This window comes from Paraburkholderia ginsengiterrae, assembly GCF_001645125.1.
Lineage (GTDB): Bacteria > Pseudomonadota > Gammaproteobacteria > Burkholderiales > Burkholderiaceae > Paraburkholderia > Paraburkholderia ginsengiterrae.
Genome location: NZ_LXKA01000176.1, coordinates 1 through 57,671, shown reverse-complemented (window position 1 = coordinate 57,671; position 57,671 = coordinate 1). Strand labels below are relative to the sequence as shown.

The window sequence follows — 57,671 nt, the reverse complement described above, 5'->3', positions numbered from 1 at the left end:
TGCGGATCAACGGATAGAGCGCGAACGGCAATTGCAGGCTCAGCACAACCTGGCTTGCAACCAGCAGTTGGCCGACCGCGCCGTTGCCCATGACCTGCACGCCGATCAGCGCGGGAATCAGAGCCAGCGCTCGCGTGATGAAGCGCCGCTGCCAGCACGGAATTTTCAGCTTCAGGAAACCTTCCATGATGACCTGCCCGGCGACCGTGCCGGTAAAGGTCGAACTTTGCCCCGAGGCAAGCAGCGTGACGGCGAACAGCACCGCGGCGAAGCCGGTGCCGACGATCGGCGCGAGCAGCTTGTAGGCGTCTTCGATTTCGGTGACCTGATTGTGGCCGGTCGCATGAAACGCGGCGGCGGCCAGAATCAGAATCGCCATATTGATCAGCAGCGCGATCACCAGCGAGACGATCGTATCGATACGCGACATGCTGATCGCCGACTTGATACTGGTGTGATCGCGCTTGACCGCGCGCGTTTGCACGATCGACGAATGCAGATACAGGTTATGCGGCATGACCGTTGCGCCGAGAATGCCGATCGCCAGATACATGGGTTCGCGCGAGCTCAAGGCCTGCCACGACGGAATCATGCCTTGCGCAACGGACGGCCAATGCGGCTGCACCAGCGCCAGCTCGATGATGTACCCCACCCCGATGGTCGCGATCAGGCCGAGCATGATCGCTTCGAGATCACGGAAGTTCTTGCCCTTCAGGCCGAGCACGATCAGCGTATCGAAAGCCGTCAGCAGAACGCCGGTGGTCAGCGAGCATTTGAACAGCAGATGGAACGCCAGCGCGCCGCCGAGCACTTCCGCCAGATCGCAGGCTACGATCGACAGCTCGGCGAGCAGCCACTGAAAGCGCGCGACACGCGGCGAATAGCGCGTACTCGACAACTGCGCGAGGTCCTGCCCGGTGGCAATGCCCAGACGCATGCTCAGGCATTGCAGCGCAATGGCCGCAAGACTCGACAGCACGACGACGAATAGCAGGCTGTAGCCGTAACGCGATCCGGCTTCGATATCCGTGGCCCAGTTGCCCGGGTCCATATAGCCGATCGAAACCAGCAGGCCGGGGCCGGCGAATTGCAGGATCTTCTTCCAGAACGGCGCGCCTTGGGAGACAGCGACCGAGCCTTGTACCTCGGATGGGCAAAACGGCGCCGTTGCGGTGGTCGGTAGTTTGAACTGCAATCCGGGAGCCTCTTGAAGGGGAGAAAACGCGGCGCCTCGTCCAGGCTGCCGCGACCCGCCTCAAGTGTACAAAGAAACCTCCGGCAATGCCCCGGTGAGCGCGTAACGGCCGACGTCGCGCACGCGATAGTCGAGTGGATCGTGCAGCGTGTGCACACGGGCGTTGCGCCAGAAACGATCGAGCGCGAGCGGCGCGTGCGTGGCGCGGGCGCCACAGGCATCGAACAGCTTTTCGCTGATGTCGAGCGCGGCGCGGTGGGCGACGATCTTGGCTTCCGAGGTGGCGAGCGCAACCTGCGCGCGCGTTTCCGCCGCGAGCGACGGACCTTGTTGCCAGGCGTCTTCGAGCAGCCAGGCGGCACGCGTGGCCAGCGCCTCCGCGCTCACCGCTTGCAGCCGCATCTCGCCGAAACGCTGGATCAGGTAGGGATCGTCCGTCGCTTTGTCGACGCCGGAATAGATCCACGCCTTGCCGTGCCGGGTCACATACGCGCGCGCTTCGTCGAGCGCGCCTTGCGCGATGCCCACGAACAGATTGGTCAGCACCAGCTGCGAAACCAGCGTGCGCAAGCTCGCATACGGCGTGTCGGCCCGCTTCAGCACTTCGTGCGGCTCGACCCTGACTTGCACGAACGAGACGCTGCCGCTATCGGTCTGACGCTGGCCGATCGGGTTCCAGTCGTCGTGGACGGTAATGCCCTCGCTCCTCTGCTGCAGCACGCCGAACACGGGGTTGCCGGTGGCCGGGTTGTGCGCTGAAAACGTCATCATCTGCGAGCCGCGGGTACCTGAGCAAAAACCCTTCTGGCCATCGAGAAGATAGCCGCCGTCGCTGGTTGCGCGTGCAACGAGTCGCGTATCGAGCGGATTGACCGCGTTGCCCCACCACCACCGTCCTTCGACCGTGCCGCCCAGATAGCGGGCACGTTGTTCGGGATTGCCCCACACATTAATGCTCACTACCTGCAGGCAGGTAAAACCCAGCAGATGCGCGAGCGCACTGTCCACCTGAGCGATCTGTCGAATCGTGTCGTAGATGTCGGGCCAGCGCGCGCCGACGCCACCGAACTCGCGGGGCACGGCGAGGGTGAGCAGACCGGCGTCGGCAATCCATTGTTTTTCCCCGGCCGCATGGCCGCCGTCGCGGTCGCGTTGCGCGGCACTGGCACGCAACGCGTCGAGCAAACCTGCAAGCTCGCCCACGCCAGGCGCAGCGGATGCCGGGGCCGTTTGCAACGCCTCTGCATGACGAAGATTGTTCATACGCGTTGTGCGAGCCGCCGCACGAAGCGGTCGCCGGCGAGCTGCACGGCCGTGACGATCGCGATCAGCAAGGCGATCACCGTGACCATCACGGTCGTATCGAAACGCTGATAGCCGTAGCGGATCGCCAGGTCGCCGAGACCACCCGCGCCAACGGCACCCGCCATCGCCGAGGAGCCGATCATGGCAACCACGGTAATCGTGAATCCGCCGAGTATGCCTGGCAGCGCCTCGGGCAGCAGTACGTGCCAGATGATATGGCGACGTTGCGCGCCCATCGCTTGCGCGGCTTCGATCAGACCGCGATCCACTTCCCGCAGACTTACTTCCGCCACGCGCGCAAAGAACGGAATTGCGGCAATGCTGAGTGGCACGATCGCGGCCCAAACGCCGATCGTCGTACCGATCAGCAAACGCGTGAGCGGCAGCAGCGCCACCAGCAGAATGATGAACGGCGTGGAGCGAAACACGTTGACGAGCGCACCGAGCACGCTGTTCACGGCGCGCTTCTCGAAGATCCCGCCGCGTGTCGTGGTGACCAGCAACAGCGCTAACGGAATGCCGGCCAACGCCGCGATGAACGCGGACACGCCGACCATGACGATGGTGTCGCGAATCGCGTCGGCGAGTTCGGAAAGCCAGAGTTCAGACATAGCCCAGCACCTCGACATGATTGGCATGGCGGCGCGCGCGTTCGAGCAGCGTCGCGATCTGCTTTTGCGGGGTGTTCTCCGCGCTCGCGCGCAACTGTGCGGATACCACTAGACGCCCCTGCGCATGGCCTTGAATGCGGTCTATGCCGCCGTGCACGAAGCTCACGCCTCCGCCTTCCAGGCTCAGCGCCGACGTGAGACCGCCAAGATCCGGCTCGCGCGCATCGGCACCGGTGAAGCGCACGTCCAGCAAGATCCGCGCATCCGCCTGCTTCAGGTCCTGTAAAGGCTTGAGCCGTTCAGCCAGGTCCGCGGGCAAGTCGTGCACCAACGTACGCAGCAGCGCGCGCGTCGCGTCATGTTGAGGATCGCCGAACACGCGCCACACCGGCCCGGTTTCCACGACCTCGCCACGCTCGATCACCGCAACCGTATCGCAGACCTCACGAATCACCTGCATCTCGTGCGTGATCAGCACGATGGTCAGGTTCAGCCGCTGGTTGATGTCGCGCAGCAAGGCGAGAATGGCCTGGGTCGTTTCGGGATCGAGAGCGGATGTGGCCTCGTCGCACAGCAGGATGTCCGGATCGGTCACCAACGCACGCGCGATGCCGACGCGCTGTTTCTGTCCGCCGGACAGGCTCGCCGGATAAGCGTCACGCTTGGCCGTTAAGCCCACCAACTCGAGCAGCGCATTGACCTTTCTGTCGATCTCCGCTCTCGGCACGCCGGCGATTTTCAGCGGTAACGCAATGTTCTCGCGCACGGTTTTCGCGGAGAGCAGATTGAAGTGCTGAAACACCATGCCGATACGGCGGCGCAACGTCACGAGTCCGCGCTCGTCGAGTTCGCCGACGTTCACGCCATTCACACGCACCGCGCCGGAACTCGGTTTTTCCAGTCCGTTGATGAGCCGCAGCAGCGTCGACTTGCCTGCGCCGCTGCGACCGATAATGCCGAATACCTCGCCACGTGCCACGTTCAACGAAACGTTGGAAAGCGCCGGGGTCGATACGCCACGCGCGTTGGCGAATACCTTGCCCACGTTGTCGAATATCACGGCGACCTTGTGCGCCGTTGCCTCGGAACCTGAATTCACGGCAAGAGACGGGGCGTCCTCAATGAACTGCGGCAGATCGAAAAAGTGAGTCATAGCGTCATTTCTCTCAGGCTTCCACGGCAGACAACGGGTTCGCCGGCGCCCGGCGCCGATGCTGCGCGCCCGCATGCACGTCCGGCAGACGCGCGCGGCCGCCACCGAACAGCTTCTCCCGCAACGTCGGCGCAGGGTCGTAGTCTTCCTTGTAGACGCCGCGGTTCTGCAACTCCGGCACAACCAGATCCACGAAATCTTCGAACGATTCGGGCATCACCGTGCGCGTCAGATTGAAACCGTCGACACCCGCCTCCTCGATCCACGACACCAGTTCGTCCGCAATCTGTTGCGGCGAGCCGACCACCGGTTTGGCGCGGCCGCCGAGTGTCATCTGTTCTAGCACCTTGCGCTTGGTCCACACGCCACTCACGCTTTTCTTTGAAATGGCCTCGACGGCCGATTGCATCGAATCCGTTTTTACATAGGTGATCGACTCGTCCAACTCGTATCGCGAGAAGTCGATGCCCGTGGAGCTGGAGAAATGCGCAATGCCGCCCTCGGCACTCGCGTAGCGCCTGTACTCCGCGAATTTTTCCTGCGCTGCGCGCTCTGTTTCGCCGACTACAACGGTGATGCCCGCGAAGATCTTGATATCGTCCGGCGCGCGGCCGAAGCTGACTGCGCGCGAGCGGATGTCGTCGACAATGGAGCGTGTCAACGTTTTGTTCTGGCCGCCGACAAACACGCATTCGGCGTGACGCGCCGCAAAATCGACGCCGCGGCTCGACGACCCCGCCTGGTACAGCACCGGCGTGCGTTGCGGCGACGGCTCGCTGAGGTGGATTGCGTCGATCGAATAGTACGGACCATCGTGCTTCACGCGGTGCACCTTGTCCGGGTGCGAGAAAATGCGCGCCGCGCGGTCACGCACCACCGCGTCGTCTTCCCAGCTTTGCTCCCACAACTTGTAGACCACGTCCATGTAATCGTCGGCGCGATCGTAGCGGTCGTCATGGCCGATCTGCTGCGCGAGTCCCATGCCGCGCGCCGCGCTGTCCAGATAACCGGTGACGATATTCCAGCCCACCCGCCCCTTGGTCAGATGATCGAGCGTCGACATGCGCCGCGCGAACAGATACGGCGGCTCGTAGGTCAGATTCGACGTCACGCCGAAGCCGATGTGCTTGGTCACATGCGCCATGGCGGGCACGATCAGCGACGGATCATTGATCGGAATCTGCACCGACTCGCGCAGCGGCGTTTGCGGGCCGCCCTCATACACGTCATACACGCCGACAATATCCGCGAGAAAAATCCCGTCGAACTTGCCACGCTCCAGCGTTTGCGCAAGGCTCGTCCAATAATCGAGATCCGTGTAATGCGCCGAGCGATCGCGCGGGTGTGTCCACAAACCGTGATTGATATGGCCGACGGCGTTCATATTGAACGCATTCAGCAGAATCTTTTTCTTCGCCATGATGCGACTCGTTGGATTGTCCAGGCAGCGTGGTCAGTTCGGATTACCAGGCAACGGCGTAAAGATTGCCGAAAGCTTTGTCGAGCGCCGAGCGCACGGCCGGCGAATGCTGATAAAGCGCGATGAACTTGCGGATACGCGGATCGTTCACGCTTTCCGGACGCACGACCCACTGGATCGCGTAGTTCTTGTTTTCGAGCCCGTCGAACAGCAGCGCGCTATTCGGGTCGGTGGTGCCCGCGAGCTTGATGAAGCTCGGGTAGCCTTGCGCGAGATCGACGTCGTCGAGCGAGCGGGCGAGTTGCGATGCTTCGAGCTGCACGATCTTCAGATGCTTCGGATTGTCGATAATATCGAGCGTCGTTGCGCGATAGTCGATACCCGGCGTCAGCTTGATGAGTCCGGCGCGTTGCAGCAGCAGAAGACCACGGCCGCCGTTCACCGGATCGTTCGCGATTGCAACCGTGGCGCCGTCCTTCAGTTCGTCGAAACGTTTGATCTTCTTCGAATACAGACCGATCTTCATGATCGTGCCCGGCGCGATGGCAACGAAGTTATAACCGCCCTGCTTCTTCGCGTTCTCGAGAAACGGAATGTGCTGGAAGTAGTTGACGTCGATGTCCTTGTTCGCGAGCGCCGCATTCGGTGTGTTCCAGTCGGTGAACTCGATGATCTTCACATCGAGCCCCTGCTCTTTCGCCTCGCGGGCCGCGACTTTGAGCGCTTCGATTTGCGGGCTGGTAGCCGTGCCGATTTTCAGCGTGGGCGTATCGGCAGCATTAGCCGGAGCGACCTGCAATGCGAGCGCGAGACCGAACGCACTGATGAGCGAAGCAGCCGGCGCCGTGAAAAGACGCTGCACGGTGGAGTAAAAAATGCGCATGGTGAACTCGTAGGGTTGGGACGTGGCAGCGACAGGACACGCAGGCCGATCGGCGCGGACAGCGGAAGCCGGACGGGTCACGGCCGCTCTTCCGATGCGGTGCGAATCATCATAGAGGGCGGAAAACTGCCGGTCTACGAACGGATTTTTGGAAGGAAAGCGGGGAAAACGATTTGGACAAAAAAAACCGGGCCGCGCTTTCGCGCGACCCGGCGTGTACTGCCCGTCAACGATCCGGCAACTTACTGCTTCGCCACCTGCTGTACGGAAGCAGCGCCGGAAGCGGACTCCGGAGCCGCCGCGGCAACCGTCGTCGACGAGACCGGCTCAACCGCACCCACTGCCGTATCCGGCACCTTCACGTCGCCCCAGCCACCGCCCATCGCGCGAATCAGATTAACCGTTGCCACCGCTTGCGTACCGGACAAATGGCTCGCCTGCAATTGCGTCAACAGTACTTGCCGCTCGCCGTCGATCACATCCAGATAGCTGACCGCGCCTTCCGTGTACTGCGTGCGCGACAGATGCTCGGCCCGCTGCGATGCCTCGACCGCATTGTTCTGCTCGCGGATCTGATCGTCCAGCAAACGCAAATCGGACAGATTGTCCTCGACCTCGCGGAACGCCACCAGCACCTGCTGACGATACTGCGCCACGTCCTCGTCATACTTCGAGCGGGCGTCGGCGAGGTTCGCTTTGCGGCGGCCACCGTCGAACAAAGGCACCGCCAATGCCGTGCCGGCAAACGGCCCGAGGATGAACGCGCGGCTCGACCACTTGAACAGATCGCCCAGCGTCGCCGATTCAAAACCGAACGCACCGGTAATATCGAGCTTCGGGAAGAACGCCGACTTCGCCAGCCCCACCCGCGCATTCGCCGCGATCATCGCGCGCTCCGCCGCCGCAATATCCGGCCGGCGTTCGAGCAAGTCCGAAGGCAGACCCGACGGCACACGCACCGTGACCGGCACGAGCGGCGCCTCCGCGAACGAGAAATCCGCCGGTGGCTTGCCGAGCAGAATCGCGAGGCTATGTTCGGACGCGGCGCGCTGCCGCGCCACACCCACGGCATCGGCACGCGCGCTCGCAAGCTCATTGCGGGACCGCGATACATCCAGCTCGCTGATATCGCCTTCCTTGAAACGACGCTCGACCAGCTTCAGCGTGTCCTCGCGCAGCGCCACGGTACGACGGTAAAGATCCTGATCCGTATCGAGTTCGCGCAACTGGAAGTAGTTCTGCGCAACGTCCGCCTGCAGCGACAGTTGCACCGAGCGGAACAGCGCTTCGCTTTGCTGCTCGTCCGCACGCGACGCGTTCACGTTCGAGCTGACCCGCCCGAACAGATCCGCTTCGTATGACGCGGTGGTTTGCGCGCGCCAGATCGTGCCGGTGGTGCCGCCCGCGCTATCCGGCAGGAATTGCGACGCAGCCGAAGCACGCTCGCGCGTCGGGCCAAAGCCCGCGTCCAGTTTCGGGAACCAGTCCGACTTCGCCGCCTGCGTCACCGCGCGCGCCTGCTGTACGCGCGCCGCAGCCGCTTTCAGGTCCTGGTTGGCGGCGGCGGCCTGCTCTTCCAGCGCGTTGAGTTGCGGGTCGCCGAAAATCGTCCACCATTGGCCGCGAAGCGCGTCGTCCGATGGCTGAGCCTGCTTCCATGTGCCGTTCTGTTGCGCCGAAGGTGCGGACGCCGCGGAAGTGGCCGACGCGGCAGCAGGTGCTTCCTTGAACGCGGCCGGCGTGTCCACCTCCGGCCGCTTGTACGTGGGCTCCAGCGAGCAGGCGGCGAGCAGCGCGACCAGCAAACCGCTTGCAGCCGCCCGGCCCCACCCGCTCAAAGATTCAAAACGATTCATTGTTGTTTTCTCCTCAAGCGTCCGCGACCGGCGCTGCATAGTGCGGCGCGTCTTTCTGCGCGACGTGAATCGTCCCGCCGGCCATCGTACGCAGCACCACATAGAACACAGGGGTCAGCATCAGACCGAACAGCGTGACGCCGAGCATGCCGAAGAACACCGCCACACCCATTGCGTGACGCATCTCCGAACCCGCTCCGCTCGACAGCACCAGCGGCACGACACCCATGATGAACGCGATCGACGTCATCAAAATCGGCCGCAGACGCATCCGGCTCGCCTCGATCGCCGCCGCGAGCGGCGTACGCCCGTCATGCTCGAGTTCGCGAGCGAACTCGACGATCAGAATCGCGTTCTTCGCCGACAGCCCCACCAGCACCATCAAGCCGATCTGCGTGAAGATGTTGTTGTCGCCACCGGTGAGCCACACGCCGGTCAGCGCGGACAGCACGCTCATCGGCACGATCAGGATCACCGCGAGCGGCAGCGTCAGACTTTCATACAACGCCGCGAGCACGAGGAACACGAGCAGCACGCTGATCGGGAACACCCACAAGCCCGCATTGCCGGCAAGAATCTGCTGGTACGTCAGGTCGGTCCATTCGAGCTTCACGCCGTGCGGCAAGACTTCGGCCGCTACGCGTTCGGCCGCGGCCTGCGCCTGACCCGACGAGAATCCCGGCGCGGGTCCGCCGTTGATGTCGGCGGCCGTGTAGCCGTTGTAGCGCACCACCATTTCCGGGCCATACGTCGGCGTGACCGTCACGAGCGACGACAGCGGCACCATGTCACCCGCCGCATTGCGGGTCTTCAGTTGCAGGATGTCGTCGGCGCGCTGACGGAACGGCGCGTCCGCCTGCACCCGCACCTGATACACGCGGCCAAAGCGGTTGAAGTCGTTCACATACAGCGAGCCCAGATAGATCTGCATCGTGTTGAACACGTCCGTGACCGGCACGCCGAGCTGCTTGGCCTTCACGCGATCCAGGTCGACGTTAAGCTGCGGCACGTTGATCTGATAGCTGGAGAACGTCGGGCCGAGTTCGGGCGTTTGCGCCGCCTTCTTCACGAACGCCTCCGCTGCCTTGTTCAACTCCGCGTAACCGACCGCGCCGTGGTCCTCCAGTTGCAGCTTGAATCCACCGAGCGTGCCGAGGCCGAGCACGGGTGGCGGCGGAAACACCGCGACGAACGAATCCTTGATCGCGCCGTATTGCTGGTTCAACGCGCCGGCAATTGCTCCGGCGGAGAGTTTCTTGTTGCCACGCTCCTTGAACGGCTTGAGTGTCACGAACACGATGCCCGCGCTCGAGCTATTCGTGAAGCCGTTCACCGACAGACCCGGGAACGCCACCGCGCTCTCCACGCCCGGCTGCTTCAGCGCAATCGCGCTCATGTCGCGGATCACTTTCTCCGTACGATCGAGCGACGCACCGTTGGGCAACTGCGCGAACGCAATCAGGTACTCCTTGTCCTGCGCCGGCACGAAGCCGCCCGGCACCACACGCGAGATCAGCACGGTCGCGCCCAGCAGGATCGCGTACACCGCGAGCATCGCACCCTTGCGGCGCAGCACGCCGGTCACGCCACGGCCATACTCCGTCGAGCCGCGATGAAACACCTTGTTGAAGCGCTTGAAGAAGCCACCCAGCACGCGATTCATCACACGCGTCAGGAAGTCTTCCTTCGCGCCGTGGCTGCGCAACAGCATTGCGGACAACGCCGGCGACAAGGTCAGCGAGTTGAACGCCGAGATCACCGTCGAGATCGCGATGGTCATCGCAAACTGCTTGTAGAACTGGCCCGTCAAACCGGTCATGAACGCGAGCGGCACGAACACGGCAACCAGTGTCAGCGCAATCGCGATAATCGGCCCGCTCACTTCCTGCATGGCTTTATACGTCGCGTCGCGCGCACTGAGCCCGCTTTCGATGTTGCGCTCCACGTTCTCCACCACCACGATCGCATCGTCCACCACGATTCCGATGGCTAGCACCATGCCGAACAGTGACAACGCGTTGATCGAGAAGCCGAACGCGAGCAGCAGCGAGAACGTCCCGACAATCGACACCGGCACGGCGATCAGCGGAATGATCGAAGCCCGCCACGTCTGCAGGAACACGATCACGACGATCACCACCAGCGCGATCGCTTCCAGCAGCGTATGCACGACTGCCTCGATACTCGAGCGCACGAACTGCGTCGGGTCATACACGATCTTGTATTCGACGCCCGCCGGCATGTCTTCCGCCAGTTCCTTCATGGCGGAGCGCACCTGGTCGGAAATCGCCAGCGAGTTCGCGCCCGGCGCCTGGTTGATTGCCAGCGCCACGGCCGGCTTGTTGTCGAGCAGCGAACGCAGGCCGTATTCCGACGCCGCGAGTTCGATACGCGCAATGTCGCGCAGGTAGGTCACACCGCCGTCCGGCGTGGTCTTGACGATGATGTCGCCGAATTCGCCCTCGGTCTTCAAGCGGCCGCGTGCATTCACTGACAATTGCAGTTGCGTGCCCGGCACCGAAGGCGATGCGCCGATCACACCGGCCGCCACCTGAATGTTCTGCTCACGGATTGCGTTGACCACTTCGGTCGCCGTCAAGCCGCGTTGCGCCACTTTTTGCGGATCGAGCCAGACGCGCATGGCGTAGTCGCCCGAACCCCACAACTGCACCTCGCCAACGCCCTGAATCCGCGCGAGACGGTCCTTGACGTTCAGCAGCGCGTAATTGCGCAGATACGTCATGTCGTAGCGATTGTTCGGCGAGATCAGGTGGACCACCATGGTCAGCGTGGGCGAGCTCTTGATCGTCGTGATGCCGAGCCGTTGCACGTCTTCCGGCAGACGCGGCAGCGCCTGGTTGACGCGGTTCTGCACCAGCTGCGTCGCGAGGTCCGGGTTGGTGCCGAGCTTGAACGTCACCGTGAGCGTGAGATTGCCGTCGCTATTTGCTTGCGACTGCATGTACAGCATGTTCTCGACGCCGTTGATCTGCTCTTCGAGCGGCGAAGCGACGGCTTCGGCGATCACCTTCGGATTCGCACCCGGATACTGCGCGTGCACCACCACCGATGGCGGCACCACTTCCGGATACTCCGAGATCGGCAGCCTGAAGAGCGAAATGATGCCCGCCAGCAGGATCAGGACCGACAACACGCCGGCAAAGATCGGTCGATCAATGAAGAATTTGGATATGTTCATGGAAAGCTCTTAACGTTGGAGCATGGGCTGCGTCGTCAAACCGCGGCGCATGAAGCTCACGAGTTATTGTCCGACTTGGCACGCGTCTGCGTCTGCGCTTGTGTCTGCTTCTGCTTCTGCGTCTGCGCCTGCGGCGCGCTGTTCGGATCCTGATCGGCTGTCATCGGCACCATATGCGCACGTATCTGGTCGCCCGGACGCACACGCTGAATGCCGTTCACGACAATGCGGTCAGTCGCCTTCAGACCGCTCGTGACGACCCGCAGATTGCCCTGCATGCTGCCCACCCCGATCTCGCGATACACCGCGTGATTGCCCTGATCGACCACCAGCACGAACTTCTTGTCCTGGTCGGTGCCCACTGCCGCGTCGTCGATCAGCAGTGCCGGATGCGGCTCGCTGCCGCCCACTTTCACGCGGGCATACAAACCAGGAATCAGCGCGCCATCTTCGTTATCGAAGCGCGCACGCACGCGGATCGTGCCCGACGACGTGTCGAGGCGGTTGTCCACCGATTCGATCGTGCCGCTGCGCGAGTAGCCGGTTTCGTCGGCGAGACCGAGTTCCACCGGCACCTTGCTGCCGTCTTTCGCGCGGCTCAGGTATTGCAGGTAGGTTTGTTCGTCAGCGTCGAACGATGCGTAGATCGGCGACACCGACACCAGCGTGGTCAGCGGGGCCGAGCTCGCGCCCGCCGACACCACGTTGCCCACCGTGATTTCCGCGCGCGACACGCGGCCTGCCACCGGCGCGACAATCTTCGTGTAGCCGAGATTGATGCGCGCGGTTTCGAGCGCGGCCTGCGCGGCCTTCAGGTTGGCGCTCGCCTCGCGCGCGGCGTTCTGCTTCTCGTCGTAGTCGCGCTTGGCGATCGCGTTGTCGGTGATCAGACGCTGCGCGCGCTCCCAGTCGCTTTGCGTGTACCCAGTGCGTGCCTGCGCGGCGGCGAGCTGCGCCTCCGCGCGGTCCACTTCCGCCGCATACGGGCGCGGATCGATCACGAACAGCGTGTCGCCCTTCTTCACGAGCGCGCCGTCCTTGAAGTTGACGGACACGATGGTGCCCGGCACCTGTGAACGCACGTCCACTTTTTCGACGGCCTCGAGGCGGCCCGAATAGGTCTGCCAGTCGGTAATCGTTTTTTGCACCACCGTGGCGACATCGACTTCCGGCACGATGGTCGGCGCGGCAGGCGAGCTCGCATCCACGCGAATCGCGCCGAACGTGCCCAGCCCGGCTACGGCGAGAACAACAACTGCAGCAATCGCCACACGGCGACGGGAAAGAGGAAGGATAGTCATGTGAAGCTCCCGGTATCGTTGATTGAAGTTCTGTTTATCGATGGGCGCGCGCATCGAAGCGCCACTGAAAAAATCGCACCGCTTCCTGCAAAGCGGCCGGATGATCGGCCAACGCGGCATGCGAGACGCTCGGATAGCGAACCACCTGGGTCACCACCCCGGCGTCGATCAGACTGCCGGCGTATTTCTCCGCTTCCACATGCAGCACGTCGTTTTGCGCGGTCAGGATCAGCGTGGCCGGCAGACCCGCGAGCCGCGACGATTCGAGCGGCGCGGCATACGGATGCATGCGCTGCGACGCTTGCGGGAGATACGCGCGATAACAGGCCGCGCACTCTTTCGCCGTGATATCCGAACCCAGACGCTTTTCGTCGCCGAGACGCGTCAGGCTCGGATCGAGCATCGGCCCGAATAGCGCCTGGGCGGCAATCCGCACGTCGCCGCGATCGCGTGCGATGAAAGCGAGGCAATTGGCCAGCTGCCCGCCTGCGTCGTGACCCGCCACACCCACTTTCTTGCTGTTGCCGCCGAACGCGCGGGCCCGCGTTTGCACCCACAGCGCCGCGCGGTGCGCGTCTTCCGGGGCGGCCGGAAACGGAAACCGCGGCGCCAGCGAATAACCGACCGATACGACCAACGCCGGTAAGTGTTCCGCGAAAAAACGCGCGGCGTGATCGGCCTGATCGACCGAACCCTTCGTAAATCCACCACCGTGGAAATAAAGCAGCACCGGCAGTGCGGTCTTTCCAGCCAGCCGGTACAGCCGCAATGTGATGTCCTGTGCGTGCCCTTCGATCTGCACGTCAGTGACTTCGAGTGCCGTACTGTCGGCCTCCGCGATGCCGCTATCAGCGGGGACAAACGTGTACGGCGGTTTAAATGCTTCCATGTCGAGCCGCGCAATGCGCATAGAACTTCAATGGTGCGAATTGTGGGTTCGGCAGACTCCTAAATAAATGCCTATAATCCGGCAACACAATTCGGCGCCTCTGAACAATCGAATGCGATTGCTCTGCGGAATCCATTCCCGTTCAGTGCGCCTGCCCCTTCTGGAGGTTTGCAATGGACCGGCTTCAGGCCATGCAAGTGTTCACGCGCGTCGTCGACACCAACAGCTTTACCCGCGCAGCGGAAACGCTCGATCTGCCGCGCGCCTCGGTTACGACCATCATTCAGAACCTCGAAGCGTTTCTCGGCACGCGCCTGATGCATCGAACCACCCGGCGTTTGTCGCTCACGCCGGACGGCGCGGCGTATTACGAACGCTGCGTGCGCATCCTCGCGGACGTCGAAGACACCGAGGCCAGTTTTCAGAGCGGCACGAAAAAGCCGCACGGCAAGCTGCGTATCGACATGCCAGGTTCGATCGGCCGCTTGCTGGTGATTCCTGCGCTGTGCGAATTCCACACGCGCTACCCGGACATCGACCTGCAACTGGGCCTGACGGATCGCCCGGTGGATCTGGTGCAGGAAGGCGTGGATTGCGTGGTGCGAATCGGTGCGCTACAGGATTCTTCGCTGGTGGCGCGCCGTATTGGTCTGTTCGAAGGCGTAACGTGCGCAGCCCCCGAATACATTGAGCGCGCGGGCATGCCGTCTTCGCTCGAAGACCTGGAGAATCACAAAGCAGTCAATTACTTTTCCAGCCGCACCGGGCGCACGCTCGATTGGGCCTTCATGGTTGATGGCAAAGAAGTTGAAGTGAAGATGAAGGGCATCGTCTCGGTGAATGACGCCGATGCCTACGTGACTTGCGGGTTGGAAGGCTTCGGCCTGATTCAGCCGGCGCTCTTCATGGTGCTGCCGCATCTGCGTTCGGGCCAGCTGGTAGAAGTGTTACCGGAACTGAAACCTTTGCCGATGCCGATTTCCGCAGTCTATCCGCACAGTCGCCATCTGTCGCCTAAAGTCCGCGTTTTCGTAGACTGGATCGCGGAGCTGTTCGACCGTTGCCCGTTGCTGAGCGGACGCGGCAGTCTCGACGCAATGTGCACGAAGCGCACACTTGAAGAACGCGAGTCTGGCCCCACGCTCGATACCCCGGTGACTACGGAATGGGTGGCGTGACTATCGTCTAATGCGCGCGCGATTTGAAGTACCGAATCTGAAACAGTGAATTCCAACCGCGGCTCTAATGCCGCGGTTGTTCGAATAAACCAGCGTTTGCACGGCATTCCGCGTACTGTTGTCGAGATTGTTCTGGAATCGCGACAATTCATTTCGCGATTCGGCAATTTATCCGTGCGCTCTCCAAGTCTACATTTCACCCTGTCGCAGCGCCGCTCGCGCTGCCAATGAATCGACAGGAGTGGATCATGAAACGCAATCTATTGGCAGGTCTGGCGCTCTCGCTGCTCGCCAGCGCCCCTGTGTTCGCACAAGGCAGCGGCGGCATTGGCCGCGCCGGCACTTATCAAACGCAACCCACGGCAACCACGACTGCAACCGCGAAAACGCGTGCCGAAGTGCAAGCGGAACTCGTTGCGGCTTATCGCGACGGCTCGCTGCCCTCGCTGAATCGCACGACGTATCCGAACAAAGGTCTGATCGGTCAAACGCAGGCTTCGCGCATCGCGCTGCAGGAAGGCACGAACGGCGACGTCACGCGCGTGGCCAACGGACAGTAAGACGATATTTATCAGGTAGTTCGGCATCCAAAACAATTGGCCATTGCTGAACGATTCATGCACTCTTCAAGAAGGAGCACATCATGACACCCTCTGAACTCGACAATTGGGATACCGACACGCCAGTGTGGACGCCGTACCGCGCGCCTCAACACTAAGCGCTTCAGATGAAACGAGCCCACGGATCGCATCCGTGGGCGCGCGCATTTGAAAAGACCTGCTGAAGAGAACTACCGAAGGGTTTTACCGCGGACCTTACCGTGGACTTTACCGCGCACGTTACCGTTTAGGCACGCCGTCGCGCCACTCGTTCCAATGCGTGGAGATGTCCTGCACGAGCGGATTGCCCGTGAGGAACAGGTTCTGGATGGCGATCGTAAAACCGCCTTGCGCAGCGTAGTTCAGCAGGTTGTCGGCACTCGTCTGCCCGTCGTAGGGCCGGTCGAAATCGGAGCCCGCCCGCAACACGGCAACCCGATTCAGATCGACCTTGTTGACCGAGTCCGCGCGTTTGAGCGCCTCGTACGTGGCGTTGTCTTCCTGCTGCGTCGTGCAGTAGACGCCGTTTCCGTCGGTCAGGATCTTGGTCCAGTCGCGCGCCCGCTGACCAATCAGGGTTCCTGACCACCACGTATCGCCGGCCAGCGTATCGCATTGAATGACGGTCGGCGGGCGATTGGCCGGCGCATAAGAATACTTGGCGCGTGCGGCCTGCGCCTGCGCGCTATCGGACAGTGTCACCTGACGGGACAAGGCAAACGCCGTATCCGCGAGCCGCGTATTCAACTGGAACACTTCGGTGCGATAGTCGAGCGGCGGCTTGGCCGTAGGACTCGTGGTGTTGATGCCGAGGTAGCCGGTGTTCCAGCCGGGCGGAATCTCGCGCCCGTCGATCTCCCACTGAATCCCGAAGTCGACCAGATATTTCGCCCACGCGGCGGAACCCACGGTGCCTTGCTGCGGATCGATGCCCGCAATGCCGGCAACCATGAAGTACGTATGCCGCAAATCGAAACGCTGCGAGAACGTGAGCGCCATGATCGACGCAGCGGCATTGCTGTGCCCCATGCCGGTGGTCATCACGCAGACGTCCTGCTTGTTGCAATGAACCGTGGGGTAATCGGGCGACAGGCCGTCCACGGTGATTTCACGCCAGGGGCCGAGGTTATCGAGCCACACCTGCCCTTCCGGTCCGAACATCGAAATGATCATCACCTTGACGGGGCGTCCGTGCGAGCCGCCGTCGTTGTCGTCCGCGCTGGCCGGTCCGGACGAGAGGGCCGCGCATGCGGCGAGCGCCATGGCGGAAATGGCGCCGAGTGAGCGAGTCAGCATTGTGATCTTCCTTTTGCCTGTTAATGCAGATTGGGAGAAAGTCCTGCTTTCAAGCGCAAAGAAGTATAGATGCGAAAAAATTAATTGCACGCCGCCGCACACCCGCCGCCCTGCGGGCGCGCGCGGACTTAAACGCGCGGTACATCCGGTTCGAAAAATACCCACCGTACTTGCGGAAAGGCCGACTGCAAATCCGCTTCGATCACGTTGATCGCGTCGACCATCGCGCGGCCGCTGGCGTAGTCGATCATTTCGGCCTGCACGGCCACCACCACGTGACGGCCCCATTGCAGGGTAATCATGTTGATGATGCTGCGAATCTCGGTTCGCGCGCGCAGGTGCGCCTCGATCGCGCGGCGCACTTCCGGACTCGCCGATTCGCCGACGATCATCGACTTCACTTCGCGCGCCACCAGCCACGCGATCACCATCAGCAGCAGGCCGACGCCGATGGAACCCAGCGCGTCATAGAGCGGATTGCCGGTCATCATGGTGAGCAGCACGGCGACGAAGGCGATGGCGAGACCGGCCAGCGCCGCGATGTCCTCACCCGCAACCACGAGCAGTTCGGACTCGCGCGTCTCCCGAAACCAGCGCCACATGCTTTTGTCCGGATGGCTCTTGCGGATTTCCTTGACGGCGCCCCACAGGGACAGCGCCTCGAGCACCACCGACACGCCGAGCACCGTCAGCGCCACAAACGCATACTGCAACGGCTCGCGCACGAAGAGGCGGTGCACGCCTTCGTACACGGAGAACGCGCCGCCGACAAAGAACAGCAGCAGTGCCACGAGCAATGAGTAGAAGTTGATCTCGCGCCCGCTCCCCATGGGATGCAACGGGCTGGCCGGCTTGCGCGCTTCACGCAGGCCGAATAGAAGCAGCAACTGGTTGCCGCAGTCGGCGGTGGAGTGAATCGCCTCCGCGAACATCGAGCCGGAACCGGTGAAGGCGGCCGCCGCGAACTTGCAGATGGCGATGCCGAGGTTGGCGGCGAGCGCATAGAAAATGGCTTTCGGCGATTCTTCTTTCATCGTCGTGGAGGGCGTCCGTGAGTTTGCAGAGAGCTTTCAGTTTGCAGCAGCCCGTATTATGGACATGCCGGGCGGCATGCGTCCAACCTCGGTGTGTTGGACACATGCCCCGCTTATGCTCCCAGACGCTCGCCCCGCGGGCATGGCGCCGCGCTAGGCCCTTTCGAGCGCCGCCATTTCCCGCACGATGACCAGCAGCATCGACAGGCTCGCCCCGCCCGTGGCCCGCAGATCGGCCAGCAGGCGCGCATAGCGCTCGAGCTGGGCGACGCGCTTCTCGCGCCATGCCTCGACCAGGGTTTCCGGCGTCGATGCGTCGTCCGCGCCGGCCAGCGCGCTGGTGGTCAACGCGCGTTTCAGGCGCGCGAGTTCGGCCAGCGCGGAGGCGCGCGCCAGCATGTCCCAGTGCGTTGGCGCCGGCAAAGCGGCCGCGCGTTCGCTAATCCAGCTCGAATTCAGCAGCGTACCGAGCGCGAAGTACACGCCGGTCACCAGTTCGAGGCTGCGGTCGCTCGTCGAGGCCACCTCGGCGATATCAAGCAGCGCCGCCGAAATCTCGCCGCTCGCGATCCGCACCGCGAGACCGCTGTCGACGCCGGCGTCCACCAGCACGCGCTGCCGTTCGGAGAGCGCGTCGAGATCGGCACTCGGCAACAACGCGGGCCATTGCGGCGCAAGCCGCTGCGCCGCGTCGCGGCAACGCGCGAGCAGGCCGGCCACATCGCCGTCGCTGACCGCGCCCGACTGCAACTGCCGCAGGAACCACAACGCCGAACGTTCGACGAGGCGCGCCACTTCGACGAACATGCGCGCCTGCACATCGTCGGCCACTCGGTTGTCGAGCGCGTCGATGCTGCTCCACACTTCGTCGAGATCGAACACGTCGCGCGCCATCACGCAGGCCCGCACAATGTCGCCGGGATGCGCGTCGGTTTCTTCCATGAGCCGGTGCACGAACTCGCAGCCGACCCGGTTCACCAGCGCGTTGGTCAGATGCGTGGCAAGAATTTCGCGCCGCAGCGGGTGCTTTTGCATCGGTGCGCTGAACCGCTGCCGCAACGGCTTGGGGAAATACTCCACCAGCAGGTCGCTCACGAGCGGGTCTTCCGGCATCGACGAATCGAGCAGCGCGTCGTACAGCCACATCTTGCTGTACGCCAGCAACACCGCGCGCTCGGGCGTGGTGAGACCTTGTTTGGCGGCCTGCCGCTCGGCGATTTCCTCGTCCGTCGGCAGAAACTCGATCACGCGATTCAGGCGCCCGGCGCGTTCCAGATAGCGCATCAGCCGCGCCTCGGCGTCGAGCAGCTCAACACCGTAGCGGCCCGCAATCGACAGCGCCTGGGTCTGGTAGTAGTTGTCCTGCAGCACCAGCAGGCCGACTTCGTCGGTCATTTCGGCCAGCAGCGCATTGCGCTGCTTCTCGGTCATCTCGCCATCGGCGACGACCAGCCCCAGCAGAATCTTGATGTTGACCTCGTGATCCGAGCAGTCGACACCCGCCGAGTTGTCGATCGCGTCGGTATTGATGCGGCCCCCGCGCTGCGCGAACTCGATGCGCCCGAATTGCGTGAGACCGAGATTGCCGCCTTCGGCCACGACCTTGCAGTGCAGATCGGCGCCGTTGACTCGGATCGCGTCGTTGGCGCGGTCACCGACCTGCAGATTCGTTTCATGGCTCGCTTTCACATACGTGCCGATGCCGCCGTTGTACAGCAGATCGACCGGCGCCTGCAAAATCGCCCGCATCAATTCAGCGGGCGCGAGCGCGGGCACGCTCAAGCCGAGCACCGATTGCACCGCCGGCGACAGCGGAATCGTCTTGGCGCTGCGCGGAAACACGCCGCCGCCCGCCGAGATCAGCGCGGGATCGTAGTCGGCCCAGCTCGAACGGTCGAGCATGAACAGGCGCCCCCGTTCGGCCAGACTCAGCGCCGGATCGGGATTCGGATCGAGGAAAATATGCCGGTGGTCGAACGCGGCCACCAGCTTGATATGCGGCGACAGCAGCATGCCGTTGCCGAACACGTCGCCCGACATATCGCCGATGCCGACCACCGTGAAGTCCATGGTCTGCGTGTCCACGCCCATTTCGCGGAAGTGCCGCTTGACCGACTCCCACGCGCCGCGCGCGGTGATCGCCATTTTCTTGTGGTCGTATCCGACCGAGCCGCCCGACGCAAACGCGTCGTCGAGCCAGAAACCATATTCCTGCGAGATCGCGTTCGCGAAGTCGGAGAACGTGGCCGTGCCTTTGTCTGCGGCAACCACCAGATACGGATCGTCGGGGTCGTGCCGCACCACGTCGGGCGGAGGCACCACCGCGGTGCCCGCGAGGTTGTCGGTCAGATCGAGCAGGCCGCGCAGGAAGGTCTGATAGCACGCGATGCCCTCGCGCATCCATGCGTCGCGCTCGCTTTGCGGCGGCGGGTTCTTCACGACGAAGCCGCCCTTCGAGCCGACCGGCACGATCACCACGTTCTTCACCATCTGCGCTTTCATCAGCCCGAGCACTTCCGTGCGGAAATCCTCGCGCCTGTCCGACCAGCGCAAACCGCCGCGCGCCACCCGGCCGCCGCGCAAATGCACGCCTTCCACCCGCGGCGAATACACCCAGATCTCGAACATCGGTTTAGGTTCGGGCAAGCCGGGCACTTGCGCGGGATTGAACTTGAAAGACAGGTACGGCTTCGGATGCCCGCCGGCGTCGAAGCGATAGTAGTTTGTGCGCTGCGTCGCCTTGATGACGCCGAGAAACTGCCGGAGGATGCGGTCCTCGTCGAGATTGGGCACCTGATCGAGCGCACCTTCGATCTTCTGCAGCCAGCCGTCAATCAGCAGTTCGCGCTTCTCGCCCAACTCCGGATCGAAGCGAGCCACGAATAGCTCGACCAGCATGCGGGCAATCGCCGGGTTACCGGTCACGGCGCGCTCGATATACGCGTCGCTGAAGGTCGACCCCACCTGGCGCAGATACTTGGCGTATGCACGCAGAATCGTCACTTCGCGCGCATTCAATTGGGCGCGCAGCACGAGGCGGTTGAAATCGTCGCTTTCGATCGCGCCGGTCCACACCTGCTCGAAGGCTTCTTCGAAGAGATTCTTGACGCGCTCGATGTCGAACTCCGCGTCGTCCGCGAGTTCGAGGCCGAAGTCGTGAATCCAGGCGGGCGTCGCGCCCAGCGCCTCGATCAGATGAGGCCGCTCTTCGTCGACCCGCACGCCCAGATGTTCGAGCATCGGCAAGCTGCGCGACAACGCAATCGGCAAGCCCGCGCGATATACCTTGAAGCGGAACGCCCGCGGCCCGGATTCGATGGGCCGGTACAGATTCATGGCAAGACGCTCGGTGCCCTGCACGCGCTCGATCAGCTCGATATCGCGCACGGCCGTGCGGGCCGGATAATCGTCGCGATAGCCGGCCGGAAACGAATCGCCGTAGTGCTGCAGCAGACGGTTGCCCTGCTCTTCGCCGAACGCATCGAGCAAAGCGTCGGCAAGATCGTCCTGCCAGCGGCGCGCCACCTGCACGAGCCGCGCTTCCAGTTCACGCGTATCGACGTCGGGCATGCCGCCCGGCTTCGCGTGGATGACGAAATGAATGCGCGCCAGAGTCGATTCCGACAGCAGCGGCGTGAATTCGATGCTCTCGCCGTTGAACGCCTCAGCCAGCAGGTGCGCCACGCGCCGGCGCAGATCCGTGTTGTACTTGTCGCGCGGCACGAACACTAGGCACGACACGAAGCGATCAAAGCGGTCGCGCCGCACGAACAGGCGCGTGCGCTGATGCTCCTGTAAACGCAACACGCCGAGCGCGGTGTCGTAAAGCTGATCCTCGTCGGCCTGCAGGAGCTCGTCGCGCGGATAGGTTTCGAGCACCGTCACCAGCGACTTCGCGAGATGGCCCTTGGGCAGGAAAGCGGCCCGCCGCACGATATTCGCGCATTTGCGCCGCACAATCGGAATCTCCGCGGCCGACACGGAATACGCCGTGGACGTATACAGGCCGATGAAGCGGCGCTCGCCGATCACCTTGCCGTCCGCGCCGGTCAGTTTGATGCCGACGTAATCCAGATAGCCTGGCCGGTGCACGGTGGCACGCGAATTGGCCTTGGTCAGAAAGATCGGCCATGAGCCGAAAATGATGTCGGCCGCGGCCGGCGGCAGCGGCGTGACCTCGGCGGCGCCGGCGGGCTGCTGTGCATCGCGCAGAATGCCCAGGCCGGAGCCCTGCACCGCGCGCAGGCCGTAGCCGCCGTCGTGCTCCACCAGGTCGTAATCGCGCTGGCCGAGAAAGGTGAAATGGTCGGCCACCATCCATTCGAGAAACGCGCGTGCTTCCACACCTTCCGGGCCGGCTTCGCCGGTTTTCATGCCCTTGATGGTGAGGCGCGCGAGTTCGACGATCTTCGGCCAGTCTTCGACCGCCAGGCGCACGTCGCGCAACACCTTGGCGATGTCGTCGCGCAGGGCGTCGAGTTTTGCCGCGCCGCAACGGTCCACTTCGAAATGAATAAACGAGGCCAGTTGCGAACGGGTATCGGTGGCGTCTTCTGCGCCCTGGCCGACTCTCGTGATGCTCCCGTCGGGCGCGCGCCAGATGCGGAATACCGGATGCACGACGGAGTGCAGCGCAAGGCCATGCCGGTTGACCGCCATCGACACCGAATCGACCAGAAACGGCATGTCGTCATTGACGATTTCGATCACCGTGTGATCGGAATGCCAGCCGTGCTGTTCGAGAATCGGGTTATAGACGCGCAAACGCTCGGCGCCGGGCACGAAGCGCTGCGCCGTTTGCCAGTGCGCGAGCGCCGCACCGTAGAGATCGGCGATGGAGCGGCTCTGCAGATCGTCGGCGTCGACGAAATCGTAGTAGTGCCGCAGGAAGGGTTCGACAACCGCGAAGGTTGGTTCGGGCAGGCGCCCACGTGCAAATTCGACGACATCGTTCAGCAGGTGCGTGACGGCTTCTTCGTTCTTCGCTTGCATGATCAACTCCCCCGGCTGGCGGCAATGGCGAGTATCGCGTGACTGCATGCATCGACTGCACGGGAATTATGCACCTGCCGACCCGAATGCGATGAACGAGTGCACTTAGGTAATACCCGCTGGCTTTATACCTATTACTCTCGCCGCGTTGCAGCAGCGTGTCCGGCGGCTTAAAGCCCGGCGCCCGGCACGGCGGGGTTCTGCTCGAGCCATGCGCGAACCTGCCCGGCGGTCCATGCCGGATCGTCGTGCGGCAGATCGTGGCCGGCCCACGGATGCTCGCGATGCAAGGCGCCCCACGCCGCCGCGAGCTTCGCCGAGCAGACCGGGTTGACCAGCCTGTCGGCCTGCGAAGAAAGGATCAACACCGGGCAGGCCGGTTTCGCGGCCCTTGCGGTAAAACGCGCCGCGGCCCAGAGTTGCCGCAATGCGTTGCCACGGCTCACGGGCGCGCTTCGGCGAATCGCGCTCCATGCGGCGAGATCGTCGTCCAGCGTCGCCACGTTGTTGCATGTCAGCCGATGAATGCCGCGCTCCGCGCGCGCCGCGGCGGTCCAGTTGGCGGCCACGCCCGCCAGCCCCGGCCACGCCGACGGGCGAAGCCGCTCCTGCATGTGGCTGAACGGCCGCATGCTGGTATTGATCAGCACCAGCCGCTCGATCTCATGGGGATGCCGTTGCGCCCAGTCGGTCGCCACCATGCCGCCGAGCGACATCGCCAGTACGCAATACGGGCCGGGCAGGTTGCTCTGAAAAGCCGCATGGCGCACGAAACCCACCATGTCGGCGACCGTCGCCGGTGCGCGCAGGTGCGCGAACTCGCCGTTGCCCGGCAAATCGAGCAGCAGCAGCGGGTTGTCATGGTCCGCGCCGCGCCGCGCCTCATTCGACGCCTCAGCGGGCGACTCACCGAGCGATTCGCGCAATACGTCAGGCAAGCGGCCCCAATGGCGGGTTTCGCGTGTGAGGCCGCGCAGCAGGATCCATGTGCTCATGCGCTTTCCGGCCGATACCAATGGTCGAGGGCGCTTTGCAGCAATTGGTCGCGGCGATTGCCTTGCGGCAGCCAGCGTTGCGAGGAAAAGGCCGCGCGCGCCAGAAAATCGAGCAGATTTGCATGACGCCGAAGCACGCGCGCCGTGCGATGCGCCTTCACCGGATTGAACATGCCCTGACGCGAGAACAACTGCCGCGGATTCTTCTTGATCCACAGCCATGAGCCGAGTTCGAGGGTCATCGGCAGGAAGACGTTGGGCGCCGGCGTGCGGTCGTAGGCGAAGTCCCACAGATCGCCGTGCAACAGATACTGGTGGCTCTGCGGTTCGAACGCGTAGCCGTGATGCGGATGCGCGCGTTCGAACATGGTCTTGAGCACGTACATTTCCGGCAGATGCGGCATCAGCTTGCGGGTGCGCGCGTAGGGAAACCAGATGCTGTCCCGCCAGCCATAGCCTGAATGGCAATCGAGCGCGATGCTCAACGGCCGCGACGCCAGTTCGGTTTCGACCACCTGCAGTAGCGCAGCGGCCTCGGGCTCCATCGGGTCGCCCTCGCGCCCGCGATACCACGGCAGCCAGGCGCCCACGCGCTGGCCGCCCGCGAGCAGCGGCACCCGCGCGTCGGCGTTCTGCGGCGCATTGCGCATCAGATCGACGCCGTTCGGATTGGCGCGCGTGGCCGCCCACATGCCGCCTGGATTGACGATCGGCATAAAGATCAGACGAATCGACTGCAATTGCCGCACCAGCAGTTCGTCCCATTCGAGCCGCGCGAGCAGCGCGCGCATGTAATCCAGCACGAGTTGCGAGCCGATCCGCTCGAGCCCGTGAATACCGCCGAAAAACCCGATGGCCGGCGCCTGCGGATCAGTCGAGCCGATGCTGGCGGTACGCACGGCGAATTGCCGGCCGCGCACCACCGTCTCACAGACGGTGCTGACCGCGAAGCTTGCACTGCCCTGTTCGAGGATCGTCCTGAGATCTTCGTACTCCGCAAAACTGTCGGGAAGGAAGCTCAAAGGATGCATGACGACGTCGCAAGGAAATGCAAGGTTATTGGGGACGGCTCCTCGAATGCCGCAATATAGCCTGGCACGGAGCGATCATGCTGAAGCGGTGCACACTCATTCAAATCATGTCACAGGCATGTCATTTACTGTTCGTCCGAATGACTTCGTTCTGTCTTTTCAGCGACGCAAAAAATTCATATAAAGATATAGTCGTCTAGACGTCGCGACACCTTCACTTAACCGTCACAGACGCTTCCTAGAATGAGCCCCACACATGCCGGCAGCGCCCGGACGCGTCAAGGGGTACTTATGGAAGCAATTCGAATCGAACGGCTGAGCAAGACGTTCAGCAACGGCCGCAAGGCGCTGGATGAAATCGACCTGCGCGTCCAGCCGGGGGAAATGGTGGCGCTGATCGGCGCCTCGGGTTCCGGCAAGTCGACCCTGCTGCGCCACATCGCGGGCTTCACGGCCTCGGACGCGCAGCCGTCGCAGATCTCGATTCTGGGGCGGCCGATCCAGCAGAACGGCCGCATCGTGCGGGAAGTGCGCAGCATTCGCCGCGATATCGGCTTCGTGTTCCAGCAGTTCAATCTGGTGAACCGCCTTTCGGTCGAAAGCAACGTGCTGATCGGCGCACTCTCGCGCCTGCCGTTGTGGCGGCGTCTGACCGGCCGTTTTCCACGCGCGGAGCGCGCATTGTCGATGACCGCGCTCAACGAGGTCGGCATTGGCGACCATGCGCGTGAACGCGCCGCCAATCTTTCCGGCGGCCAGCAGCAGCGCGCCGCGCTCGCCCGTGCGCTGGTGCAGCGCGCGCGCATCGTGCTCGCCGACGAACCGATCGCCTCGCTCGACCCCGAATCGTCGCGCCGCGTGATGGAGATGCTGCGCACGCTGAACGTCGAGCATCAGCTAACGGTGCTGGTCTCGCTGCATCAGGTCGACATCGCCATGCAGTACTGCCAGCGCACCATCGCGCTACGCCGCGGCAAGGTGGTCTACGACGGCCCGTCCGGCGCGCTCACGCCGGTCCTGCTCAAGAAGCTCTATGGCGACGACGCCCGTGAACTGCTCGATGAATCGCTCGATGCCCATGCCTCTGACCCAGAAGGCAGCGAGACAAAAACCGTAGCGGGCGGCACGCCGCTTCAAGACACCGAACCTGCCCCGGAGCGTTACGCATTCGCGCTCAATCCCGCGCACTCGAACTGAGCGCGCTCATTCACCCTGTCAACTCAACCGGATCTCAAGCAATGAAATTCCTGCGTTCATTGATCACGCTGGCTGTAGGCGCGGCCGCCTTCGCCGGCGTCGCCGCCGCCCATGCCGAGGACCTCAACCTCGGCATCATTTCGACCGATTCGTCCTCGGTGCTCAAGCAGCGCTGGGAACCGCTGATCAACGACATGAACAAGCAAACCGGCCTGAACGTCAAGGCGTTCTTCGCGACCGACTACGCCGGCATTATTGAAGGCATGCGTTTTAACAAGGTACAGGTCGGCTATTTCGGCAATGCGTCCGCGATCGAGGCAGTGGACCGCTCGCAAGGCGAAGTGTTCGCGAAGGTGCAGTACGCGAATGGCGACGCCGGCTACTACTCGGTGCTGATCACCAATGTGAACAGCCGCTTCAAAACGCTCGACGATGTATTCAAGAATACGAAGGACGTGACGCTCGGCTTCGGCGATCCGAACTCCACCTCAGGCACGCTGATTCCCGGCTACTACCTGTTCGCCAAACACAACACGCCGGTCAATACCTCGTTCAAGACCGTGCTGCCGTCGAGCCACGAAGCGAATCTGCTGGCCGTGGTGAACAACAAGGTCGACATCGCGACCAACAACACCGAGATGCTCGACACGCTGAAGAAAGAGCATCCGGACAAGTTCGCGCAGGTGCGCGTGCTGTGGACATCGCCGCTGATTCCGTCGGACCCGCTGGTGTGGCGCAAGGATCTGCCGCAAGCCACCAAGGACAAGCTGCGCAACTTCTTCCTGAACTACGGGAAGACCGATCCGCACGAAAAAGCGGTCATGGCCGCGATCACGGGTTACGCCGGTTTTGCTGCATCGTCGGATGCGCAGTTGCTGCCGATCCGCCAGGTCGCGTTGTTCCAGCAGAAGCAGAAGATCGAGAGCGACGCGCATCTCTCCGATGACGATCGCAAGACCCAGTTGGCCGCACTCGACGCGAAGCTGAGCGCGCTCAACGCCGCCCAATCGAAGCAATGAACACCGCCGATCTGATCACGTCGCCTAAGCACGCGGGTGAAGCACTCGCCGCTCAGGCGGCGAGCGCATCGGCGCAGGCAGCACGTGATGCAAAGTCCGCTGCGGGCAAGCGTGGCTGGCTGTCGCTGCTGGGCTGGATCGCGGTGCTTGCGGTGTTGGGCGGCGCATGGCACGGCGCCGACATGCGTCCGCTGGACCTGCTCACCGACTCCGGCAACATGGGCCAGTTCGCCAAAGACTTTTTCCCGCCTGACTTCACCGAATGGCGCAGCTATCTGCATGAAATGGTCGTGACGCTCTCGGTGGCGGTGTGGGGCACGGCGCTCTCGCTCGTGTGCGCCGTGCCGTGCGGCCTGATGTCCGCGCACAACATGGCGCCGATGTGGATCGTGCAGCCCATGCGCCGCCTGATGGATGCGTGCCGCGCGATCAACGAAATGGTCTTCGCGATGCTGTTCATCGTCGCGGTCGGGCTCGGCCCGTTTGCCGGCGTGCTGGCGCTGTGGGTGCACACCACCGGCGTGCTCGCCAAACTCTTCGCTGAAGCGGTCGAGGCCATCGATCCGCGTCCGGCCGAAGGCGTGCGCGCCACCGGGGCAACCAGCCTCGACGAAATCATTTATGGCGTGCTGCCGCAGGTGCTGCCGCTGTGGATCTCGTACGCGCTGTATCGCTTCGAATCGAACGTGCGCTCGGCGATGGTGGTCGGCATGGTCGGCGCGGGGGGAATCGGCGTGGTGCTGTATGAAGCGATCCGCTCCTTCAACTATGCGCAAACCGCCGCGGTGATGATCATGGTGGTGATCGTGGTCACCGCGATCGATCTCGGCTCCGCGTGGCTGCGCGAGCGCGTGATCTAAGCTTGCTACATCCTTCCTGATAGCGGCTCCGGAGGCGGGCGAAGCGCGGCTTCGCCGCCTCCCTGCCCGGCCGCCCTTCAACCCGGCACTTCAACGTCTGTGCGGCTAATCGTACGGAAATCATCGCGTACCTTGTTTGCGCGCCACAAATTGTCGCAACTTTCCATATAATGCCACTTCACCGGAGTCGCGCACTCCGCTATTCCGGCGTGCTCCTGGAATAATTGCGTGCTTGTGGCCGCCACCGGGGCCGCCTCTCCCCTCCTCTTTGGTCGTTGATGGAAACCTTTGTGGTTTTGCTGGTGCTGGTCTCCGCGCTGCTTCACGCCACGTGGAACGCGTTTCTGCATCTATCCGAAGACCGCGTCTGGCTGCTCGGCATGATGGCGATTCCGTATATCGCCGTGAGCGCGGTCGGCGTCATTGCGCTGCCCTTGCCTGAACCGGCGGCATGGCCGTACATCTTCGCGTCGGTGCTGCTGGAATTCGGCTATCTGCTGGCGCTGATTCGCGCCTACAAGAGCGGCGACTTCGGGCAGATCTATCCGATCGCGCGCGGCCTTTCGCCCATGCTCGTGTTTGTCGGCGCATTGGTGTTCGCGCATGAGGCGCTCAAGCCGCTAGCCGCCGTCGGGGTGGCGCTGGTGTCGATCGGTATCGTCTCGCTGGCGTTTCGCCGCGGCATGCGCTTTTCGGGCGAAAGCGTGCCGTTTGCGCTGCTGACCGGGTTTTTCATCGCGACGTATTCGGTGGTGGATGGAATCGGCGCGCGCGTGGCGGGCAATGGCATGAGCTACATCATGTGGGTCTATCTGATCTGGAATATCCCGCAGTTTCTGCTCGCCTGGCACTGGCGCGGCGGTGCTAAAGGGCTGTTCATCGGGCGCGCGGTGGTGCTCAAGGGCATCGCCTCCGGCGCGCTCGCGTTGAGTGCTTATTGCCTGATCATCGAGGCTTATCGCTACCTGCCGATTGCCATGGTTTCCGCGCTGCGCGAGATGAGTTCGATCTTCGCGGTGCTGATCGGCTGGCTGTTCATGCGCGAGAAGCTGACGACGCGGCGGATCGTGGCGTGTGGGCTGGTGACGCTGGGGGCGGTGTTGATTCGGATTTGACGCGCTCGGGCGTTGGCTTCAGTGTGCCTTGCAAGCTACAGGACCAGAACCACCTCACGCAAACACCGGCAACGTCGCATCAATCGCATCCGCCAGCGTGTTGAACGCCGGCGCGATCTCCTCATCCGGCACGCACGCATAGCCGATCAGCAAACCCGGCGGCGCCAGCGGCGGCTGCGCGTAGTACCCCGACAACGGCCGCACGATGATATTGCGCTCCAGCGCCGCAGCCGCCACCAGCCGGTCGTCGCTGCCATCCGGCAACTGCATCACCAGATGCAGACCCGCATCGCCTCCCACGGCCGGCAGCGCATCGCCATACCGTTGCGCGGCGGCATCGAGCAGCGTCTGGCGGCGCTGCCCATAGAGCGTGCGCATCTTGCGGATATGCGAAGTGAAATGCCCTTCAGCGATGAACTCCGCGAGCATCGCCTGCTGCAGCAACTGCCCTTCGCGATACAACTCGGCGCTCGCGGTGGCGAAGCTCTCCGCCAGTGCCTCCGGCACGACGAGATAACCGATGCGCAAACCCGGAAACAGCGTCTTGCCGAAGCTGCCCACGTAAATCACCTGCCCCGACGTATCCAGGCCCTGAAGCGACGCCAGCGGTCGGCTGCCGTAGCGATATTCGCTGTCGTAGTCGTCCTCGATGATCCAGCACTGGTTCTGACGCGCGTACTCGAGCAGCATGCGGCGCCGCGCGAGGCTCATCACCATGCCGAGCGGATACTGGTGCGACGGTGTGACGAGCATCAGCTTGGGCGGTTGCGCGAGGTCGTCGGCCAATGGATTGATGCCTTCCTCGTCGACGGCGATGGGCCGCGACTGCAGTCCCGAGACGTGCAGCACGCTGCGCACGCCCCAATAACAGGGGTCTTCGGTCCAGATCACGTCGCCCGGATCGGATAGCAGGCGCACCGCGAGGTCGACCGACTGGTGAATCCCGGTGGTGATGATGATCTGCTCCGGCGTGCAGCGCACCGAGCGCGACGTGCGCAGATAGTCGGCCAGCGCGTGACGCAGCGAGGCAAGGCCGCCGCCCGGCGCATACGTGAGCAGGTCCGGACGCAGCCGGCGCCAATACTTGTTATGCAACCGGCTCCACACACGCGCCGGAAACTTCGTGACGTCCGGCACGCCGGGCATGAACGCCCCCCACTGGCGCTTGGACACGCCCGCGCCTGCGATCAGCCGCGCGCCGCGCGTGGACAACGCGCGGGCCGCCGGCAGCGGCGAAGGTTCCGGACGCGCGTCGGCCGCGTCGGCCGCAGCGGCATCCGGCAAGCCGAGGATTTCCTCCGGCGCGCTGGCGGCAACGAACGTGCCACGCCCGGTCGCCGAACTGACATACCCTTCGAGTACCAGTTGCTCGTACACCTGCGTGACGGTATTGCGCCCGATGCCCAACTCCTGCGCCAGCAAACGCGACGACGGCACCTTGCTGCCCGGCGGCAGTTCGCGCGACAGGATCGCCTGCTGCAGCAGCCGGTGCAGCTGGCGATAGATCGGCTGGCCATTGCCTCGGTCGAGACGCTGGGCCAGCCAGTCGGACAAAACGCTCGCGCGCATGATTGGCTCCTACATTTTTATTGAAATGGCTCTGAAGTTAAGAGCCAAATCTCATTATAGTCGCAGCATGTGCTGTGCTGAGCGCGCGGCGTCTACCAACACCGAGGAGCAAGGAGATGACAATGAAGAACGCAGAACTGAAGAGCCGCAAAGACGCAGCCACCCCGCGCGGCGTCGGCGTCATGTGCGATTTCTACGCTGAGCGCGCGGAAAACGCGGAGCTGTGGGATGTGGAAGGCCGCCGTTTCATCGACTTTGCCGCCGGCATCGCGGTGTGCAACACGGGCCACCGCCATCCGAAGATCCTCGCCGCGATCCGCGACCAGCTGGATCACTTCACGCACACGGCGTATCAGATCGTGCCGTACGCGTCGTATGTCGAACTGGCTGAGAAGCTCAACGCGCGCGCGCCGGGCGACCACCCGAAGAAGACCGCGTTCTTCACGACCGGCGCCGAAGCCGTCGAAAACGCCATCAAGATCGCGCGCGCCGCGACCGGCCGTCCGGGCGTGATCGCCTTCACCGGCGGTTTCCATGGCCGCACGCTGATGGGCATGGCGCTGACTGGCAAGGTTGCACCGTACAAGATCGGCTTCGGTCCGTTCCCGTCGGACGTGTTCCACGCACCGTTCCCGAATCCGCTGCACGGCGTGACCACGGCCGATTCGCTGAAGGCCATCGAATTCCTGTTCAAGGCCGACATCGATCCGAAGCGCGTGGCCGCGATCATTTTTGAACCGGTTCAAGGCGAAGGCGGTTTCTATCCGGCACCGGCCGAATTCGTGCGCGCCCTGCGCAAGCTGTGCAACGAGCACGGCATTCTGCTGATCGCCGACGAAGTGCAAACGGGTTTTGCCCGTACCGGCAAGCTGTTCGCGATGAATCACTACGACGTGGTGCCCGATCTGATGACGGTCGCCAAGAGCCTGGCGGGCGGCATGCCGCTGTCGGGCGTGATCGGCCGCGCGGAAATCATGGATGCCGCGGCGCCTGGCGGCCTCGGCGGCACGTATGCCGGTAACCCGCTGGCAGTGGCCGCGGCGCATGCCGTGCTCGACATCATCGACGAAGAAAAGCTGTGCGAGCGCGCCACGCTGCTGGGCGATCGCGTGAAGGCCAAGCTGGTCTCGCTGCAAAGCGAAGTGCCGCAGATCGCCGACGTGCGCGGCCCTGGCGGCATGGTTGCGGTCGAGTTCTGCAAGGCAGGCGGCTCGGAGCCGGACGCGGAGTTCACCAAGCGCGTGCAGACCCTCGCGCTCGAACGCGGCTTGCTGTTGCTGGTGTGCGGCGTGTATTCGAACGTGGTGCGCTTCCTGTTCCCGCTGACGATTCAGGAAACGGTGTTCGACGAAGCCATGGCGATTCTCGAAAGCGTGATCAAGGACAGCGTCGCGGTCGCGGCCTAAGGAAATACTCATGACCACCTTGACCCTGAAAGACCCGACGCTGCTGAAGACGCACGCGTACATCGCGGGCGAATGGCAAGGCGCCGACGACGGCGCGACCTTCGAAGTGCGCAACCCGGCCACTGGTGACACGATCGCGACGGTGCCGCGCATGGGCACGGCGGAAACGCGCCGCGCCATCGACACGGCGAACGCCGCCTGGCCCGCATGGCGCGCCACGACCGCCAAGCAGCGCGCCGTGATCCTGCGCAAATGGCATGACCTGATGATGGAAAACGCCGACGACCTGGCGAAGATCCTCACCACGGAACAAGGCAAGCCGCTCGCCGAAGCCAAAGGCGAAATCCAGTACGCCGCGTCGTTCCTGGAATGGTTCGCGGAAGAAGGCAAGCGCGTGAACGGCGACACGATCCCGACGCCGGCCGGCGACAAGCGCATTGTCGTGACGAAAGAGCCGATCGGCGTTTGCGCGGCCATCACGCCGTGGAACTTCCCGGCGGCGATGATCACGCGCAAGGTCGGCCCGGCCCTCGCGGCAGGCTGCCCGATCATCGTCAAACCGGCTGAAGCCACGCCGCTCTCCGCGCTCGCGCTGGCCGTGCTGGCCGAACGCGCCGGCGTGCCGCGCGGCGTGTTCAACGTGGTGACCGGCGAGCCGAAAGCCATCGGCGCGGAAATGACCGGCAATCCGATCGTGCGCAAGCTGTCGTTCACCGGCTCGACGCCGGTCGGCCGCCTGCTCATGGCGCAGTGCGCGCCGACGGTCAAGAAAGTGTCGCTGGAACTCGGCGGCAATGCGCCGTTCATCGTGTTCGACGACGCGGATCTGGATGCGGCGGTGGCCGGCGCGATTGCCTCGAAGTATCGCAACAGCGGCCAGACCTGCGTGTGCACGAACCGCTTCTATGTGCACGACAAGGTCTACGACGCGTTCGCCGAAAAGCTGCGCGTCGCGGTCGAACAGCTCAAGGTGGGCCGCGGCACCGACGACGGCGTCACGCAAGGGCCGCTGATCAACGAAGCCGCCGTGCTGAAGGTCGAGTCGCATATCGAAGACGCGCTCGCCAAGGGCGCGCGCATCGTCACCGGCGGCAAGCGTCATGCGCTGGGTCACGGCTTCTTCGAGCCGACCGTGCTCGCGGACGTCACGCCGGCCATGAAGGTCGCGCGCGACGAAACCTTCGGGCCGCTCGCGCCGCTGTTCCGCTTCTCGTCGGACGAGGAAGTGATCCGCCTCGCCAACGATACCGAGTTCGGCCTCGCGTCGTACTTCTACAGCCGCGATATCGGCCGCGTCTGGCGCGTCGCCGAAGCGCTCGAGTACGGCATGGTCGGCATCAACACGGGCCTTATTTCGAATGAAGTCGCGCCGTTCGGCGGCGTCAAGCAATCGGGCCTGGGCCGCGAAGGTTCGCATTACGGCATCGACGACTACGTGGTCATCAAGTACATGTGCGTCGGCGGTATCTAAACGCATCACCTGAAGTCTGAAGTCTGAAACGGCCACGCCGGCTTGTCCGGCGTGGCCGTTTTTTTGGTTCGGCGTAATGCGTGTCGCATGGCAGCGACCAGGGAAAACCATGAACCGCCGTCAATCGCAAAAGGCTGACGGCCCGCACCGGCGCGGCGACGCCTTCCGTATCCCAGATTCCGGTCTATCCATAGGATTTTTAATTATTTGCAATTCGCATGCTTGCGGCGTAAGAATGCGTTTTACAAATTCATCAACTTGATCGACCGGGCCCGCGCATTCATGGAAATTCGCCAACTGGAAGCGTTTGCTGCCGTGATGTCCGCGGGGAGCGTCACCGCCGCCGGTCGTCTGCTCGGGCGGTCGCAGCCGTCGGTCACGCGCTCCATCCAGGAACTGGAAGCCGAAATCGGCTATCCGCTATTCCAGCGCTTCGGGCCACGGGTCGCGCCCACTCGCGAGGCATCGCAGCTCTATCAGGACGTCGAGCGGACCCTCGCCAACCTGCGCCAGGTCAAGGCGCGCGCCGAACAGATCGCCCGCCAGGCGCCGCCGCCCGTGACGCTCGCCGCCACCTCCGCGCTCGCCGCCGGACTCGTGCCGCGCGCGCTGGCCCTGCTCGATCAGAACCATCCGCTCGAATCCGTGCACGTGCGCAGCGCGGCGCCCGAACAGGTCGTCGATGCCGTGCTCAACGGCATAGTCGACATCGGCGTATCGAGCCTGCCGCTCGAGCATCGCGGCTTGCAAGTGCATTGGATTGGCGAGACCGCGTGCGTGGCCGCCGTGCACGCCGGCGACCCGCTCGCGCGAGCGCCGCGCGTCGCGTTGAGCGACTTCGCCAACCGGCGTCTCATCACGATGCAGAACCCCTATCGGCTGCGGCCGCGGCTCGACGCGGCGTTCGCGCAAGCGGACGTGCGCACGTCCGGTGTGATCGAGACCAACTCGTCGCTGAACGCGCTCGGCGCGGTACGCGCGGGCCTCGGGCTCGCCGTGCTGGAACCGGTGACAGCGCTCGGATTACCTGTCGAGGGCGTGGTGATCCGTCCGCTCGATATCCGCATCGCGTTCCTGTTCGGCGTCATCACGCCGGAATCCCGTCCGCTTGGCGCGGCGACGCTGGCGACCGTGCAGGCGCTTGCGCAGGCCGCCGCCGAGCTCCTGCCCGATTTCGTTCTGCACGACGCGAGCCAGCACGGCACGATCCTGCAGGCGCTCCATGAAGTGCCCCACGACCATCTCAATCCGACCGAAGAGCACACCCCGTGAGCCTCGACCCTAACGTTCCATCGACTCCACCCAGCGGCCTCGCGGCGCTCGAAGCGCGGCTCGCCGAAGACTTGTCCCTGCTCGAATTGCCCGCGCGGGAATGGGTGATCGGCAAGACGCACGGCGGCAGGGAGGTGCTGGACGTCGCGGTCATCGGCGGCGGCATGGCCGGGCTGACGGCAGCCGCCGCGCTCAAGCTGGTGGGGGTGCGGGCACGGGTTTTCGACCGCTCGCCGCAAGGGCTGGAAGGCCCGTGGGCCACGACCGCCCGCATGGAAACGCTACGTTCGCCGAAGCAATTGACGGGACCCGCGCTGGGCTTGCCCGCGCTGACGTTTCGCGCATGGTTCGAAGCGCAGTTCGGCGTAGAAGCGTGGCAGGCACTCGACAAGATCGACCGCCTGCAATGGATGACGTATCTGATCTGGTACCGCCGGGTGTTAGCGCTCGACGTTCTCAACGACCACACCATTGAAGCGGTGACGCCGCGCGCCGACGGCCTCGTCGCGCTGAGCGTGCGAACGCATGAGCGACATTTCGAGGTCTACGCGCGGCGCGTCGTGCTCGCGACCGGCCGCGACGGCCTGGGCGGCCCGGCGTTGCCGGGTTTCATCGATGGCTTGCCGCGCGGCCGTTGGGCGCATTCGTCCGATACGTACGATTACAACACGCTCGCCGGCAAACGCGTGGCCGTGGTCGGCGGCGGCGCGTCGGCGATGGACAGCGCCGCCACGGCGCTCGAAGCCGGCGCTGCGAGCGTCGATCTGCTGATCCGGCGAGCGGACTTTCCGCGCGTGAACAAGGGCAAGGGCGCCGGCAATCCGGGGCTGACCCACGGCCATCATGCGCTGCCCGACGAGTGGAAATGGAAGATTCGCCACTACATCAACACGGTGCAAGTGCCGCCGCCACGCGGCAGCACGCTGCGAGTGTCGCACCATGAGAACGCGCGCTTCAACTTCGGATGCCCGGTGCAGTCGGTCGAAAGTACGGCGGACGGTCTCGCCATCCACACGCCCAAAGGTACTTTCGCGGCCGACTTCCTGGTGGTCTCGACGGGCTTCAAGGTCGACTGGGCCGCGCGCCCGGAGTTCGCCGCGTTCGCCCCGCATATTCGCACCTGGGCGAGCCGCTACACGCCGCCCTCTGCCGCCGATCAGGATGTCGAACTGTCCGACTCGCCTGACCTCGGACCCGCGTTCGAATTCCTCGAACAGGTCCCTGGCGCCTGCCCCGGCCTGTCGCACATCCATTGCTTCTGCTATCCGGCCACGCTCTCCCACGGCGCCGTCTCCGGCGACATTCCCGCCATCAGCACGGGGGCGAAGCGGCTTGCCCGCGGCATCGCCACGCTGCTGTATCAGGAAGACGTGGAACAGCACTACGCGGCGCTGGAAGCCTACGCGGAACCCGAACTTTACGGCGACGAATGGCAACCCGCCGAAGCGCCGGCCCAGTACGCGGAGGACGAATGAGCGGCTGGCTCATCCGGCGCTTCGCGCAGGCGGCGTTCGTCGTGCTGCTGATGACGCTGATCGTGTTCATCGGCTTGCATGCGATCGGCAATCCTATCGATATCCTGATCGGACAGGACGTGGACCAGGTGGACCGGGCCCGCATCATCGCGCAACTGGGCCTCGACCAGCCGCTCTGGAAACAGTATCTGGCGTTCCTCGCCGGCGCGGCGCACGGCGATCTCGGCAACAGCTTCGTCTATAACGAACCCGCCATTCGGCTGATCCTGCAGCGCCTGCCCGCCACCTTCGAACTCGCCGTCACGGCGCTGCTGCTCGCGCTCGTGATCGGCATTCCGCTCGGCCTGTTCGCGGGCCTGCGGCCGAACCATCCGGTTTCCAGCATGCTGATGACAGGCAGCATCGTCGGCTTTTCACTGCCGACCTTCTGGGTCGGCCTGATGCTCATCATGCTGTTCAGCGTGAAGCTCGGATGGCTGGCCGCCAGCGGCCGCGGCGCCACGGTGGCGCTGTTCGGCGTCCAGTGGTCATGGCTCACGCTGGACGGCCTGCGTCATCTGATCCTGCCGGCGCTGAATCTGTCGCTCTTCAAAGTCTCGCTCGTGCTGCGCCTCACCAGCGCGGGCGTGCGCGAGGTCCTGCCCATGGAGCACGTGCGTTTCGCGCGCGCCAAGGGTTTGTCCTCCACCCGTGTCGTGCTCGTGCATGTACTGCGCAACACGCTGATTCCGCTCATCACGGTGATCGGCCTGGAGTTCGGCTCGACTATCGCGTTTGCAGTGGTGACGGAAACCGTGTTCGCGTGGCCGGGCGCGGGCAAGCTGATCCTCGACAGCATCAACGCGCTCGACCGTCCGGTAATCCTGTCGTATCTGATCGTGGTCGTGTGCATGTTCGTCGCGCTGAACCTGTTGGTCGATATCCTCTACAAAGTCCTCGATCCGCGCGTGCGGCTGGAGGGCGCACGATGAGCGCCACGCCGCTGATGCCGGACACGCCCGCGCACGCGAAAACCGCGCGCCGCCAGTCGCCATGGCGCCGGCTGGTGGCGGATTTCAGCCGCTCGCCCGCGGCGCTGGCGGCGTTGAGCGTCGCGCTGCTGCTCGTGCTCGCGGCCATCTTCGCGCCGCTCATCACGCCGCAGAATCCCTACGACCTGCTGCAGCTCGACGTGCTCGACGCGCGCTTGCCGCCCGGCGCGATGAATAGCGCCAGCACCTATACGTACTGGCTCGGCACCGACGGTCAGGGCCGCGACCTCTATTCCGCGATGCTCTACGGTCTGCGCCTGAGCCTGTCGGTCGGGCTTGGCTCTGCACTTATCGCAGGCGTGGTCGGCACCGTGTTCGGCCTGATCGCGGCGTACGCGGGCGGCAAGACCGACAGCCTCATCATGCGGCTCGTGGATCTGCTGCTCGCCTTCCCTTCCATTCTGGTCGCGATGATGCTGCTCGCCTTCCTCGGCAAGAGCGTGACGAACGTCGTGCTCACGCTTGTGCTGATCGAATGGGCGTACTACGCGCGAACCGCCCGCGCGCAGGCGCTGGTCGAAGCACGGCGCGAGTACGTCGAAGCCGCTCGCAGTCTGGCGATCCCGAACTGGCGGATCGTGCTCGTGCACATCCTGCCGAACTGCCTGCCTCCGCTGATCGTGGTCGGCACGCTGCAAGTCGCGCGGGCAATCACACTCGAAGCGACGCTGTCGTTTCTCGGACTCGGCGTGCCGATCACCGAACCCTCGCTTGGGCTGCTGATTGCCAACGGCTACCAGACCATGCTCTCCGGCGAATACTGGATCAGCGTCTATCCGGGTCTGGCGCTGCTGGGCATCCTCGTGTCGATCAATATGGTCGGCGACCGGCTGCGCACGCTGCTCAATCCGAGGTTCGTGAAATGAGCGGCGCGACCTTTCCTGCCGTGGTGAACACGCTCGAAGTCCGGCACCTGCAAACGCGCTTTTTCACGCGCGAAGGCGTGCTGCCCGCTGTCGAAGACGTCTCGCTCACACTCGCACGGGGCCGCGTGCTGGGTCTCGTCGGCGAATCGGGATCGGGCAAATCGGTCACCGGTTTCTCGATCATGGGGCTCGTCGATGCACCCGGCCGCGTGGTCGGCGGCGAGATCATCTTCAAGGGCAGCGACCTGGTCGGCCTGCCGGAAGCGGACCTGCGGGGCCTGCGCGGCAGCCGTATCGCCATGGTGTTCCAGGACCCCATGTCCACGCTCAACCCCGTGCAACGCGTCGATGCCCAGATGATCGAAGCGGTGCGTGCCCATCGTCAGGTGAGCCGGCGCGCCGCGCGCGACCAGGCTGCCGAAGCGCTGGCCGCCATGGGCATCGCCAGCCCCGAGGAACGGCTGCGCGCGTATCCGCATCAGTTGTCGGGCGGTATGCGCCAACGCATTGCGATCGCGATTGCGATGCTGCACAAGCCCGACCTGATCATCGCCGATGAGCCGACCACCGCGCTCGACGTCACCATCCAGGCGCAGATCCTCTCGGAAGTGCAAACGCTCGTGCGCACGCAAGGGACCTCGCTGATCTGGATCACGCACGATCTTTCCGTGGTGGCGGGTCTCGCCGACGACATCGCCGTGATGTACGCGGGAAGAATCGTCGAACAAGGGAGCGTGGACGCTGTACTGGACGATCCTCAGCATCCCTATACGATTGGGCTGATCGACAGTTTGCCGAGCCTCAACACGCGCGGCAAACGGCTCACGCAGATTGCCGGCATGACGCCCGATCTGCGCTCGCTGCCGCCTGGCTGCGCATTCGCCGCGCGCTGCACGCGGGCCACAGCCGCCTGCTCGAAGCCACCAGCGCTCGAACCGTCGCCCACCGTGCCGGCTTCCGGCCGCAGCGCGCATCTGGTGCGCTGTTTCCATCCGGGCCGGCTGGCCGACGTGCGCAAGGAGGCCACAGCATGAGCCACGTGGAAACCCCACCAGTCGCGACGCGCGCCCTCGTCGAACTGCGCGGCGTCAGTCAGCGCTTCGGCGAACGCCGCGAGAACGCCGCGGTACGCTGGCTGCGAAAACACAATCTGCTCGAAGCGCAAGCGGTCACGCACGCCGTGGACAATGTCGATTTCAGGATCATGCCGGGCGAGGTGGTCGGCCTGGTCGGCGAATCGGGTTGCGGAAAATCGACGCTCGGGCGCATCGTGGCCGGTCTCCTCGCGCCGACCGAAGGCGACGTGCTGGTGGACGGCCAGCGCCGCGCGGCCATGCCGGCCGGCGCAGCACGCGCCGCCCGGCTGGCGATCCAGATGATCTTTCAGGACCCGCATTCGAGCCTGAATCCGCGCCGGCGTATCCGCGATATCGTCGGCGAAGCGCCGCTCGTGCATGGCATGGTCGAACGCGCCGATCTCGATGGCTACGTTGCCGCGCAACTGCAGCGCGCCGGCCTCGATCCGTCGCTCGCCGATCGCTATCCGCACGAGTTCAGCGGCGGCCAGCGGCAGCGCATCGGTATTGCGCGAGCGCTCGCGGTCAACCCGTCGATGCTGGTCTGCGATGAAGCCGTGGCGGCCCTCGACGTCTCGATCCAGGCGCAGATCCTGAATCTGTTCATGGACCTGCGCGAGCAGCTCAATCTCACCTACCTGTTCATCAGCCACGATCTGGGCGTGGTGGAACAGGTGTCGGACCGCGTGGTGATCATGTATCTCGGGCGCGTGGTGGAAAGCGCGCCGGCCGAGGAGATATTCCGTCATCCGAATCATCCTTACACGCAGACCCTGCTGGCCGAAATCCCCCGCCTCGACTCGCGCAAGAAACGTTTCGCCGCCATTCGCGGCGAAATGCCGAGCCCGCTCGCGCCGCCGCCGGGTTGTCATTTTCATCCTCGCTGTCCGCACGCCATGCCGCGCTGCAAGACCGAAGCGCCCACCTTGCGCGGCATTGCCATCGAGCACGTCAGCGCGTGCCATCTGAACGACGTCAACCAGGCATCGATCCACACAACTCTCAAACAATAGGACTTGCACCGTGAAACGCCCGCTCCTCTCCACGCTGACCCTCGCGCTCGCCAGCGCGGCGCTGTTCCACACCGGCGCCGCGTCGGCGCAAACGCTCAACCTCGCGTTCGCCGATCCGCTGTCGTCGCTCGATCCGCAATTGAACAACTACGCGGGCGATCGTTCCGTCGATCTGCACTTCTGGGATCTGCTGGTCGAGAATCACAACAACACGCTCGCGCCCGGCCTCGCGACCAGCTGGAAAGCGACCGGCAACGACACGTGGGAATTCAAGCTGCGCCGCGACGTCAAGTGGCAGGACGGCACGCCGTTCACGGCGAACGACGTGATCTATTCGTATCAGCGCGCGCGCAACGTGCCGGGGACCATCGCCACGTTCGCCGGCTACCTGCGCACCATCGCTTCCGTGAGCGCGCCCGATCCGTACACGCTGATCATCAAGACAACTAGCCCGACACCGGACTTGCCGCTCAACCTGACCTCCGTGCACATCGTGAGCCAGCATGCGGGCGAAAAGGCAACGTCGGAGGATTACAACGCCGGCCGCGCGATGGTCGGCTCGGGCCCCTACAAGTTCGTGTCCTATACGCCGGGCGACCGCGTGGTGATGGCGCGCAACGACGCCTACTGGGGCCCGAAACCGCTCTGGGACAAGGTGAACTATCGCTACGTGAGCAACGCCGCGGCACGCACCGCGGACTTGCTGTCGGGCGACGTCGATGTGATCGACAAGGTCTCCGTGTCCGATTTGCCGCGCCTGAAGCAGTCGCCGCAGGTGTCGGTGTTCGCGTATCCCGGCTTGCGTGTGCTGCTGCTTCAGCCAAGTTTCCGCAAAGGCCCGAGCCCCTATATCACCGACAATGCCGGCAAGCCGCTGCCGAACAATCCGCTGCTCGATGTGCGCGTGCGCCGCGCGCTCTCGCTGGCGATCAACCGTCCCGCCATCACCGACCGCATCCTGCAAGGCGCGGCGACCGTCGCCAACCAGTGGATGCCGGAGAAGACCTTCGGCTATAACCCGGACGTGAAGAACATTCCGAACGATCCGGCCACGGCGAAGAAGCTGCTGGCCGAAGCCGGTTATCCGGACGGCTTCCAGCTGACGCTCAGCGTGCCGAACGACCGTTACCCGCAAGCGCCCGAAACGGCCCAGGCGGTCGCGCAGTTCTGGACCCGCATCGGCGTGAAGACGAAAGTCGAAGTGATGCCCTGGGCCACCTATGCGAGCCGCGCCAACAAGAACGAGTTCGCGGTCAGCGTGATCGCATGGGGCAACGGCACCGGCGAAGCGAGCTATGCGCTCGTCAACGTGCTCTGCACCGTCGACGCGAAAAAAGGCATTGGCGCATCGAACTGGGGGCGCTACAGCAACCCGGAAGTCGACCATGCGCTCGACGCGGCGACAGCGGAGTTCGACCCGGCCAAGCGCGAAGCGATCCTGCGACAGTCTGTGAAAGTGGTCAGCGACGATGTGGGCGTCATCCCGCTGTATCACTACGAAAACGTCTGGGCTGCAAAGAAAGGCTTGAAAGTGACGCCCGCGGTCAGCGACCGGACCACGGCGATGATGGTCACGCGCATCGGCAGCTGAGGCTCGCATGATCGACATCACGGCGACACCCGCCGACGCGCTGATCGACGTCGCGCGCCACATCACGGTGACCGGTGCGCAGCCGGAGGCGTTACTGACCCTGCGGACCCGGACCGTGCGCGGCGCAGGGTCGGTCTGGACCAGCCATGCGGTATTTCGCAGCGACGAGCACGGCGTAATCGATCTGGAGCGCGACGCACCGCTAGCCGGCGACTACGCGGGCCTCGCGCCGATGGGACTCATCTGGTCGCAAGCGCCCACAGAAGCAGGAAAACGCGACGTGTTTCCCGCCGATGTCTCGACCGCGCTGACGACCCGCATCGAAGTGCTCGACAAGACCGGCCACGTGCTGGCCGCAACCGAACTCACGCAGCGTCTGATGGCGCCAGGCGTGGAGCGGCGCGAGGTGCGCGCGGACGGTTGCGTCGGCACGCTGTTCCTGCCCGCCACACCGGGACCGCATCCCGTCGTGCTCGTGCTCAACGGCTCGGGCGGCGGCATCAACGAACCGCGCGGCGCGCTGTATGCATCGCGTGGCTATGCCGCTCTCGCGCTCGGCTATTTCAAAACGCCGGGGCTGTCCGACTACATCTCCAACACGTCGCTGGAATACTTCCGCCGCGCGCTCGACTGGATCGCGCGCGAGTTGGAGCCGGCACACGATTTCATTGCGGTGAGCGGGCAATCGCGCGGCGGAGAGCTGGCGCTGTTGCTCGGCGCGACGTATCCGGACCGGATCAAGGCGGTGATCGGCTACGTGCCCGGCGCGGTCGTGCACAGCGCGCAAAACGCGGCCGACCCCGCCATCGGCCGCGAAGGCCCGACCTGGCTGCTCGATGGCAAGCCGCTGCCGCATCTGTGGGAAAACAACCGCACGGCGAGCTGGCAGCCCTTTGACGATGGACCGCCGCCGCATCGCCACGAACGGGCGATCCGCACCGCGTTGCTCGACAAGGAGGCCGTAGAGCGCGCGCGGATCCGCGTCGAAAATATCGACGGTCCGGTGCTGCTGCTCTCCGCCACCGACGACGGTTCGTGGCCCTCATCCGACTATTCGCGCATGGTGGCCGAACAGCTCGAACGGTGCGGGCATGCTTACCCGGTGCGGCATCTCGACTTCGAGCGCGCCGGCCACGCGATTCTGTTTCCGTACGTGCCGACCACCCAGCTCGTCTATGCCCATCCCGTGTCGAAGCGCATCAGCACGGGCGGCGGCGAACCCGCGGCCAACGCCCGCGCGGACGAAGCATCGTGGCGCGAAGCGCTGGCTTTTCTCGACACCGCACGCCAACCGCGTTCGCCTGAGCCTGCGTACGCGAACGACTCTTTCCGGCAGGAGCAATCATGACAGATACCTACGACGCCAGCACCGACGTGATCGACCGCATAGCCGGCCTCACACCCGGTTCGGCGGCGCACGCCACCCGGCATAAACGCGCCAAGGTCGCCGCCGCGACCCAGCGCAGCTATGACGTGTTGTTCGATCCCGCGCTGCCCGACCTGCCGCTCGCCGACCGCCTGTGCGTCGCGCTCTATGCCTGCACGCTGTCGAAGGCGCCCGCGCTGGCCGCTCACTACGCGCAGCAGCTCGCGGCGATCGGTGCCGCTCGCGCGGTGATCGACCAGATCGCTCAAGGCGCGACGAGCGACGCGGCATTCGAACCGCCCCGTTTGCGCGCGATGCTGACTTTCACGCGCACGCTGATAGAGGCGCCGATCGAGGGCGACAAAGCCGCGCTCGAACGTCTGCGCGATGCCGGCATCGCGACCCCGGCCGTAGTCGTACTCGCGCAATTGATCGCGTTTCTTTCCTACCAGATTCGCCTCACAGCCGGGTTGCAAGCGCTGCAGGCCTTGAATGAAACGGAGGCCGCATGACCCGCCTGATCGAAGCTCACGGCTTTACGAATCGCGTGCTGGAATGGGATGCGTGGCTGGATATCGTGTCACTCGACGATGCCTCGCCGGAACAGATCGCGGTGCTCGAAGAAAGTCATCCGAAGGCCAAAGAATCGGACTACTACCTGTTCCTCGTGCATCAGCCGGAGGTTCTGCGCCAGCGCTCGGCGGCGTTCAACGCGATCATGTATGCGCCGGGCGGTTTGCCGCGCGCGGAACGCGAACTGGCGTCCACGGTCGTGTCGCGCGTCAACGGCTGCGTGTATTGCGCATCCGTGCATGCCCAGCGCTTCGAGCAACTGGCCAAGCGCGACGACGTGATCGAGCAGGTATTCAACGATCCTGCCACCGCTGGAACGTCGCCCCGCGAAAAAGCGATCGTGCAGGCGTCGAATGATCTGACGCTCAACCCGGGCCACGTCGAACCGGCGCAGCTCAAGGCGCTGCGCGAAGCCGGCCTGACCGACGACGAGATCCTCGACCTGATCCATTCCATCGCGATCTTCGCGTGGGCCAATCGCCTGATGCTCAATCTCGGCGAACCGGTTGGCTGAGTAATCCGCCTGCGTGGCGCGGCACAACGGCCGGGGTCACCGTGTTCCGGCAGCGAGGCTAGGTACTGGCGACCAGCAACTCCTCCGCATTGCGCGGCGGCCGCAGACCGTCAGTCCTGCTTGCAAAGTAGCGCTGGGTCAGATCGTCTGCCGACACATGCCGTGCCGCGCCAAAACCGCACTCCTGAGCCAGCGCGAGTATCTGCGGCGGCGTGAAGAAACTGATAAAGGGCGTGCCGCTCGCGCGCGCGCCCTTCTCCGCCATCTCGAGCCCAGGGCGCACCTCGGGGTCCGCCATGTCCAGCGGAAGCAGGAACGTCATGGCCAGCGTCGAACCTGGGGCGAGCGCCGCGACCTGGCGCAGCGTGGCCGCGTTCGCCTCGCGGGTGAGATACATGCTGACGCCGGTGGACACGACAACGGCCGGCTTGCGCTTGTCGAAGCCGGCCGTCGCGAGCCTGTCGCGCCAGTCGTCTCCCGCTTCGAAATCGACCGGCACGAAACGCAGCCACTCCGGCACGCCGTAGCCGAGCTCGATCAGACGCTGACGTTTCCATGCTTGCGGACCTGGCTGGTCAATCTCGAACACCTTGAGGTGGGACGCGATCCCCGGCCTGCGCTGCGCGAAGCTGTCGAGACCGGCGCCGAGAATCACATACTGATCCAGCCCGCGGCTCGCCTGTTCCACGACCAGATCCTCGATAAAGCGCGCACGCGCCACGATCGACGCGCGAAAGGGCCGCGTGAACTGCGGGTCCATATCTCCACGGCTGCGCCAGTTCTGATCCGGGGCCAGCAGCTTGAGTCCGATGTCGTCGTTGAGCACGTGCGGCGGAGCATCGGCCTCGAGATGCAGCGCGCGCCATAAGGCGACTCGCGCTGCGGTGCTGTCTGGCACTGCGTCTGGCTGGTCGGTCATGACTGTCACTCCTGATTGTTCGTGTTTGTCCGAAGGTGAGCCACCGACACTGTGCCATACGTCCGAAAGCAAAACAGGCCAGCATTCACCTCGCGGTGAATGCTGGCCTGTTGCTTTTCCTGCCTTACAACGCCAGCGCGGACGTCAGCGCATTAACCGGCGCTAACGTCGCGATGTATTACTTGCCGTAGCTGACAACCGGAGCCGAGTACGAGGTGCGTGCCGAGTCCGAACGGCTGCCTGCCTGCGACGAACCGTCGGTAGCCGAACCGTAGCCGGTGACGTTCTGCGCGGCAACGCGGGCTTCGGCAGCCTGGATGTTTGCCGGGTAGTCATCAGCGTTGGAGAGGCTCGGGTTGTAGCCCGCTTTCTCCAGCTGGATCAGTTCAGCGCGCACCTGAGCACGCGTAACCGGCTGATTCGATTGAGCAAATGCGGCCAGCGGAGCGCTAATGAGAGCGGCGATAACAGCAGCTTCGATCAGGGATTTCATGACGACTACCTCCAGAGATTGTTTTTGCCTGCCGCACACATGATTGTTTGCAGCGGATGGAGACAGTCTAGGAGTCAGCTTGTCTAGGGTAAACACCTAACAAAAGAATTCACTGTTGCTGCAATCGGAATAATTGAGATGGCGAGGCACGATTTTGCTCCTGCGGCGGCGAAGCCGGTTCACCGGCATTTCTGCCTCCGCTCACCTGGCGGTCGCTTCTCGGACTCATGCCGAAGCGCGCACGATACGTGCGCGAAAAATGCGAGGGCGACTCGAATCCGCACGCCACGCAGATCGACGTAATCGACATGTCGGTCTGTTGCAGCAGCTCGCGCGCACGCGTGAGGCGCAACTGCTGGTAGAAGTGCGTCGGCGTGTCTTTCAGCGAGGCACAGAAAAGCCGCTCCAGTTGCCGCCGCGTCACACCGATCTCCTGCGCGAGCCGGTCCGGCGACAGCGGCTCTTCCATATGCTGCTCCATGACGCCAATCACCTGGATCAGCTTGCGGTTGTGCACGCCGTAGCGCGCGGCAAGCTCCATGCGCTGATGGTCCGAGCGTTGCCGGATGCGGCTCACCACGAATTGCTCCGAGACCGCAGAAGCCAGCGCCGCGCCGTGCGCGCGGCCGATCAGGTCGAGCATCATGTCGATCGACGCCGTGCCGCCCGCGCACGTTATGCGCCGCGCGCCGATTTCAAACAGCTCCTGACTGGCGTCCAGCGACGGGTAGCGCTCGCGAAACGCCGACAGCGCTTCCCAGTGCACGGTCACACTGTCCGCGCCGCCGAGCAGCCCCGCTTCCGCGAGGACGAAGCTGCCGGTGTCGATACCGCCGAGCGTCGCGCCCGCACGCTCGAAGCGCTTCAGACACTCGCCCAGTTCGCGCGTATAGCAGGCGAGCGGCTCGAAGCCCGCCACCACAAAGAGCGTCTGCCCCGCGTCGACGTCGCCGATGGCCGCGTCCGCGTTGATCGAGATGCCGTTGCTGGCTGCCACCGGCGCGCCGTCCAGACTCAGAATGCGCCAGCGGTAAAGATCGCCGCGAAAGCGGTTTGCTACGCGCAACGGCTCCACCGCCGACATGAAACCAATTGCCGAAAAGCCCGGCAGCAGCAGGAACGACATATCTTCGGGCATCGTGCGCAGACTCAATCAGAGGACAAAAACGCCGGCGGGCGCGGGGTTCCCGGCCAGCGTAGCAAGCAGCGTACGAACCGGCAAGGCGGCCAAAAACCTCCCATCCGCCGATGCTGCACCGCACCGCGAGTGCGACACAGGTTTTCCCGCATGGTCGCATGAGAGCAAGAACGGGTCGCTAGCGGTCGCTTTGGGGGAAATATGGGGCATTAACGTTGAGTCATTCATGCAGCTCATTCGTGCAGTTCGCGCATCACGCAGGTCGTAGGTCACGCGGGCCGTAACGCGCATGTCCGGGGGCCGCTTCGCCTGGTTTCATCCTGACAGGCGCGGCCCGGTTCGAAACACGCTGTTCAACGTGTCAACAAGAGGGAACGTCATGAAGTTACGCATCAAAGCCGTCCTGACTTATCTTGCGTGCCTCGCGGCGACGTGCGCCGCCGTGACCACGCAGCCGGCCTTCGCCGAGGAACCGGCAGCCTGCCGGGCGGTGCATTTCGCCGATATCGGCTGGACGGATATCACCTCGACCACCGCGCTTGCGTCGACCGTATTTGAAGGACTTGGCTATCAGCCGGTGACGACCGTGGCCTCCGTGCCCATTTCGTTCGCCGGCCTGAAGAGCAAGCAGCTCGACGTGTCGCTCGGCTACTGGTGGCCCGTGCAGGAAAAGGCGATTGCGCCGTTCGTCGATTCGAAATCGATCCAGGTGCTGCAACCGCCCAACCTGACCGGCGCCAAGGCCACGTTCGCCGTGCCGTCCTACGCCTATGACGCGGGACTGAAAACGTTCGCCGACATCGCCAAACACCGCGACCAGCTCGACGGCAAGATCTACGGCATCGAGCCCGGCAGCAGCGCGAACGCGGCGATCCAGAAGATGATCGCCACCAACCAGTTCGGTCTGGGCGGCTTCAAGCTGATCGAATCGAGTGAAGCGGGCATGCTGGTTTCGGTGGAGCGCGCGATCCGCGACAAAAAGTGGGTGGTGTTTCTTGGGTGGGAGCCTCATCCGATGAACATCCAGATCGATATGAAATACCTCTCCGGCAGCGACGGCGTATTCGGTCCGAACGACGGCGAAGCCCGCGTTTATACGCTGACGTCCCCCGAGTATCTGACACGCTGCCCGAACGCGGGCAAGCTCGTGAGCAACCTGCGCTTTTCGACGCAACTGGAAAACGTGGTCATGCAGTCGGTCATGAACAAGGAAAGACCCGCGGACGCCGCCAAGGCCTATCTGAAGAAAAACCCGCAAGTGCTCGACGCCTGGCTTGCCGGCGTCAAGACCTATGACGGCAAGGACGGCTTGCCCGCGGTGAAGGCTTATCTGGGTCTTTGATCTGCTTTGATCTCCTTGTTAATTCGATCCAGCCAGTCGCGCATTTCAATCCACAGGAACCAGCACGTATGAATCACGAAGTCATTGTGACCTGCGCGGTCACCGGCGCGGGCGACACCGTCGGCAAGCATCCGGCCATTCCCGTCACGCCGAAGCAGATCGCCGAAGCCGCCATCGAAGCCGCCAAAGCCGGCGCCACCGTTGCGCACTGCCACGTGCGCGACCCGAAGACCGGACGCGGCAGCCGCGATCCGCAGCTGTATCGGGAAGTGGTCGACCGGATCCGTTCGTCGGGCACCGACGTGATCATCAATCTGACGGCGGGCATGGGCGGCGATCTGGAGATCGGTCCCGGCGAGGACCCCATGCGCTTCGGCGCGAACACCGATCTGGTGGGCGGCCTGACGCGCCTTGCGCATGTCGAGGAACTGCTGCCGGAAATCTGCACGCTGGATTGCGGCACGCTCAATTTCGGCGACGGCGACTACATCTACGTCTCGACGCCCGCGCAATTGCGCGCCGGCGCACGCCGCATCCAGGAACTCGGCGTGAAGCCGGAACTGGAAATTTTCGACACCGGCCATTTGTGGTTCGCGAAGCAATTGCTCAAGGAGGGCTTGCTCGACGCGCCGCCGCTGTTCCAGATTTGTCTCGGCATTCCATGGGGCGCGCCCGCCGACACCACGACCATGAAAGCCATGGCCGACAACCTGCCGGCCGGCGCCCAGTGGGCCGGCTTCGGCATCGGCCGCATGCAGATGCCGATGGTCGCGCAAGCCATGCTGCTCGGCGGTCACGTGCGCGTCGGCCTGGAAGACAACATCTGGCTCGATAAAGGCGTGCCCGCCACGAACGGCACGCTGGTGCAACGCGCGGTGGAGATCATCGAACGGCTTGGCGCACGCGCGCTGACGCCCGCTGAAGGACGCCGCAAGCTGGGTTTGCCCGCGCGCGGCGAGCGTCAACTGGAGCGGCGCGAGGCGCAGCAGTACGCGTAGTGGATGGCTGGAATCGATCGTGATGTGCGCGTTTTGCATGCGATGCAGCGCGCTATGTAGTCGGAAAACACCTAGGCAAAGGAAACGTCAGCAATGGCAGTGATCGTCGATATCAAAACTTTTGCGGCAATCGGCGTGGGCGTGATCGGCAGCGGCTGGGTCGCGCGCGCGCTCGCCCACGGACTCGATGTCGTCGCGTGGGACCCGGCGCCGGGCGCCGAGAAGCAGTTGCGCGAAAACATCGCGAATGCGTGGCCGGCACTCGAACGGGTCGGCCTCGCCGCGGGCGCATCGCCCGAGCGTTTGCGTTTCGTCGATACGATCGAAGCGTGCGTCGCAGAGGCGGATTTCATCCAGGAGAGCGCGCCTGAACGCGAGGAACTGAAGCTCGCGCTGCATGAGCAGATCAGCCGTGCGGCGAAGCCGGATGCGATCATCGCGTCCTCGACGTCGGGCCTTCTGCCCAGCGATTTTTACGCGCGGGCGGTAAATCCGCAGCGCTGCATCGTCGGGCATCCGTTCAATCCGGTGTATCTGCTGCCGCTCGTCGAAGTGCTGGGCGGCGAACGCACAGCCCCGGCCACCGTCGATGCCGCCTTGCGGGTGTATCGCGCGCTCTCCATGCGGCCGCTGCGGGTCCGCAAGGAAGTGCCCGGGTTTATCGCCGACCGTCTGCTCGAAGCGCTGTGGCGCGAGGCGCTGCATCTGGTCAACGAAGGCGTGGCGACCACCGGCGAAATCGACGACGCGATACGCTTCGGCGCGGGCATCCGCTGGTCGTTCATGGGGACGTTCCTCACCTACACGCTGGCGGGCGGCGATGCAGGCATGCGCCATTTCATGCAGCAATTCGGGCCCGCACTGGAGCTGCCCTGGACTAAACTGGTAGCGCCGCAACTGACGGAGGAGCTGATCGACCGGGTCGTGGATGGCACCGCCGAGCAGGTCGGCCCGCGCTCGATCAAACAGCTGGAACGCTACCGTGACGATTGCATCACGAGCGTTCTGGCGGCGATTGCGGAGGCGAAAGCGCGGCATGGGCTGCTCCCGGCCGAATGACGCGGTGAGCTTTGAACCGCCAGGCAGGCCGCGCGCTGAAGCCACGGCAGCTTGACAGTCCGCAGCCTGCCCCCTCGACCTGAAAAACGGAGACACTTGCCGATGCCGCAACCTGTTGCCCTGCCCTGCTATCGCGACACGGTGCGCCCCGAATGGGTCGACTACAACGGCCATTTGCGCGACGCGTTTTACATGCTGATTTTCAGCTTCGCGACCGATGCCTTGATCGACCTGATCGGTTTGCCCGACGCGGTACGCAAAGAGCGCCGGCGCTCGATCTATACGCTCGAAGCGCACATCAGCTATCTGCATGAGATCAAGGAAGGCACGCCGGTGCGCGTCGACATGCGGGTGCTGGCGCACGATGCGAAGCGGCTGCATCTGTACCTCGAGATGTTCGCCGGCGATGGCGCCGAACCCGTGGCCGCCGGCGAGCAGATGCTGCTGCATGTCGATACGGGCGGACCGCGCGCCGCCGCATTCGACTCCGATGTCGAAGCGCGCGTGCGGGCGTTGGCCGAGGCCCATGCCACCCTGCCGCCAGCCGTCTATGCGGGACGCGTGATCGGCTTGCCCGCCAAAACCAAACCCAATGGAAGCGGCCATGCTTGAGCCGGAAATTACCGCTTTCATCGAGAGAACCTCCTCGATTTATTCCGGGCACTCGACTTCGCTGCCGCCGCCCGAACAGCGTACGATTTACGAACGGTACGCCGCGTCGCTCACGCCGGCGTTGCCGGAAGACGTCGTGACGCAGGACGCCGTGCTGCAAACCGGCGCGGATCACCCGATCGCATTGCGGCTCTACCGGAAGCGTCAGACAGATCGCCAGGCGCCACGCGGCACGGTGCTGTACTTTCACGGCGGCGGCTTCGTGCTCGGATCGCTCAATAGCCATCAGCTTGTCACCGCCCGCCTTGCCGCCGATACCGGTCTCGACGTGATCGCCGTCGATTACCGGCTCGCGCCCGAGCACCGCGCGCCGGCCGCGCATGACGATTGCCTGGCGGTCACGCTCGCCGCATTGGAAGGGCGGCTGCCGTTCGATTCGCCGGCCGGCGCCACGCTGCAACTGGCGGGCGACAGCGCCGGCGCCAACCTGGCCGCCGGTGTGGCGATCCGCTTGCGCGACGAAGGGCTGCAAGGCGTGAGCGGAATGGCGCTGGTTTATCCGATGCTTGGCACCGACCCGCAACCGCCCGCCCGCGACACCGAAGCGCATGCGCCGATGCTCACGCTAGCCGACGTCCACGCATTCCGCGATCTGTACTGGGGCGAACACCCGCCCTACCCGGCATGGACGGTTCCGATCGATGCAACGCGCTTCGACGGCCTGCCGCCGACGCTCGCAATCGGCGTCGAGCATGATCCGTTGCGCGACGACGCACGCGTGTTCGCCGAACGTATCAACGCGGCCGGTGGCGAGGCTCAATTCTGGATCGGCACGGGACTCGTGCATGGATGCTGGCGCGCCCTTGAATCCAGCCCCGGCGTGCAGGCGATGCATTCGGAGGTATGCCGTTTTCTGTCCGTTCATGCGACGCCGGCACCCCGCAACGGGCGTTAGTCCGGATTCCAGCGTTTTAGCTTCGCCGCCAGCGCTGCGCGCGCCGGCACCCTGGGCAATGCGCGATCGGACGGTGTGCCCGGAACCGGCAAGCGAACGGTGAAGGTCGTGTGGGTGCCGAAAATCGAACTGCAGTCGATACGCCCGCCCAGAAGCTCCGTTGCGCGCCGGCAGAACGTGAGCCCCATCCCCGCACCGGTTCCGTGCCGCTTGGTCGAGAAAAAGGCGTCGAAAATATAGGGCAGCACGTCGGGCGCGATGCCCGGTCCGGTGTCACGGAACTGCAGCACGCAAAAATCCTGGTCCTGAACGGCACTGATCGTGATCTGGCCGCCCCCGCTCGCGCGAATGGCGTGCAGCGCGTTTTTCAGCAGGTTGAACAGGACGAACACCACCACCGTATCCGAGCCTGAAAAGGACATGGCGGGGTCGATGGGCAGCACCGTGACGCGCGCGCGCTCGTCCCCGCTGAACGGATAGCGCTCGAGCGCCGACGCCACGCACTGCCGCACGGACTGCGGGCTGAAACGGCTCCGGTCCAGACGATCGAGCGTGAACGACGCGAGCGCCATTTCGACCATCTCGCTGGTGCCGGATACTTCCCGCCTGATCGCCGTCGCCAGTTGGCTGATCCGCTCCGATTGTCCGGAATGGCCGTGATCGTCATACAGACCATGCTTGACGGCCGCACGGTAACCTTTGAACACGTCGGCCCACACGCTGGCGATTTCATCCGCGTGCATGCCGATGGTCGCGAGCGGCGTGGCGATCTCATGCGCGATGGTTGCCGCAACGGCATACGGATGCGTCAGGTGATAGCGGACGATGATGAACCCCAGCAACCCCAGGCTCAGACCAATGAACAGGACGCCCGGCGGATAGAACCCGTAGCCGTAGTTGACCGCGTAGTCGATCGCCGCGAACGAGTACAGGCCCAGGCTCGCCAGGCACAGATCGAGGCGTCTGCGCGCCTCGCCCTGCGCGTTCCTGCGCGCGGCGAGAAGAAGCTGCCCGCTGCGTCCGGCGAGCAGTACGGTCTGCACGACATGCAACGGATGCAGCGGACCGGCGACCGGATAGTAGCCGAAGAAGAAGCGCTGATAGCCGGCCACGACTTCGTCACCCGGAAGCAGCACCGCGAGAGCGACACACAGGCCATACGACACGAGCAACACCGGCCGCTCACGGTGCCGCGCCGCGACCTCCGTGACGAAGTGATAGAAGGTGGTCGGCAGGAAGAGGATGAAGAGATAGCCGGCCCTGACCAGCAGGTCCGCGGTCCGCGGGTCGTGTGTCTCGAACAGCAGGGTCCACGTGCCTTGCCAGGCGAAGGTGGCCCCGCACATCAGGATGAACGGCGCGAACAGCCGCGTCGCGCCTTGGGTAATCAGTACGTACAGGCCGAACACCACGAACATCGCGGACACGAGAGCAGTCGGAATGGCGTACATGTAGCTCGGCGTGTCAGCAAGCTTTAGCGATTACGCTCGTTGCGCCATTGCGAATACGTCACAAGGTCCATACCGACGTCGGCCGCGTCGAGCGGCGTCCAGCAGTAGAACACGTCGTCCCAGCCCGGAATGGTCTGGGGCGGCAGTGTCTTGTACTTTTGGCCGGAGCGGTACGCGAGGCTCGGCCAGAACACCGGCATCACCTCACGCACGGCCATCTGCCTCAACAGCTCGGCCGGTCCGCCCTCGTCCGCCACGATTTCACCCTGGGAGATCCAGTCGTTCTCGGCCCACGCTACGAAAACGCTCGGGTTGCCGGCACGGTCGAACATGAGGATCGCGTCCTGCTCCGGGCGCCAGTAGTATTCGACGATACCCTGCGTGGCCACCACTTCGTCGATGACTTTGCGCGTTCGCGGGTCGCAATACGTCATGCCGTTCTCGCCCAACGCCAGCCAGCCGCCCTCGAAACAATGCCGGTTCTTGGCATCTTTCAGAAAATGCACCAGCCGGTTGGCTGACTCGCCGTCCGACTTTCTCAGGTACAAATCGACGATGCCGGCATTGAACGCCTTGACCGCGACCGTTTCGTCCGCCACCCCGGTCAGCAGCACTTTCGCGCAACGCAGATTGGATATGGAGGAGAGGAAATCGACGCCGTTCATGCCCGGCATATCGAAGTCCACCACCACCGCGGCCACCTCGGCAAAGCGGGAAGCGCGCGCCAGGATGTCGCGCTCCGCCGAGGTCTCGACATAGCGCTCAAAACCCGTTTCGCTCACGCATGCCGACGCCGGCGCGAATTCCAGCGAATTCTCGCGGGCATGCTGCCGGATGAAGGCGAGCGCGGTTTGCGGCCGCGCGAAGAACAGGTTGGTGGAGGTATCCGGAAAGAAACGGCGCAGCGCGTCGAGGTAGTTGTCGTTGTCATCCACGAAAACAACCGTTGACGGATAGATAACTGGTGGTCGGATAAAGTTGTTCATAATTTCACGTGGTTCGTCACGCCGCCGCTCAACGACAACCGCGGCAGCCCGGCCGTCACGCGGCAGGACAGCCCGCGCGGCAGATCCCGGCGCAGCGGCCCCTGCGCCCGAGGGGCGGCCGCTACCTCTACCGCCGGCCGCGTGTTCAGCACCTTAATTCAGCACTTGTGTTCAGCACCTTAGACGCCGCATCGGGTTTCGCATGCTCTCACATGGAATACGCCGCTGCGCACGGTCCCCGTTCATACCCCGAATTCTCTCACGCCCGCCGCCAGGCGGGTTCGCGCTGAACCATATAGTACAGGGTCATGGCATCGGCTGTGCAAAGTTGCGGACCCGCGGCGCCCATTCCGCTTGACCCTCACGTAGCGTAAGGTTCTAACCTCCAGCGTGCACGCTAACCGGAGGTCGGGATGTTGTTGAAAGTGGGAGAGCTGGCCAGGCGCAGCGGACTGACCGTCCGCACGCTGCATCACTACGACGCAATCGGCTTGCTCACGCCTTCGGCCCGTGCTGAGAACGGCTACCGGCTCTATGACCGCGACGACATTGCCCGGCTGCACCAGATCCAGGCGCTGCGCCGTTTCGGACTCGCGCTCGCTGAGATTCAGACCTATCTGGCGCAGCCCGAGACGCCGCTTGCCTCGATCGTCGAGCGGCAGATCGCCATGCTCGACAGCCAGATTGGCGAGGCCGCGCGCCTGCGCGAACGCCTCGTCCATCTGCACGGCATGTTGCTCGACGGCGAGGAACCGGAGCTGACCGATTGGCTCACCACGTTGGAGTTGATGACCATGTACGACAAGTATTTCACCGCGGACGAACTCGCACGCATGCCGATGTATCGCAACAGTCAGGCGCCGAATCCGGAATGGACGGAGCTTATCGGCGAGGTGCGCGCGCTGATGGAACGCGGCGTGCCGCCTGAAAGCGAACCGGCGCGCGCCTTGTCGATCCGTTGGATGACCCTGCTCGCGCGCGACACGAACGGCGATCCGCGGCTACTCGCGAAACTCAATCTGATGCACGACAACGAACCGTCGATGCAGGCGCGCAGCGGCATTTCAACCGAATTACGCGACTATGTGCTGCGGGCCTTTTCGGAAACGAAGCTGCTGATCTACGAAAAGTATCTGTCGCCCGGCGAAATCGAATTCATGCGCGCGAATTACGGCAAGGGCGCAATGGAATGGCCGAAGCTCATGGCCGAGGTGCGCGACGCGCTCGACGCGGGCATGGGTCCGGAGTCGCCGCGAGCGCGCGAGCTTGCGCATCGCTGGCTCGATCTTTTCAGAAGCTACGCGGGAGACGATCCACGCACTCAGGCCAAGTTCCGCGAAGCGCTGCTGACGGAGCCGGGGCTGATGGCGGGCACGTGGGCGGACGAGTCGTTGCTTGGGTTTATCCGCGCGGCGATGGGGAGCGTTGCACAGCCACGCTGATCGTGCCGTGCTGCCCCATGAATCGGGGCAGGAGGGAATAACTAAATGCGCAAGGCGACGGGCCGCCGATTGTTATCGGCGGCCCGTCGACGGGTCTTAAGCGTTCAGCTTAGTTTGCTGGACCGCTTATTGGCCCGTATAGCCGAGCGGCACAGTCGAGTTGGCCTTGGCCACCGTCGCGTTGTTCGAGACGATGTACTGCGGCACCTCGGTGAGCGTCAGTGCGACCTGACCGTTGGTATAGGCAACCGTGCTGACATTGCCGTAACCATCGATCTTCGTCACATTGCCCGACGTACCGGCGTTGTCGACCTTGAGCGTGTAGCTGGTCGAGTAGCTCTGGCTATAAACACCGTTGTTTGCCGGCCATTGCGCATTGCTGTGTGCCCACGCGGCGGTCACCACCTTGCCGTTGCCCAGTTGCTGGAACGCATAGGCAAACGTTCCCGACGGCGTGCCGTTGACGCGGCCCAGCGTATTGGTGCCGTCGAGCGCGCGCGTCATCGTCGCAAAGGCCATCGCTTCAGGCTTCGGCGACAGGTTCGTCGCACCGAACGCGCCCTGTGCGTCATTCAGGTCGAAGAACGAGCCGTAGCCCACTTCGCCCGGATAGTCAGGACCGTAGAACAGCGTCGTGACCTGCGCGCCGCCGCCCAGCACGATGATGTGCGCGCGAACGCCGACCGCGGCGTGCGCGTACAGCTGGTTCTGCGACGGCACATTGGGACCGTAGTTCAGACCCGGGTCATAGCTCACACCGGCTTCGGTGAAGAAGAGCTTCATGTTCGGCTTGCCTGCCTGCATCACCGAACGCAATTGCGTCATCTGGTTGTCGAGCGCGTTCGCCTGGTTCGCCGGATCCGGATCGGAGTCCTGCAACTCGGGCGGGTGCGACGGATACGTACCCGCGTTCCAGTAGCCGTGCGTTGCAACGGCGTCGATGTAATTCCACAGGCCAAGCGCACCGTACTTCTGCAGATAGCCGGTCGTGCAAGTGTCGCAATTCGCGGCAAACGGATTGGCCGTGCCCATCACGACTGCGTTCGGATCGGTCGAGTGAATGCCCTGGTAAGCGGCCTTGTACATGGCGACGAAATTCGCGTCGCTATCCGCCCAGCCGAGGCTCGGCTCCCACGTGACCTGGTAGTAGTTCTTCTGCTGGTTCGGGTAGTTCGCCGCGCGGATCAGGCTGGTATCGGTACCGACCTTGCCCATGAAGGTCTGATACTCAGCCATGTTCAACGGCGCGTAGTAGCTGTCGTTGAACTGGCCCGTCTTCGAATCCCAGGCGGGCAATCCATCGAGACGCACAATGCGCATCTGATCAGGATTGGCCTTATAGAACGGGTCGAGATCGTTCACGCTCGGCGTGTACGTATTGGGACCGTTGGGTTCCATGGCCGAGACTTCACGGTCGTCGATCGTCCACGAAATGCCCAGATCGTGCAGCGCGGCGATGTTGCCGTTAAAGCCCTGCATGCCAAAGCGATGCTGATCCTGATGCGCATACGTCACGGTGCCAAGCACCGAGCTGAGATTCGGCAACACGCCAAACGTCGCAATGCCCACCGGCCGTGTGCCGCTTTGCGGCAAGGTGCCGCCGTTCGAACGCAGCGTTGCGGTCAATGCGCCATAACCGGACCACGTCGACGTACACGGAATCGTGCTGGTCTGCACGCCGGCCTTCACAGCGAAGGTGCCCTGCGCCTTGATCGCGCCATTCGAATCCGCCACGGACCAGACCACCGTATCGGCACCCGGTGCGTTCGTGGTAATCGCCAGCTTGAACGGCGTGTTGTTCTGGAACACGCGCAAGCCGTCGGTGGTGGGCGTGTCGGCGCTGATCAAACCGTTCGCGGTTCCGCCGGCCGTTTGTGTCGGCGCGCTGCACGACAAGGTGGCGCTGCTCGGGGTCGGGGTCGGGG

General features: G+C 64.0%; 46 protein-coding genes (1 of these 46 running past the window's edge). 24 read left to right on the top strand and 22 right to left on the bottom strand.

Annotation, left to right across the window (positions count from 1 at the left end):
* The 10 genes from A6V37_RS13880 to A6V37_RS13835 form a co-directional block, all read right to left on the bottom strand.
* A protein-coding gene (locus A6V37_RS13880; protein WP_064265303.1) for an Nramp family divalent metal transporter crosses the window boundary here: on the bottom strand, nucleotides 1–1,195 show its 5' portion. It extends 134 nt beyond the left edge of the window; 1,195 of the gene's 1,329 nt are visible here — the first part of the coding sequence; it begins with the start codon at nucleotides 1,193–1,195; its stop codon lies beyond the left edge, outside the window.
* A 60-nt stretch (nucleotides 1,196–1,255) separates the two neighbouring features.
* On the bottom strand, nucleotides 1,256–2,458 hold the full coding sequence (locus tag A6V37_RS13875) for an acyl-CoA dehydrogenase family protein (RefSeq protein ID WP_064286063.1): 1,203 nt from the start codon (nucleotides 2,456–2,458) through the stop codon (nucleotides 1,256–1,258).
* Nucleotides 2,455–3,111, bottom strand: a complete 657-nt coding sequence (locus A6V37_RS13870; protein WP_064265301.1) for a methionine ABC transporter permease — start codon at nucleotides 3,109–3,111, stop codon at nucleotides 2,455–2,457. Before A6V37_RS13870 ends, A6V37_RS13875 begins: the two co-directional genes overlap by 4 nt.
* Complete coding sequence (locus tag A6V37_RS13865; RefSeq protein ID WP_064265300.1) at nucleotides 3,104–4,264, bottom strand: methionine ABC transporter ATP-binding protein; 1,161 nt, start codon at nucleotides 4,262–4,264, stop codon at nucleotides 3,104–3,106. Before A6V37_RS13865 ends, A6V37_RS13870 begins: the two co-directional genes overlap by 8 nt.
* Nucleotides 4,265–4,277: 13 nt before the next feature.
* Nucleotides 4,278–5,684: an LLM class flavin-dependent oxidoreductase gene (locus tag A6V37_RS13860; RefSeq protein WP_064265299.1), complete on the bottom strand. Its 1,407-nt coding sequence runs from the start codon at nucleotides 5,682–5,684 to the stop codon at nucleotides 4,278–4,280.
* A gap of 43 nt (nucleotides 5,685–5,727) precedes the next feature.
* Nucleotides 5,728–6,567, bottom strand: coding sequence for a MetQ/NlpA family ABC transporter substrate-binding protein (locus A6V37_RS13855; protein WP_064286062.1), 840 nt, complete (start codon nucleotides 6,565–6,567; stop codon nucleotides 5,728–5,730).
* Between the two features lie 242 nt (nucleotides 6,568–6,809).
* A complete protein-coding gene (locus tag A6V37_RS13850; protein WP_064265297.1) occupies nucleotides 6,810–8,423 on the bottom strand; it encodes an efflux transporter outer membrane subunit in 1,614 nt (537 codons plus the stop codon).
* A 13-nt stretch (nucleotides 8,424–8,436) separates the two neighbouring features.
* A complete protein-coding gene (locus A6V37_RS13845; protein ID WP_064265296.1) occupies nucleotides 8,437–11,622 on the bottom strand; it encodes an efflux RND transporter permease subunit in 3,186 nt (1,061 codons plus the stop codon).
* 56 nt (nucleotides 11,623–11,678) lie between these two features.
* On the bottom strand, nucleotides 11,679–12,923 hold the full coding sequence (locus A6V37_RS13840; protein WP_064265499.1) for an efflux RND transporter periplasmic adaptor subunit: 1,245 nt from the start codon (nucleotides 12,921–12,923) through the stop codon (nucleotides 11,679–11,681).
* A gap of 34 nt (nucleotides 12,924–12,957) precedes the next feature.
* On the bottom strand, nucleotides 12,958–13,812 hold the full coding sequence (locus tag A6V37_RS13835; RefSeq protein WP_064286074.1) for an alpha/beta hydrolase: 855 nt from the start codon (nucleotides 13,810–13,812) through the stop codon (nucleotides 12,958–12,960).
* Nucleotides 13,813–13,985: 173 nt separating this feature from the next.
* Here A6V37_RS13835 and A6V37_RS13830 point away from each other — a divergent pair, with 173 nt between their 5' ends.
* Both A6V37_RS13830 and A6V37_RS13825 read left to right on the top strand, forming a co-directional pair.
* Nucleotides 13,986–14,990 carry a LysR family transcriptional regulator gene (locus A6V37_RS13830; protein WP_064265295.1) on the top strand — a complete coding sequence of 335 codons (1,005 nt, stop codon included), beginning with the start codon at nucleotides 13,986–13,988 and terminating at the stop codon, nucleotides 14,988–14,990.
* A 248-nt stretch (nucleotides 14,991–15,238) separates the two neighbouring features.
* A complete protein-coding gene (locus A6V37_RS13825; protein WP_064265294.1) occupies nucleotides 15,239–15,550 on the top strand; it encodes a DUF4148 domain-containing protein in 312 nt (103 codons plus the stop codon).
* A gap of 279 nt (nucleotides 15,551–15,829) precedes the next feature.
* Here A6V37_RS13825 and A6V37_RS13820 read toward each other — a convergent pair whose 3' ends face one another.
* The 5 genes from A6V37_RS13820 to A6V37_RS13800 form a co-directional block, all read right to left on the bottom strand.
* Complete coding sequence (locus A6V37_RS13820) at nucleotides 15,830–16,885, bottom strand: purine-nucleoside phosphorylase (RefSeq protein ID WP_064265293.1); 1,056 nt, start codon at nucleotides 16,883–16,885, stop codon at nucleotides 15,830–15,832.
* Nucleotides 16,886–17,013: 128 nt separating this feature from the next.
* Nucleotides 17,014–17,919: a cation diffusion facilitator family transporter gene (locus A6V37_RS13815; RefSeq protein WP_064286061.1), complete on the bottom strand. Its 906-nt coding sequence runs from the start codon at nucleotides 17,917–17,919 to the stop codon at nucleotides 17,014–17,016.
* Nucleotides 17,920–18,072: 153 nt separating this feature from the next.
* Entirely contained in the window at nucleotides 18,073–22,911 is a 4,839-nt protein-coding gene (locus A6V37_RS13810) for an NAD-glutamate dehydrogenase (protein WP_064286060.1), read from the bottom strand.
* 170 nt (nucleotides 22,912–23,081) lie between these two features.
* On the bottom strand, nucleotides 23,082–23,906 hold the full coding sequence (locus tag A6V37_RS13805) for an alpha/beta fold hydrolase (protein WP_064286059.1): 825 nt from the start codon (nucleotides 23,904–23,906) through the stop codon (nucleotides 23,082–23,084).
* Complete coding sequence (locus tag A6V37_RS13800) at nucleotides 23,903–24,937, bottom strand: M14 family zinc carboxypeptidase (protein ID WP_064265289.1); 1,035 nt, start codon at nucleotides 24,935–24,937, stop codon at nucleotides 23,903–23,905. The genes A6V37_RS13805 and A6V37_RS13800 overlap by 4 nt, the downstream gene beginning before the upstream one ends.
* A 291-nt stretch (nucleotides 24,938–25,228) precedes the next feature.
* Between A6V37_RS13800 and phnC the strand changes: the two genes are divergently transcribed.
* From phnC to A6V37_RS13780, 4 genes are all read left to right on the top strand, one after another.
* Nucleotides 25,229–26,134: a phosphonate ABC transporter ATP-binding protein gene (gene phnC / locus A6V37_RS13795; RefSeq protein ID WP_064265288.1), complete on the top strand. Its 906-nt coding sequence runs from the start codon at nucleotides 25,229–25,231 to the stop codon at nucleotides 26,132–26,134.
* Nucleotides 26,135–26,175: 41 nt separating this feature from the next.
* On the top strand, nucleotides 26,176–27,153 hold the full coding sequence (gene phnD, locus A6V37_RS13790; protein ID WP_064265287.1) for a phosphonate ABC transporter substrate-binding protein: 978 nt from the start codon (nucleotides 26,176–26,178) through the stop codon (nucleotides 27,151–27,153).
* Complete coding sequence (phnE, locus tag A6V37_RS13785; RefSeq protein ID WP_064265286.1) at nucleotides 27,150–28,013, top strand: phosphonate ABC transporter, permease protein PhnE; 864 nt, start codon at nucleotides 27,150–27,152, stop codon at nucleotides 28,011–28,013. The genes phnD and phnE overlap by 4 nt, the downstream gene beginning before the upstream one ends.
* Nucleotides 28,014–28,291: 278 nt before the next feature.
* Complete coding sequence (locus A6V37_RS13780) at nucleotides 28,292–29,128, top strand: DMT family transporter (RefSeq protein ID WP_064265285.1); 837 nt, start codon at nucleotides 28,292–28,294, stop codon at nucleotides 29,126–29,128.
* A gap of 54 nt (nucleotides 29,129–29,182) precedes the next feature.
* Here the strand turns inward: A6V37_RS13780 and pdxR are convergent, their stop codons facing one another.
* Nucleotides 29,183–30,697, bottom strand: coding sequence for a MocR-like pyridoxine biosynthesis transcription factor PdxR (pdxR, locus tag A6V37_RS13775; protein WP_064286058.1), 1,515 nt, complete (start codon nucleotides 30,695–30,697; stop codon nucleotides 29,183–29,185).
* Nucleotides 30,698–30,819: 122 nt separating this feature from the next.
* On the opposite strand from pdxR, the gene A6V37_RS13770 reads away from it, so the two are divergent.
* The 12 genes from A6V37_RS13770 to A6V37_RS13715 all read left to right on the top strand — a co-directional run bounded on the left by A6V37_RS13770 (nucleotide 30,820) and on the right by A6V37_RS13715 (nucleotide 44,351).
* Entirely contained in the window at nucleotides 30,820–32,103 is a 1,284-nt protein-coding gene (locus A6V37_RS13770; protein WP_064265283.1) for a 4-aminobutyrate--2-oxoglutarate transaminase, read from the top strand.
* 10 nt (nucleotides 32,104–32,113) lie between these two features.
* Nucleotides 32,114–33,574, top strand: a complete 1,461-nt coding sequence (gene gabD, locus A6V37_RS13765) for an NADP-dependent succinate-semialdehyde dehydrogenase (protein WP_064265282.1) — start codon at nucleotides 32,114–32,116, stop codon at nucleotides 33,572–33,574.
* Between the two features lie 282 nt (nucleotides 33,575–33,856).
* Nucleotides 33,857–34,846 (top strand): LysR substrate-binding domain-containing protein, encoded by a 990-nt coding sequence (locus tag A6V37_RS13760; RefSeq protein ID WP_064265497.1) that lies wholly within the window; start codon nucleotides 33,857–33,859, stop codon nucleotides 34,844–34,846.
* On the top strand, nucleotides 34,843–36,321 hold the full coding sequence (locus A6V37_RS13755; protein ID WP_064265281.1) for a flavin-containing monooxygenase: 1,479 nt from the start codon (nucleotides 34,843–34,845) through the stop codon (nucleotides 36,319–36,321). Before A6V37_RS13760 ends, A6V37_RS13755 begins: the two co-directional genes overlap by 4 nt.
* Complete coding sequence (locus tag A6V37_RS13750; protein ID WP_064286057.1) at nucleotides 36,318–37,292, top strand: ABC transporter permease; 975 nt, start codon at nucleotides 36,318–36,320, stop codon at nucleotides 37,290–37,292. Before A6V37_RS13755 ends, A6V37_RS13750 begins: the two co-directional genes overlap by 4 nt.
* Complete coding sequence (locus A6V37_RS13745; RefSeq protein ID WP_064265279.1) at nucleotides 37,289–38,218, top strand: ABC transporter permease; 930 nt, start codon at nucleotides 37,289–37,291, stop codon at nucleotides 38,216–38,218. The genes A6V37_RS13750 and A6V37_RS13745 overlap by 4 nt, the downstream gene beginning before the upstream one ends.
* On the top strand, nucleotides 38,215–39,252 hold the full coding sequence (locus A6V37_RS13740) for an ABC transporter ATP-binding protein (RefSeq protein ID WP_064265278.1): 1,038 nt from the start codon (nucleotides 38,215–38,217) through the stop codon (nucleotides 39,250–39,252). Before A6V37_RS13745 ends, A6V37_RS13740 begins: the two co-directional genes overlap by 4 nt.
* The gene (locus tag A6V37_RS13735) at nucleotides 39,249–40,307 is read left to right on the top strand and encodes an ABC transporter ATP-binding protein (protein WP_064286056.1); all 1,059 of its coding nucleotides are present in this window, start codon (nucleotides 39,249–39,251) and stop codon (nucleotides 40,305–40,307) included. The genes A6V37_RS13740 and A6V37_RS13735 overlap by 4 nt, the downstream gene beginning before the upstream one ends.
* A 10-nt stretch (nucleotides 40,308–40,317) precedes the next feature.
* Nucleotides 40,318–41,898, top strand: coding sequence for an ABC transporter substrate-binding protein (locus tag A6V37_RS13730; protein ID WP_064265276.1), 1,581 nt, complete (start codon nucleotides 40,318–40,320; stop codon nucleotides 41,896–41,898).
* A 7-nt stretch (nucleotides 41,899–41,905) separates the two neighbouring features.
* On the top strand, nucleotides 41,906–43,246 hold the full coding sequence (locus A6V37_RS13725; protein WP_064265275.1) for an acyl-CoA thioesterase/BAAT N-terminal domain-containing protein: 1,341 nt from the start codon (nucleotides 41,906–41,908) through the stop codon (nucleotides 43,244–43,246).
* The gene (locus A6V37_RS41345) at nucleotides 43,243–43,776 is read left to right on the top strand and encodes a CMD domain protein (RefSeq protein WP_064265274.1); all 534 of its coding nucleotides are present in this window, start codon (nucleotides 43,243–43,245) and stop codon (nucleotides 43,774–43,776) included. Before A6V37_RS13725 ends, A6V37_RS41345 begins: the two co-directional genes overlap by 4 nt.
* A complete protein-coding gene (locus A6V37_RS13715) occupies nucleotides 43,773–44,351 on the top strand; it encodes a peroxidase-related enzyme (RefSeq protein WP_064265273.1) in 579 nt (192 codons plus the stop codon). Before A6V37_RS41345 ends, A6V37_RS13715 begins: the two co-directional genes overlap by 4 nt.
* Before the next feature lie 58 nt (nucleotides 44,352–44,409).
* Here the strand turns inward: A6V37_RS13715 and A6V37_RS13710 are convergent, their stop codons facing one another.
* The 3 genes from A6V37_RS13710 to A6V37_RS13700 all read right to left on the bottom strand — a co-directional run bounded on the left by A6V37_RS13710 (nucleotide 44,410) and on the right by A6V37_RS13700 (nucleotide 46,901).
* Nucleotides 44,410–45,270, bottom strand: a complete 861-nt coding sequence (locus A6V37_RS13710) for a class I SAM-dependent methyltransferase (RefSeq protein ID WP_064265272.1) — start codon at nucleotides 45,268–45,270, stop codon at nucleotides 44,410–44,412.
* Between the two features lie 178 nt (nucleotides 45,271–45,448).
* Entirely contained in the window at nucleotides 45,449–45,763 is a 315-nt protein-coding gene (locus tag A6V37_RS13705; RefSeq protein WP_064265271.1) for a DUF4148 domain-containing protein, read from the bottom strand.
* Between the two features lie 109 nt (nucleotides 45,764–45,872).
* The gene (locus A6V37_RS13700; protein WP_064265270.1) at nucleotides 45,873–46,901 is read right to left on the bottom strand and encodes a GlxA family transcriptional regulator; all 1,029 of its coding nucleotides are present in this window, start codon (nucleotides 46,899–46,901) and stop codon (nucleotides 45,873–45,875) included.
* 379 nt (nucleotides 46,902–47,280) lie between these two features.
* Here A6V37_RS13700 and A6V37_RS13695 point away from each other — a divergent pair, with 379 nt between their 5' ends.
* The 5 genes from A6V37_RS13695 to A6V37_RS13675 all read left to right on the top strand — a co-directional run bounded on the left by A6V37_RS13695 (nucleotide 47,281) and on the right by A6V37_RS13675 (nucleotide 51,867).
* Nucleotides 47,281–48,243 (top strand): choline ABC transporter substrate-binding protein, encoded by a 963-nt coding sequence (locus A6V37_RS13695; protein WP_064265269.1) that lies wholly within the window; start codon nucleotides 47,281–47,283, stop codon nucleotides 48,241–48,243.
* 68 nt (nucleotides 48,244–48,311) lie between these two features.
* Nucleotides 48,312–49,241, top strand: a complete 930-nt coding sequence (cdhC, locus tag A6V37_RS13690) for a 3-dehydrocarnitine:acetyl-CoA trimethylamine transferase CdhC (RefSeq protein WP_064265268.1) — start codon at nucleotides 48,312–48,314, stop codon at nucleotides 49,239–49,241.
* Between the two features lie 93 nt (nucleotides 49,242–49,334).
* Nucleotides 49,335–50,300, top strand: a complete 966-nt coding sequence (locus A6V37_RS13685) for an L-carnitine dehydrogenase (RefSeq protein WP_064265267.1) — start codon at nucleotides 49,335–49,337, stop codon at nucleotides 50,298–50,300.
* 102 nt (nucleotides 50,301–50,402) lie between these two features.
* Nucleotides 50,403–50,912, top strand: a complete 510-nt coding sequence (locus tag A6V37_RS13680; protein ID WP_064265266.1) for a thioesterase family protein — start codon at nucleotides 50,403–50,405, stop codon at nucleotides 50,910–50,912.
* Nucleotides 50,905–51,867 (top strand): alpha/beta hydrolase, encoded by a 963-nt coding sequence (locus tag A6V37_RS13675; protein ID WP_064265265.1) that lies wholly within the window; start codon nucleotides 50,905–50,907, stop codon nucleotides 51,865–51,867. Before A6V37_RS13680 ends, A6V37_RS13675 begins: the two co-directional genes overlap by 8 nt.
* On the opposite strand, the gene A6V37_RS13670 is transcribed toward A6V37_RS13675, so the two are convergent.
* Both A6V37_RS13670 and A6V37_RS13665 read right to left on the bottom strand, forming a co-directional pair.
* Complete coding sequence (locus tag A6V37_RS13670) at nucleotides 51,864–53,318, bottom strand: sensor histidine kinase (RefSeq protein WP_064265264.1); 1,455 nt, start codon at nucleotides 53,316–53,318, stop codon at nucleotides 51,864–51,866. The two genes, A6V37_RS13675 and A6V37_RS13670, sit on opposite strands and share 4 nt — an antisense overlap.
* 23 nt (nucleotides 53,319–53,341) lie before the next feature.
* Nucleotides 53,342–54,304 carry a response regulator gene (locus A6V37_RS13665; protein ID WP_064265263.1) on the bottom strand — a complete coding sequence of 321 codons (963 nt, stop codon included), beginning with the start codon at nucleotides 54,302–54,304 and terminating at the stop codon, nucleotides 53,342–53,344.
* A 413-nt stretch (nucleotides 54,305–54,717) separates the two neighbouring features.
* Between A6V37_RS13665 and A6V37_RS13660 the strand changes: the two genes are divergently transcribed.
* The gene (locus tag A6V37_RS13660; protein WP_064265262.1) at nucleotides 54,718–55,746 is read left to right on the top strand and encodes a MerR family transcriptional regulator; all 1,029 of its coding nucleotides are present in this window, start codon (nucleotides 54,718–54,720) and stop codon (nucleotides 55,744–55,746) included.
* 126 nt (nucleotides 55,747–55,872) lie between these two features.
* Here A6V37_RS13660 and A6V37_RS13655 read toward each other — a convergent pair.
* Nucleotides 55,873–57,671: hypothetical protein (locus tag A6V37_RS13655; protein WP_242665701.1), on the bottom strand; the 1,799-nt coding region annotated here is incomplete at its 5' end.

Excerpts from the sequence above, each read along its gene's own strand:
- A6V37_RS13875 (WP_064286063.1), bottom strand. The coding sequence starts at position 2,458 with ATGAACAATCTTCGTCATGCAGAGGCGTTGCAAACGGCCCCGGCATCC.
- A6V37_RS13870 (WP_064265301.1), bottom strand. The coding sequence starts at position 3,111 with ATGTCTGAACTCTGGCTTTCCGAACTCGCCGACGCGATTCGCGACACC.
- A6V37_RS13865 (WP_064265300.1), bottom strand. The coding sequence starts at position 4,264 with ATGACTCACTTTTTCGATCTGCCGCAGTTCATTGAGGACGCCCCGTCT.
- A6V37_RS13860 (WP_064265299.1), bottom strand. The coding sequence starts at position 5,684 with ATGGCGAAGAAAAAGATTCTGCTGAATGCGTTCAATATGAACGCCGTC.
- A6V37_RS13855 (WP_064286062.1), bottom strand. The coding sequence starts at position 6,567 with ATGCGCATTTTTTACTCCACCGTGCAGCGTCTTTTCACGGCGCCGGCT.
- A6V37_RS13850 (WP_064265297.1), bottom strand. The coding sequence starts at position 8,423 with ATGAATCGTTTTGAATCTTTGAGCGGGTGGGGCCGGGCGGCTGCAAGC.
- A6V37_RS13845 (WP_064265296.1), bottom strand. The coding sequence starts at position 11,622 with ATGAACATATCCAAATTCTTCATTGATCGACCGATCTTTGCCGGCGTG.
- A6V37_RS13840 (WP_064265499.1), bottom strand. The coding sequence starts at position 12,923 with ATGACTATCCTTCCTCTTTCCCGTCGCCGTGTGGCGATTGCTGCAGTT.
- A6V37_RS13835 (WP_064286074.1), bottom strand. The coding sequence starts at position 13,812 with ATGGAAGCATTTAAACCGCCGTACACGTTTGTCCCCGCTGATAGCGGC.
- A6V37_RS13830 (WP_064265295.1), top strand. The coding sequence starts at position 13,986 with ATGGACCGGCTTCAGGCCATGCAAGTGTTCACGCGCGTCGTCGACACC.
- A6V37_RS13825 (WP_064265294.1), top strand. The coding sequence starts at position 15,239 with ATGAAACGCAATCTATTGGCAGGTCTGGCGCTCTCGCTGCTCGCCAGC.
- A6V37_RS13820 (WP_064265293.1), bottom strand. The coding sequence starts at position 16,885 with ATGCTGACTCGCTCACTCGGCGCCATTTCCGCCATGGCGCTCGCCGCA.
- A6V37_RS13815 (WP_064286061.1), bottom strand. The coding sequence starts at position 17,919 with ATGAAAGAAGAATCGCCGAAAGCCATTTTCTATGCGCTCGCCGCCAAC.
- A6V37_RS13810 (WP_064286060.1), bottom strand. The coding sequence starts at position 22,911 with ATGCAAGCGAAGAACGAAGAAGCCGTCACGCACCTGCTGAACGATGTC.
- A6V37_RS13805 (WP_064286059.1), bottom strand. The coding sequence starts at position 23,906 with ATGAGCACATGGATCCTGCTGCGCGGCCTCACACGCGAAACCCGCCAT.
- A6V37_RS13800 (WP_064265289.1), bottom strand. The coding sequence starts at position 24,937 with ATGCATCCTTTGAGCTTCCTTCCCGACAGTTTTGCGGAGTACGAAGAT.
- phnC (WP_064265288.1), top strand. The coding sequence starts at position 25,229 with ATGGAAGCAATTCGAATCGAACGGCTGAGCAAGACGTTCAGCAACGGC.
- phnD (WP_064265287.1), top strand. The coding sequence starts at position 26,176 with ATGAAATTCCTGCGTTCATTGATCACGCTGGCTGTAGGCGCGGCCGCC.
- phnE (WP_064265286.1), top strand. The coding sequence starts at position 27,150 with ATGAACACCGCCGATCTGATCACGTCGCCTAAGCACGCGGGTGAAGCA.
- A6V37_RS13780 (WP_064265285.1), top strand. The coding sequence starts at position 28,292 with ATGGAAACCTTTGTGGTTTTGCTGGTGCTGGTCTCCGCGCTGCTTCAC.
- pdxR (WP_064286058.1), bottom strand. The coding sequence starts at position 30,697 with ATGCGCGCGAGCGTTTTGTCCGACTGGCTGGCCCAGCGTCTCGACCGA.
- A6V37_RS13770 (WP_064265283.1), top strand. The coding sequence starts at position 30,820 with ATGAAGAACGCAGAACTGAAGAGCCGCAAAGACGCAGCCACCCCGCGC.
- gabD (WP_064265282.1), top strand. The coding sequence starts at position 32,114 with ATGACCACCTTGACCCTGAAAGACCCGACGCTGCTGAAGACGCACGCG.
- A6V37_RS13760 (WP_064265497.1), top strand. The coding sequence starts at position 33,857 with ATGGAAATTCGCCAACTGGAAGCGTTTGCTGCCGTGATGTCCGCGGGG.
- A6V37_RS13750 (WP_064286057.1), top strand. The coding sequence starts at position 36,318 with ATGAGCGGCTGGCTCATCCGGCGCTTCGCGCAGGCGGCGTTCGTCGTG.
- A6V37_RS13745 (WP_064265279.1), top strand. The coding sequence starts at position 37,289 with ATGAGCGCCACGCCGCTGATGCCGGACACGCCCGCGCACGCGAAAACC.
- A6V37_RS13740 (WP_064265278.1), top strand. The coding sequence starts at position 38,215 with ATGAGCGGCGCGACCTTTCCTGCCGTGGTGAACACGCTCGAAGTCCGG.
- A6V37_RS13735 (WP_064286056.1), top strand. The coding sequence starts at position 39,249 with ATGAGCCACGTGGAAACCCCACCAGTCGCGACGCGCGCCCTCGTCGAA.
- A6V37_RS13725 (WP_064265275.1), top strand. The coding sequence starts at position 41,906 with ATGATCGACATCACGGCGACACCCGCCGACGCGCTGATCGACGTCGCG.
- A6V37_RS41345 (WP_064265274.1), top strand. The coding sequence starts at position 43,243 with ATGACAGATACCTACGACGCCAGCACCGACGTGATCGACCGCATAGCC.
- A6V37_RS13715 (WP_064265273.1), top strand. The coding sequence starts at position 43,773 with ATGACCCGCCTGATCGAAGCTCACGGCTTTACGAATCGCGTGCTGGAA.
- A6V37_RS13710 (WP_064265272.1), bottom strand. The coding sequence starts at position 45,270 with ATGACCGACCAGCCAGACGCAGTGCCAGACAGCACCGCAGCGCGAGTC.
- A6V37_RS13705 (WP_064265271.1), bottom strand. The coding sequence starts at position 45,763 with ATGAAATCCCTGATCGAAGCTGCTGTTATCGCCGCTCTCATTAGCGCT.
- A6V37_RS13700 (WP_064265270.1), bottom strand. The coding sequence starts at position 46,901 with ATGCCCGAAGATATGTCGTTCCTGCTGCTGCCGGGCTTTTCGGCAATT.
- A6V37_RS13695 (WP_064265269.1), top strand. The coding sequence starts at position 47,281 with ATGAAGTTACGCATCAAAGCCGTCCTGACTTATCTTGCGTGCCTCGCG.
- cdhC (WP_064265268.1), top strand. The coding sequence starts at position 48,312 with ATGAATCACGAAGTCATTGTGACCTGCGCGGTCACCGGCGCGGGCGAC.
- A6V37_RS13685 (WP_064265267.1), top strand. The coding sequence starts at position 49,335 with ATGGCAGTGATCGTCGATATCAAAACTTTTGCGGCAATCGGCGTGGGC.
- A6V37_RS13680 (WP_064265266.1), top strand. The coding sequence starts at position 50,403 with ATGCCGCAACCTGTTGCCCTGCCCTGCTATCGCGACACGGTGCGCCCC.
- A6V37_RS13675 (WP_064265265.1), top strand. The coding sequence starts at position 50,905 with ATGCTTGAGCCGGAAATTACCGCTTTCATCGAGAGAACCTCCTCGATT.
- A6V37_RS13670 (WP_064265264.1), bottom strand. The coding sequence starts at position 53,318 with ATGTACGCCATTCCGACTGCTCTCGTGTCCGCGATGTTCGTGGTGTTC.
- A6V37_RS13665 (WP_064265263.1), bottom strand. The coding sequence starts at position 54,304 with ATGAACAACTTTATCCGACCACCAGTTATCTATCCGTCAACGGTTGTT.
- A6V37_RS13660 (WP_064265262.1), top strand. The coding sequence starts at position 54,718 with ATGTTGTTGAAAGTGGGAGAGCTGGCCAGGCGCAGCGGACTGACCGTC.